This is a genomic window from Nocardia kruczakiae NBRC 101016 (assembly GCF_001612965.1).
GTDB classification, from domain to species: domain Bacteria; phylum Actinomycetota; class Actinomycetes; order Mycobacteriales; family Mycobacteriaceae; genus Nocardia; species Nocardia kruczakiae.
In genome coordinates, this window is record NZ_BDBL01000031.1 from 1 (window position 1) to 57,671 (window position 57,671).

General features: G+C 69.3%; 43 protein-coding genes (1 of these 43 running past the window's edge). 19 read left to right on the forward strand and 24 right to left on the reverse strand.

The genetic code is table 11. From position 1 onward, the window contains the following. Nucleotides 1-1,116: Dyp-type peroxidase (locus tag NK1_RS22085; protein ID WP_063011509.1), on the forward strand; the 1,116-nt coding region annotated here is incomplete at its 5' end. Nucleotides 1,117-1,197: 81 nt separating this feature from the next. Here the strand turns inward: NK1_RS22085 and NK1_RS22090 are convergent. Beyond that, nucleotides 1,198-1,548, reverse strand: coding sequence for a hypothetical protein (locus tag NK1_RS22090; protein ID WP_063011510.1), 351 nt, complete (start codon nt 1,546-1,548; stop codon nt 1,198-1,200). Between the two features lie 342 nt (nt 1,549-1,890). Here NK1_RS22090 and NK1_RS22095 point away from each other — a divergent pair, with 342 nt between their 5' ends. Together NK1_RS22095 and NK1_RS22100 are read left to right on the forward strand one after the other, a co-directional pair. Then, entirely contained in the window at nt 1,891-2,871 is a 981-nt protein-coding gene (locus NK1_RS22095) for a glycosyltransferase family 9 protein (RefSeq protein WP_063011512.1), read from the forward strand. An 80-nt stretch (nt 2,872-2,951) separates the two neighbouring features. Continuing rightward, the gene (locus NK1_RS22100; protein WP_063011514.1) at nt 2,952-3,650 is read left to right on the forward strand and encodes a phosphoribosylanthranilate isomerase; all 699 of its coding nucleotides are present in this window, start codon (nt 2,952-2,954) and stop codon (nt 3,648-3,650) included. On the opposite strand, the gene NK1_RS22105 is transcribed toward NK1_RS22100, so the two are convergent. The 3 genes from NK1_RS22105 to NK1_RS35815 form a co-directional block, all read right to left on the reverse strand. Next, on the reverse strand, nt 3,589-4,446 hold the full coding sequence (locus NK1_RS22105) for a DMT family transporter (RefSeq protein WP_063011516.1): 858 nt from the start codon (nt 4,444-4,446) through the stop codon (nt 3,589-3,591). The genes NK1_RS22100 and NK1_RS22105 overlap by 62 nt on opposite strands. Before the next feature lie 4 nt (nt 4,447-4,450). After that, nucleotides 4,451-5,737 (reverse strand): prenyltransferase/squalene oxidase repeat-containing protein, encoded by a 1,287-nt coding sequence (locus tag NK1_RS22110; RefSeq protein WP_157104387.1) that lies wholly within the window; start codon nt 5,735-5,737, stop codon nt 4,451-4,453. A gap of 1,474 nt (nt 5,738-7,211) precedes the next feature. Then, on the reverse strand, nt 7,212-7,538 hold the full coding sequence (locus NK1_RS35815; RefSeq protein ID WP_245660736.1) for a hypothetical protein: 327 nt from the start codon (nt 7,536-7,538) through the stop codon (nt 7,212-7,214). Nucleotides 7,539-7,743: 205 nt separating this feature from the next. On the opposite strand from NK1_RS35815, the gene NK1_RS22120 reads away from it, so the two are divergent. Next, complete coding sequence (locus NK1_RS22120; RefSeq protein WP_030517018.1) at nt 7,744-8,079, forward strand: RNA polymerase-binding protein RbpA; 336 nt, start codon at nt 7,744-7,746, stop codon at nt 8,077-8,079. An 84-nt stretch (nt 8,080-8,163) separates the two neighbouring features. Here NK1_RS22120 and NK1_RS22125 read toward each other — a convergent pair whose 3' ends face one another. The 8 genes from NK1_RS22125 to NK1_RS22160 all read right to left on the reverse strand — a co-directional run bounded on the left by NK1_RS22125 (nt 8,164) and on the right by NK1_RS22160 (nt 30,006). Continuing rightward, nucleotides 8,164-8,964 carry an ABC transporter permease gene (locus NK1_RS22125; protein ID WP_063011647.1) on the reverse strand — a complete coding sequence of 267 codons (801 nt, stop codon included), beginning with the start codon at nt 8,962-8,964 and terminating at the stop codon, nt 8,164-8,166. A 101-nt stretch (nt 8,965-9,065) separates the two neighbouring features. After that, nucleotides 9,066-10,055, reverse strand: a complete 990-nt coding sequence (locus NK1_RS22130) for an ATP-binding cassette domain-containing protein (RefSeq protein ID WP_063011520.1) — start codon at nt 10,053-10,055, stop codon at nt 9,066-9,068. Next, nucleotides 10,052-23,701 (reverse strand): non-ribosomal peptide synthetase, encoded by a 13,650-nt coding sequence (locus NK1_RS22135; protein ID WP_084461354.1) that lies wholly within the window; start codon nt 23,699-23,701, stop codon nt 10,052-10,054. Before NK1_RS22135 ends, NK1_RS22130 begins: the two co-directional genes overlap by 4 nt. Nucleotides 23,702-24,070: 369 nt before the next feature. After that, nucleotides 24,071-25,660 (reverse strand): apolipoprotein N-acyltransferase, encoded by a 1,590-nt coding sequence (lnt, locus tag NK1_RS22140; RefSeq protein ID WP_084461380.1) that lies wholly within the window; start codon nt 25,658-25,660, stop codon nt 24,071-24,073. A gap of 220 nt (nt 25,661-25,880) precedes the next feature. Next, nucleotides 25,881-27,476 carry an amidohydrolase gene (locus NK1_RS22145; protein WP_063011524.1) on the reverse strand — a complete coding sequence of 532 codons (1,596 nt, stop codon included), beginning with the start codon at nt 27,474-27,476 and terminating at the stop codon, nt 25,881-25,883. A 50-nt stretch (nt 27,477-27,526) separates the two neighbouring features. Next, nucleotides 27,527-28,009 (reverse strand): FxsA family protein, encoded by a 483-nt coding sequence (locus NK1_RS22150; RefSeq protein WP_063011526.1) that lies wholly within the window; start codon nt 28,007-28,009, stop codon nt 27,527-27,529. An 85-nt stretch (nt 28,010-28,094) separates the two neighbouring features. Further along, nucleotides 28,095-28,754, reverse strand: a complete 660-nt coding sequence (locus NK1_RS22155) for a response regulator (protein ID WP_063011528.1) — start codon at nt 28,752-28,754, stop codon at nt 28,095-28,097. Between the two features lie 31 nt (nt 28,755-28,785). Next, the gene (locus tag NK1_RS22160) at nt 28,786-30,006 is read right to left on the reverse strand and encodes a sensor histidine kinase (RefSeq protein WP_063011529.1); all 1,221 of its coding nucleotides are present in this window, start codon (nt 30,004-30,006) and stop codon (nt 28,786-28,788) included. An 81-nt stretch (nt 30,007-30,087) separates the two neighbouring features. On the opposite strand from NK1_RS22160, the gene NK1_RS22165 reads away from it, so the two are divergent. After that, nucleotides 30,088-30,855, forward strand: coding sequence for a TSUP family transporter (locus tag NK1_RS22165; protein ID WP_063011531.1), 768 nt, complete (start codon nt 30,088-30,090; stop codon nt 30,853-30,855). 7 nt (nt 30,856-30,862) lie between these two features. On the opposite strand, the gene NK1_RS22170 is transcribed toward NK1_RS22165, so the two are convergent. Further along, entirely contained in the window at nt 30,863-31,516 is a 654-nt protein-coding gene (locus NK1_RS22170) for a TetR/AcrR family transcriptional regulator (protein ID WP_083903884.1), read from the reverse strand. 206 nt (nt 31,517-31,722) lie between these two features. Here NK1_RS22170 and NK1_RS22175 point away from each other — a divergent pair, with 206 nt between their 5' ends. Together NK1_RS22175 and NK1_RS22180 are read left to right on the forward strand one after the other, a co-directional pair. Continuing rightward, entirely contained in the window at nt 31,723-33,246 is a 1,524-nt protein-coding gene (locus tag NK1_RS22175; RefSeq protein WP_063011533.1) for a TldD/PmbA family protein, read from the forward strand. A gap of 121 nt (nt 33,247-33,367) precedes the next feature. After that, nucleotides 33,368-34,753 (forward strand): metallopeptidase TldD-related protein, encoded by a 1,386-nt coding sequence (locus tag NK1_RS22180; RefSeq protein ID WP_063011651.1) that lies wholly within the window; start codon nt 33,368-33,370, stop codon nt 34,751-34,753. A gap of 4 nt (nt 34,754-34,757) precedes the next feature. Here the strand turns inward: NK1_RS22180 and NK1_RS34660 are convergent, their stop codons facing one another. Beyond that, complete coding sequence (locus NK1_RS34660; protein WP_167354285.1) at nt 34,758-35,264, reverse strand: nitroreductase/quinone reductase family protein; 507 nt, start codon at nt 35,262-35,264, stop codon at nt 34,758-34,760. Nucleotides 35,265-35,361: 97 nt separating this feature from the next. On the opposite strand from NK1_RS34660, the gene NK1_RS22190 reads away from it, so the two are divergent. Beyond that, nucleotides 35,362-36,012, forward strand: coding sequence for a TetR/AcrR family transcriptional regulator (locus tag NK1_RS22190; protein ID WP_063011537.1), 651 nt, complete (start codon nt 35,362-35,364; stop codon nt 36,010-36,012). A 128-nt stretch (nt 36,013-36,140) separates the two neighbouring features. Here NK1_RS22190 and NK1_RS22195 read toward each other — a convergent pair whose 3' ends face one another. Next, nucleotides 36,141-37,016: a LysR family transcriptional regulator gene (locus tag NK1_RS22195; protein ID WP_063011539.1), complete on the reverse strand. Its 876-nt coding sequence runs from the start codon at nt 37,014-37,016 to the stop codon at nt 36,141-36,143. Between the two features lie 79 nt (nt 37,017-37,095). Between NK1_RS22195 and NK1_RS22200 the strand changes: the two genes are divergently transcribed. From NK1_RS22200 to NK1_RS22210, 3 genes are read left to right on the forward strand one after another with little or no spacing between them, the layout of a single operon-like run. Further along, the gene (locus tag NK1_RS22200) at nt 37,096-38,034 is read left to right on the forward strand and encodes an EamA family transporter (RefSeq protein ID WP_084461361.1); all 939 of its coding nucleotides are present in this window, start codon (nt 37,096-37,098) and stop codon (nt 38,032-38,034) included. Further along, the gene (locus NK1_RS22205; RefSeq protein ID WP_063011541.1) at nt 38,031-38,888 is read left to right on the forward strand and encodes an NmrA/HSCARG family protein; all 858 of its coding nucleotides are present in this window, start codon (nt 38,031-38,033) and stop codon (nt 38,886-38,888) included. The genes NK1_RS22200 and NK1_RS22205 overlap by 4 nt, the downstream gene beginning before the upstream one ends. After that, on the forward strand, nt 38,885-39,817 hold the full coding sequence (locus tag NK1_RS22210) for an SMP-30/gluconolactonase/LRE family protein (protein WP_063011543.1): 933 nt from the start codon (nt 38,885-38,887) through the stop codon (nt 39,815-39,817). The genes NK1_RS22205 and NK1_RS22210 overlap by 4 nt, the downstream gene beginning before the upstream one ends. Nucleotides 39,818-39,863: 46 nt before the next feature. Here NK1_RS22210 and NK1_RS22215 read toward each other — a convergent pair whose 3' ends face one another. Beyond that, entirely contained in the window at nt 39,864-40,127 is a 264-nt protein-coding gene (locus NK1_RS22215) for a helix-turn-helix domain-containing protein (RefSeq protein WP_039778318.1), read from the reverse strand. A 77-nt stretch (nt 40,128-40,204) separates the two neighbouring features. Between NK1_RS22215 and map the strand changes: the two genes are divergently transcribed. Both map and NK1_RS22225 read left to right on the forward strand, forming a co-directional pair. Next, the gene (gene map / locus NK1_RS22220; protein WP_063011545.1) at nt 40,205-40,972 is read left to right on the forward strand and encodes a type I methionyl aminopeptidase; all 768 of its coding nucleotides are present in this window, start codon (nt 40,205-40,207) and stop codon (nt 40,970-40,972) included. Between the two features lie 113 nt (nt 40,973-41,085). Next, entirely contained in the window at nt 41,086-41,472 is a 387-nt protein-coding gene (locus NK1_RS22225) for a PPOX class F420-dependent oxidoreductase (RefSeq protein ID WP_063011547.1), read from the forward strand. Nucleotides 41,473-41,499: 27 nt separating this feature from the next. Here the strand turns inward: NK1_RS22225 and NK1_RS22230 are convergent, their stop codons facing one another. Together NK1_RS22230 and cobN are read right to left on the reverse strand one after the other, a co-directional pair. Next, nucleotides 41,500-41,889, reverse strand: coding sequence for a PPOX class F420-dependent oxidoreductase (locus tag NK1_RS22230; protein ID WP_063011549.1), 390 nt, complete (start codon nt 41,887-41,889; stop codon nt 41,500-41,502). A gap of 86 nt (nt 41,890-41,975) precedes the next feature. Then, nucleotides 41,976-45,599: a cobaltochelatase subunit CobN gene (cobN, locus tag NK1_RS22235; RefSeq protein ID WP_063011551.1), complete on the reverse strand. Its 3,624-nt coding sequence runs from the start codon at nt 45,597-45,599 to the stop codon at nt 41,976-41,978. Between the two features lie 244 nt (nt 45,600-45,843). On the opposite strand from cobN, the gene NK1_RS22240 reads away from it, so the two are divergent. The 5 genes from NK1_RS22240 (at nt 45,844) to cobJ (ending at nt 50,438) form a co-directional block, all read left to right on the forward strand. Continuing rightward, nucleotides 45,844-46,098: a hypothetical protein gene (locus tag NK1_RS22240; RefSeq protein WP_157104389.1), complete on the forward strand. Its 255-nt coding sequence runs from the start codon at nt 45,844-45,846 to the stop codon at nt 46,096-46,098. A gap of 128 nt (nt 46,099-46,226) precedes the next feature. Then, nucleotides 46,227-47,420, forward strand: a complete 1,194-nt coding sequence (cobG, locus tag NK1_RS22245) for a precorrin-3B synthase (protein WP_063011555.1) — start codon at nt 46,227-46,229, stop codon at nt 47,418-47,420. Nucleotides 47,421-47,487: 67 nt separating this feature from the next. After that, the gene (locus NK1_RS22250; protein ID WP_063011557.1) at nt 47,488-48,057 is read left to right on the forward strand and encodes a hypothetical protein; all 570 of its coding nucleotides are present in this window, start codon (nt 47,488-47,490) and stop codon (nt 48,055-48,057) included. 93 nt (nt 48,058-48,150) lie between these two features. Continuing rightward, entirely contained in the window at nt 48,151-48,786 is a 636-nt protein-coding gene (locus tag NK1_RS22255; protein WP_063011559.1) for a precorrin-8X methylmutase, read from the forward strand. Nucleotides 48,787-48,857: 71 nt separating this feature from the next. Further along, entirely contained in the window at nt 48,858-50,438 is a 1,581-nt protein-coding gene (gene cobJ / locus NK1_RS22260; RefSeq protein ID WP_063011561.1) for a precorrin-3B C(17)-methyltransferase, read from the forward strand. A 147-nt stretch (nt 50,439-50,585) separates the two neighbouring features. Here the strand turns inward: cobJ and NK1_RS22265 are convergent, their stop codons facing one another. From NK1_RS22265 to NK1_RS22285, 5 genes are all read right to left on the reverse strand, one after another. Continuing rightward, entirely contained in the window at nt 50,586-51,692 is a 1,107-nt protein-coding gene (locus NK1_RS22265; RefSeq protein ID WP_063011563.1) for an NAD-dependent epimerase/dehydratase family protein, read from the reverse strand. Between the two features lie 112 nt (nt 51,693-51,804). Further along, entirely contained in the window at nt 51,805-52,407 is a 603-nt protein-coding gene (locus NK1_RS22270) for a hypothetical protein (RefSeq protein WP_157104390.1), read from the reverse strand. Between the two features lie 37 nt (nt 52,408-52,444). Next, entirely contained in the window at nt 52,445-54,124 is a 1,680-nt protein-coding gene (locus tag NK1_RS22275; RefSeq protein WP_063011567.1) for a nitric oxide reductase activation protein NorD, read from the reverse strand. Continuing rightward, the gene (locus NK1_RS22280) at nt 54,121-54,939 is read right to left on the reverse strand and encodes a CbbQ/NirQ/NorQ/GpvN family protein (RefSeq protein WP_063011569.1); all 819 of its coding nucleotides are present in this window, start codon (nt 54,937-54,939) and stop codon (nt 54,121-54,123) included. The genes NK1_RS22275 and NK1_RS22280 overlap by 4 nt, the downstream gene beginning before the upstream one ends. 1 nt (nt 54,940) lies before the next feature. Then, complete coding sequence (locus tag NK1_RS22285; protein ID WP_063011571.1) at nt 54,941-56,113, reverse strand: spirocyclase AveC family protein; 1,173 nt, start codon at nt 56,111-56,113, stop codon at nt 54,941-54,943. 140 nt (nt 56,114-56,253) lie between these two features. Here NK1_RS22285 and NK1_RS22290 point away from each other — a divergent pair, with 140 nt between their 5' ends. Then, a complete protein-coding gene (locus NK1_RS22290; RefSeq protein WP_063011655.1) occupies nt 56,254-56,880 on the forward strand; it encodes a TetR/AcrR family transcriptional regulator in 627 nt (208 codons plus the stop codon). A gap of 22 nt (nt 56,881-56,902) precedes the next feature. Here NK1_RS22290 and NK1_RS22295 read toward each other — a convergent pair whose 3' ends face one another. Beyond that, nucleotides 56,903-57,671, reverse strand: the 3' portion of a protein-coding gene (locus tag NK1_RS22295; protein WP_063011573.1) for a spirocyclase AveC family protein. Its footprint extends 416 nt past the window's final position; 769 of the gene's 1,185 nt are visible here — the last part of the coding sequence; its start codon lies off the right edge, out of view; the stop codon is at nt 56,903-56,905.

Consider the following 57,671-nt stretch of genomic DNA (forward strand, 5'->3'; position numbering starts at 1 on the left):
ACCCTCGGCGCCGAACGCTGGACGCGCCGGGCCGAGACCGCCGACCCGGGCACCGCGCGCGAACCGTTCTACGGACCCCATCAGGGTGGGATCGCGACCGCGCCGCAGCAGCACGCGGCGTTCGTCGCCTTCGATCTGCGGCCCGGCACGGGGCGGGCCGACCTCGTGGGATTGCTGCGCATCTGGTCCGGGGACGCGGCGCGGCTCGCGGCCGGTGAACCGGCGCTGGCCGATACCGAACCGGAGCTGGCTCGCCGGCCCGCCCGGTTGACCGTGACCGTCGGATTCGGCCCGCGGCTGTTCACCGTGGCAGGGCTCGACTCCGCACGGCCCCAGTGGCTCGCGCAACTGCCCGGCTTCACCATCGATCGGCTCGACTCCGCATTCTGTGAGGGGGATCTGCTGCTGCAGGTCTGCGCGGACGAGGCGACGACGGTGGCGCATGCGGTACGGGCGCTGTCGCGCAGCGTGACCTCCCTGGTGACGGTGCGCTGGACCCAGCGCGGATTCCGCAACGCCGCTGCCGGGCAGACGATGCGCAATCTGATGGGCCAGGTCGACGGCACGGTCAACATCGCCCCCGGGGCCGATTTCGATCGGCTGGTGTGGGACGACGGCGCGACCGTGGCGTGGCTGCGCGGCGGAACCTCGATGGTGTTGCGCCGGATCGCGATGAATCTGGACACCTGGGACGAACTCGACCCCGAGGGTCGGGAACTGACCGTGGGCCGGCGCATCGCGACCGGTGCGCCGCTGACCGGTGCCCGCGAATCCGATGATCCGGATTTCGCGGCCGTGGACGCCCACGGCATCCCGGTCATACCGCCCTCGGCGCATATCGCCCGGGCGCATCACAGCAGCGACGGCGAGCGTTTCCTGCGGCGGGGCTACAACTACGACGATGCCCCCGCACCCGGGACCACCTCGAATTCGGGGTTGTTGTTCGCCGCCTACCAGCGCGATATCGCGGCGCAGTATCTGCCGGTGCAGCGCCGCCTGGCCGAATTCGACGCCCTGAACACCTGGACCACACCCGTCGGGTCCGCGGTGTTCGTGATTCCGCCGGGAATCACCGACGCACAGGGTTACCTCGGCCAGACCCTGCTGGAGGGCTGAACGGGCATCCGATGCGGTTCGGCAGTCGATGCCGAACCGCATCGGATGCCGCGGGTCAGCGCGACCGTCGAACTCCGCGACTCAGTGCCACAACACGGCGACGAACACATTGGCGATGGCCAGCAGTCCGGCGGCGTCGGCCATCCAGGCAATCGTCTTGCCACGCTTGGCATCCGCGTGCGCGACCTCGGCCAGACCGGCCACGGCGACCGCGATGACCAGTTTCACCACGATCTTGGCCATGTCGAGATTCTTGTCGAGGGAATCGATGCCGTCGGCCATGCCGACCAGGATCAGACCCGTGACGATCTGCGCTCGCGCACCCCAGAGCATCACCTGCGACACCGCCGGCCGGCCGGCGGCGTATCCGCCGATCACCGCGGCGAGACCGAGCAGGTGGGCGATGACCACCAGGTTGTAGACCACTGTCATGGCTCACAGCGTAGAGGATCGGCGCAGATTCAACGACACTGCGTAGTAGAAAGGCTCTCGCTCGCCTCCTCCGCATATCCGCACCGCCCCATGCGTTCTCGCGAGATCGCCCTGTCACAGCGCCGGTTTCCTGCGGGTTGTCCGGGCGCTCGGCAGGCCGCCGCGACCCCGGCGGGGTGCCGACCGGTTTGGATGCGGACGTGTGGGGAAATACGCGCGTTTCACGCCGGATCGGCTCGGGTAGTCATCTTCAGGTGGCTCTCTTCGTTCGTGCCGCGGCAACGGTGCGGAATCGAGTGGGTCGGGACTACTGGGTCGCTTGGTGATGGCTAGGAGAAGAGGGTGGCGGTTGTACTCGTGCTGCGCGCACGTGGACTGGGTGATCTGCTCACCGCGGTCCCCGCTCTTCGTGCGCTGCGCCGGGCGAGGCCACGCGATCACATCGTGCTGGCCGCACCGCACCGGCTCAAACCCATCGTCGACCTCATCACCTCGGTGGACGAAATGGTCGCCGCCGCCGACCCGCACACCATGCGCTGGGACGGCGCGCCGCCCGCGCTGGCGGTGAACCTGCAGGGTTCCGGCGCCGAGGGCATCGTCGAATTGGCCCGAACCGAACCCGCCCGGTTGCTCAGCTACCGCAATGCCGCCTTCCCCGATCTCGACGGCCCCGAATGGCAAGCGGATATGCACGACATCGACCGCTGGTGCCATCTCCTGGAATCGGCCGGAATCAGCGCCGATCGCCGCAATCTCGGCCTGGTGCCGCCGGTGGCCACCACCAGCCACCGCGACTGCGTGGTCGTGCACGTGGGCGCCGGGGCACCCGCCCGCCGCTGGCCCGGTGAACGATTCGCCGCGGTGATCCGGCACCTGTTGGTCCAGGGGCGCGAGGTCGTGGTGACCGGCGACGAATTCGAACGCGATCTCGCCCTCGGCATCGCCGCGCGCGCCGGCCTGTCGCACGACCATGTGCTGGCCGGGCAGCAGAATCTCATCGAACTGTCGGCCACCGTCGCCGAAGCCGCGCTGGTGGTGTGCGGCGATACCGGCGTCGCACATCTGGCGACGGCATTCGGCACCCGCACCGTGGCCCTGTTCGGTCCCACCGCGCCCGGCCGCAGCGGACCGCCGCCGCATCTGTCCGGCCGCCACATCGCGCTGTGGGCGGGCAGCACCGGTGACCGCGACGGCGACACCCCCGATCCGGGTCTGTTGCAGATCACCGTTCCGGATGTGGTGGAAGCCGTCGACACCCAGCTGGACCGGCGCCGGTGGGCCGAGGCCGACCGGCGCGGCACCGCATATCGCCGCGTCGGCTGAGTTCCGCCCCGCGGGCGCGGTCAGCGTGGTAATCGCCACGAACCACCGGACTGGACACATTCGGGCAGTATCGTGTGCCGATGATTACCGTCCGAACCAAAATCTGCGGTATCCGTAGCGAGTCCGATCTCCGGGCCGTCGTCGCAGCCGATGCGGACGCGGCCGGATTCATTTCGGGCACGACGCATTTCAGCGAAGACGAACTCGACCCGGAATCCGCCCACCGATTGTCCCGGCTGGTGCCCTCCTCGATGGAACGCGTACTGGTCACCCACCTCACCGACGCCGGCGAGGTCCTGCGCCTCGCCGATCGGATCGGCGTCGACTGCATCCAGTTGCACGGCCTGATCTCACACGACACCGCCCGCGCCGTCCGGCGCCGCGCGGGCGGACGGCGGGTGATCCGCGCGATCCACGTCACCGGACCGGAGGCGATCGACGCCGCCGAGCGGGCGGCGTCCGATTGCGATGGGCTCGTACTGGATTCGCGATCCACCGATCGGCTCGGCGGCACCGGGCGCACCCACGACTGGTCGATCAGCGCACGCATCGTCGAACTGTTCGACGGCCCGGCCTTTCCGGTCATGCTCGCCGGCGGACTCAACCCGCACAATGTCCCTGCGGCCATCCACGCGGTCCGGCCGTCCTGGGTCGATGTCAATTCCGGCGTCGATGACGGCCGGGGCGACAAGGATCCCGCGCACTGCACCGAATTCGTCAGGGCGGCACGCGATGTCGCGGCGCCGATCGCTGCTCTAGCCCGGCCGCGATCAGAATGAGCAGCCCCGCGGCGGCGGTCGCCGCCGTGGGCAGACTGTGGGTGGCCACCGCTCCCACCAGGGTGGCCACCACGGCCTCGTTCAGCCCGATGACGCTGGCCGTGGCCGCGCTCAACTGCTGCAGGGCCTGCCAGTAGAGCGCGAATCCGGGTCCGAGGAGGGTGGCGCCCACCGCGGCCAGCTCGATCGCCTCCCGCCCGGACGGTGGATTCAGCAGCAGCAGCGGACTGCTCGCGATACCGCCGAACAGCAACTGCAACGCCGCCGAGGTGATCGTGTGGTCCGGACCCGAGTGCCGGGCGATCACGCTGACCAGCAGCGCGACACAGGCCGCACTGCCCAGTGCCAGAACGCATCCGGCCACCGCGGCGATCTGCGGGTCGCCGCCCGGATGCCGCCAGGCGACCAGCCCGATCGCCGCCGCGACCAGGAGCAGTTCGAGCAGTACCGGAAGCGTCGGCGCGCGTCGGCCGCGGACCAGTGCGGCGGCGATGATCAGCATCGGCGCGGTCAGGTGCAGGGCGACCACCACCGGCAGCGGGCCGATCCGCAGCGCCGCCACGTACAGGGCCAGATTCGCCGCCTCCAGCCCGCCCAGCCGGAAGTACAGCGCCGGATGGGCGGTCAGCGTCGTCCACGGGTGCTGTCCGCGCAGCCGCGCCGACATCAGCAGCGGCACCGCTCCACCGAGAGCCACCAGGCCCGCGGTGGTGGGAGCGGCCAGCGTCGCCAGCAGGGCGCTGGAGGTACCCCACAGGCAGGTCACCGCGACCATGCGCAGGAGCGGGCCGCCCATCGGCTCAGGCGAGCAGATAGGTGACCACCGGCATGACCAGCGCGGTGAACGCGGCGAATACCGCGCTCGCCACCCGCCGCTTGGGTAGTCGCGGAAAGCGCGTCGCCAGACCGCAATACGTGCCCACCGCGATGAGTACCGTGCCCCACACCACCAGCGCGCGGCTGCCGACCGTGCCGAATACGGTGTCGAAACCGACCGCCAACGCGAACACCGTCGCACCGGCGGCCGCCGCCAGCACCAGCAACGCCTGTCCCGCAGTCGAATTCATCAGCAGGCGATGCCCGCCCAGTGTGGCGATCGCCTGCGGGTCGGTGCGATGGGCGCCGTCGACCCGGCAGATCTCGTCGTACACCTTCGCCGGATTCACCCGCTCGTTGATCGCCGGCCGCACCTGCAGCAGTGCCTCGAGCGCCTGCGTGGTGGCATACGAGGTGACCGGCCCCTCGTCCGAGATGCGGAAACCGCCCCGGTAGATGGCCAGTGCGTCCATCTCCTGCATATCCAGCAGCGCGACGATCGCCGCCCGCACGGCCGGGTCGAAGATGGTGCGGCTGTCGGCGGCGATCACGGCCCCGACCGCCAGGTGCAGGGTCAGATGGCGCCAGGTGTCGACGAGATCGTCGCGGCGGAAGATCTCGGTCTCGATATCCCACTCGCCCCGGCGCAGTCCGGTCAGCAGTCGCTTGACCGCCAGCTCGCACGCGCGTTCGGCGCGTTTGTCACCGATCCGGACGATCTCCGGCCGGGCGAGCACGGCGGCGATGTGGGCCGCCGCGTACATCGGCAACGTCCGCGGCTCCTGATACGTCGACGACACCAGATAGGCGATGCCCCGCGAGATGGCTTGGTGGCGTTCGCCGTCGAAGGCCCCGCCACCGATCAGCGCCTCCACTGCGGCAGCCGTCGCGGTGATCGACACCGGGCCGAGGAAGCCCGACATGCGCCAGCCACCCGTTTCGGAATCCTGCTGGTCCAGCAGATTTCGCACGGCGCCGGCCAGATCGGGGTCGGTTTCCGCGATTCCGAGACAACGCAGGGCGCGGATCCGCCACGCGACGTCGATCGGGGTGCGGAAGTACCATTCGTCGCCGATCGGCCGTTGCACGACCGTTGCCCGCACCAGCATGGCAACTTTTGCGGCACGCGGGATTTCGCACCCGGCCCGATGCAGGATGCAGACCACCTCGGCGGTGTTCTGCGGATTGGGCGGAACATCGGGGATCCAGCCCCATCCCGCACCCCCGTCGAGATGCGGTAACTGGCTGCCGCGCAGCCATTCCACTGCCATCCGGATACGCTCGTCGATGTTCGACACGGCCCTCCGCCCCCTTGATACGAAGCCCCGGAGATTTTCGATGGGGCTGATAACCGCCAAGTTACTCGGATGGTCCGACAAGCCGCGCCGCCGAACAATGCCCGAATTGCCTGGTAGCGAGCATATTTCGGTTCCGTCTCGAGGCGCGACGTCCCGATCGCCGCGGCCTGTGCCGCGAAACACCAAGGCCACGAAAGAGATTCGCGATGGAACAGGGTGGACGTCGGCAGCCGTGGATGCGCCTGTTATCTCCCGGCAGCCGTCTCGTGGCCGTACCGCGTCCGGGCCGACTCGGAATTGCAATCCACGACGCGCCGGTACATCGGCGACGGACCGCCGGCAGGCAAAACCCGTGACAGAGCTCGCCTTCCGCCGCCACCTACCGGTACCGGAGTATGAGAGCCGAACAGTACGCCCGGGGGACGCGCGACGGGCATCGCCGCTCCTACCTTCGCGTCATGACCACGATCACCTCCCCCGCCCGCCGATGGCACCGGCCGCTGTTGTGCACCTCGGCGGCGATGGCGGCGCTCGCACTGTGCTGCCTGTGCGCCATGCCGTTCGACGATCGCCGCATCCTCGGTGAGTCGGTGTGGCTCAAACCCGGCAAGTTCGGAATCGCCTTCTGCCTGTACACGCTGACCCTGGCGTGGCTGCTGTCGGTGCCGCATCGCGGTGCGCGCGTGACCTGGTGGGCGGGAACCGTTTTCGCCGTCACCGGCGTCGTGGACGTGGGTTTCATCGTGGTGCAGGCCGCTCGCGGCACCTTCAGCCACTTCGACACCGAAACCGATGCGGTCAATTCGATCGGCCAGATGGTGTTCGCCTCCGGCGTCCCGGGCCTGTTCCTGGCGAATCTCGTCGTCGCGGTGATCCTGTGCCGCCAGCGCGTCCTCGACCGCCCCACCACCCGGGCCGTGCACGCCGGGCTCGCCATCGCGGTCGCCGGGATGGCGCTCGGATATCTGATGGGCTTCACCGGCGAGCAGACCGTGCGGGACGCGCAGGGCCGTCCGGTGCGGCTGGCGGCCGGACATACGGTGACCGATACCGCCCTGCCCGTGCGCGACGGCGTCGGCGACATGCCGATCACGCATTGGAGCACGATCGGCGGTGATCTGCGGATTCCGCATTTCGCGGGGCTGCACGGCATCCAGTTCCTGCTCGCGGCGGTGGCGATCACGGCCTGGCTCGCGCGCCGGCGGCCCTGGCTCGACGAACGGGTGCGCGCCCGGTTGATCGGCGTGCTGAGCCTCGGCTACGCCGGGCTGGTGGCGCTGCTGTTGTGGCAGGCGCTGCGCGCGGTGCCGTTGATCCACCCCGATCGTGTCGGCGTGCTCGCCTTCCTCGCGCTCGGCGTGGTGACCGCGGGCGCGGCCGCGGCCGTCGTGCGGCACGGTCAGCACAGCCGCGTGCGGCACAATCAGCACAGCCGCGTGCGGCACGATCAGCGCAGCCGTTCGGCGTCCTTGGCCAGTGCGACCAGATTGGCGGTCAATTCGGCCAGCTCCGCGGGGTCGGCCCCCTCGGCGACGGCGGTGGCGACATCCTCGGCGGCGCACCGGGCGGCGAACCAGCGGTCGGCGAGGTCGGCGGCCTCCTGAGCGCTCAGCACCACCGAATCCTCCGGTATACCGGTCCCCTCCAGTCCCTTTCGATGTTCGTAGGCGCGCTGGCGGCAGGATTGCCGGCAATACCGGCGACGACGGCCGATCTCGGTATCGGCGATTTCCCGGCCGCACCACAGGCACGACGACAGCACACGGCGCGACATGACCCGACACCTTAGCCGCCCACCCGCCACCCTCGCCCGGGCCTCGCCGGAACCGGCGGATCACCGCTACCGGCCGGGCCGACAGCGGCGGGGCCCGGCCGAGACCGTAAAATACTGCGGTTGACCGTCGCGGGAACCGATCGGGCCGCCGGCGCGTTGATAGTCAAGTAGAACGTTGCCGACAGGCCAGAGAGGACCGCACACCATGGCAGATCGCGTACTCCGAGGTAGCCGGCTCGGAGCGGTGAGCTACGAGACGGACCGCGACCACGACCTGGCACCACGTCGAGTGGCGCGGTACCGGACCGACAACGGTGAGGAGTTCGACGTCCCGTTCGCCGACGACGCCGAAATCCCGCCGACCTGGCTGTGCCGTAACGGTCAGGAGGGCATCCTGATCGAGGGCACCACCCAGGAACCCAAGAAGGTCAAGCCCCCGCGTACCCATTGGGACATGCTGCTGGAACGCCGTTCCAAGGAGGAGCTCGAGGAACTGCTGCAGGAGCGCCTCGAATTGCTCAAGACCCGGCGCGGCCGGTAATTCGAGCCGACACGAACGTCCCCTCGCACCCAGTGCGAGGGGACGTTCCGTATTCAGGGGCGGACACCGCGGTCGTCGCGGTGATCAGTGGCTGGCGACCTTGCGGTATTGCAGCAGCGCCAGCGGCACCGCGACCACCAGGATGGCCACCGAACAGGCCACCGCGTATTCCACGCAGTGGTCCACCGGCCACCCGTGCGGTGCCGTGAAAGTAGGCGGAGAACTGTTCGCGAACAGTTTCCGGCCGGACGCCGAGACCGCGGTGATCGGATTCCACTCCGCGATCGAACGCAGCGGGCCCGGCAGGGTCTCGGCGGAGATGAAGGCCGAGGAGATGAACGTGACCGGGAACAGCCAGATCAATCCGGCGCTCTGGGCGACCTCGACATTCGGCGCGATCAGCCCGGTCAACGCACCCACCCACGACATCGCGAACGCGAACAGCAGAATGATCGCGAACCCCAGCGCCGCATCGGCCACCGACCCGTTGATCCGCCATCCGACCAGATAACCGCAGGCGACCATGACGGCCAGCGCCACCACGTTGACCATCGTGTCGGACAGGGTGCGCCCCATCAGCACCGCCATCCGCGACATCGGAAGCGTGCGCATCCGGTCGATGATGCCCTTCTGCAGGTCGTTGGCCAGGCCCACGGTGGTGAACGCGGCGTTGAAGGCGACCGTCTGGGTGAAGATGCCGGCCAGCAGGAATTCGCGGTACTGACCGCCGCCCAGCGACGCCCCGAAGATGTAGGCGAACAGGAACACGAACATCAACGGCTGGACCGTCGCGGTGACCAGCAGCGTCGGCACGCGCAGGATGGTGAGCAGATTGCGGTAGGCGATGATCGCGCTGTCGCGGAAGACCCGGACCGGCGCCGCGATCGTATGGACGTCCTTGTCGATGTCGGGCCGCGTCACCGCCGCGTCTGTCTGTGTGGGCTCTGCCGCCGTCTCCGATTCGGCGACCGCCGCTTCGACGGTACTCACGACATGATCTCCTCTGCTACGTCTTCGTTTTCGGATTCTTCGATCGGCTCCGCGGGCGTACCGGTCAGCGACAGGAACACATCGTCGAGACTCGGCCGGGTCACCTCCGCGTCCACCACGCACACCCCCGCATCATCGAGCCGGCGCAGCGCCTCGACCATGGTGCGGGTGCCGTCGCCGACCACGATCGAGACGTGATCGGCGCCCGGTTCGTGGATCGGCTCGCCGAGACCGACCTCGCTCAGCACGGACTTCGCCGGACCCGGGTCCTGCCCCTCGGCGAGGGTGACGGTGAGGCGGTCGCCGCCGATCGAGGTCTTCAGTTCGTCGGCGGAGCCGCGCGCGATCACCTTGCCCTTGTCGATCACGGTGATCCGGTCGGCCAGCTGATCGGCCTCCTCCAGATACTGGGTGGTCAGCAGCACGGTGGTGCCGTCGTCGACCAGATCGCCGATGACCTTCCACATGTCGAGCCGCCCGCGCGGGTCCAGACCGGTGGTCGGCTCGTCGAGCACCACCACCGTGGGCCGCGCCACCAGCGCACCAGCGAGGTCCAGGCGGCGGGCCATACCGCCGGAGTAGGTGCCTGCGCGCCGCCCGGCCGCATGTTCCAGTCCCAGCGCCGAGAGCAGTTCGGTCGCGCGCTCGGCGGACTTCTTGTGGTCCATCCCGTACAGCCGGGCCACCATCCGCAGGTTCTCGAAGCCGGACAGGTTCTCGTCGACCGCGGCGTATTGCCCCGACAGCCCGATCCGGGTGCGCACCCGCGCCGGATGATGCACCACGTCGACTCCGGCGACCCGGACGTTGCCGGAGGTCGGTTTCAACAGGGTGGTGACGATCCGGACCGTCGTCGTCTTCCCGGCGCCGTTGGGACCCAGCAGACCCATCACGGTCCCCGAGGGGATCTCCAGATCGATGCCGTCGAGTACCCGGGCCTTGCCGTAGGTCTTGACCAGATCGGTGACTTCCACTGCCAAACTCACAGCGTCTCCTCCGTGTCGCCGCCGGCGGCGGCCTCGAGTTGTTGCCGCAGCACCGGGCCGATGACGGCCAGCGCTTCCGGCGTCGTCATGCCGGAATGCCGGCAGCGCAGCTTGCGGTCATCGATCACACCCGTCACGAACGGTTCCCACGCCGCGGCGCAGCGCTGCGGGTCGGCGAGGTTGATCTCGTCGTCGGCGGCGGTGAAGAACAGCAGATCACCGTCGAAGACCCGCGGCCGGAATCCGTTCGCCTGCACCGTGCCGTTGGCGTATCCGGTGTAGAGCCGCTGCAGATGGTCCATGGTCAGCGCCGCGAACGGGCCGCGCCGGTTGCGCAGCAGTTCGGCCGCCTCGTCCAGGGTCAGGCCCGGATCCACGCCGTGGTCACCACCGAGCAGATCGCTGCCGAATTCGCCGATGATGTCGGCCACGCCCGGCATCGCCCGGTCGAGCCAGCGATCGCCGAGCTGGTAGCTGTCCATCATCGCCAGCAGCGCCACCTGCTGGCCCGCCTCCTGCAGCTGGACCGCGATCTCGTGCGCGATCAGACCACCCAGCGACCAGCCGAGCAGATGGTACGGGCCCTCCGGCTGCACCGAACGCATATGCGTGACATAGTCTTTCGCGGCCGCCCGGATGGATTCGTGCTCGGGCTCGCCGGTGATGTGCGGGGCCTGCAACCCGTAGACCGGGCGGTCGCCGGGCAGATGCGCCAGCAGGCCGGCGTAGCACCACGACAGTCCGATCGCCGGATGCACGCAGAACAGCGGCTCCAGTGTGGCCTCGCCTGTGGGCCGGATCGGCAGCAGCGGCTGCATCGCGACCGCCAGCACATCCTCACCGGAGGCCGCCAGCTGCCGCGCGATACCGGCCGGGGTGGATTCGGCGAACATCAGCTGCACCGGCATCTCGATCCCGGCCGAGCGCAGGTGCGCCACCACCTTCGTCGCCAGCAGCGAGTTGCCGCCGAGGTCGAAGAACCCATCGTCGGCGCCGACCTTCTCGACCCCCAGCACCTCGGCGAAGGCGGCGCAGACGGCCGTCTCCAGCGGCCCCGACGGCGCGCGGTAGCCGTGCTCGGCCGCGAAGACCGGTTCGGGCAGTGCCTTGCGATCCAGCTTGCCGACCGGGCTCAGCGGCACCGACTCCAGCAACATGATCGATTGCGGCACCATATAACTCGGCACCAGACCGGCCACGTGGGTGCGCAACTGCGCCGCCGTCGGATTCGTGCCGGGACGCGGCTTCACATACGACACCAGCGCGGTGGCGCCCGCGGCGGTCCGGTGACCGATCGTGGTGGCCCATTCGACCTGATCGTGGCGGTGCAGCGCGGCGTCGATCTCGCCCAGTTCGATCCGGAAACCGCGAATCTTGACCTGATGGTCGGTGCGGCCCACGTACTCGACCTCGGCGCGGCCACCGCGCTGCACCCAGCGCACCAGATCGCCGGTGCGGTACATGCGTTCACCGGGCTTGCCGAACGGGTTGGCCACGAACCGCTGAGCGCTGAGCCCGGTGCGGTCGTGGTAACCACGCGCCAGCGCCGGACCCGACAGATACAGCTCGCCGACCACGCCGGCCGGGGTCGGATGCAGCCGCGCATCCAGCACCACCGCGTGTACGCCGCGGATCGGTTCGCCGATGGTGATCGGCGCACCCGGTGCGATCGGCGGAGCCATCAGGGTGACGATGGTCGTCTCGGTCGGTCCGTACACGTTGTGCAGGTTCCGGCCCGGCGCCCATCGCGCCACCAGCTCCGGCGGCAGCGCTTCGCCGCCGACGAGCACGTGCCGGAACGAGTCGAGACCGGCCGGATCCACCGTGCCGAGCGCGGCGGTGGTGATGAACGCGTGGGTGATGTCCTCCTCGGCCAGCAACCGCGCCAGATCCGGGCCGCCGTACACCCCGGTCGGGGCGATGACCAGCGTCGCCGCCCCGCCCAGGGCGAACAGCAGATCCAGCATGGCCGCGTCGAAGCTCGGGGTGGCGAAGTGCAGCACCCGGCTGTCGGGTCGCACGTCGAACCGTTCGGCGGTTTCGGCGGCGAAGTTCGACAGACCGCCGTGGGTGACCACCACACCCTTCGGTGTGCCGGTCGAACCGGAGGTGTAGATGACGTAGGCCGGGTTCTCGACGCGCAGCCGGCCCCACCGTTCCTGCGGCGCGATCGGCGCATCGGAGGCACGCAACACACGCTCCTGCAGGGCCGGTGCGTCCAGGACGGCCCATTCGGCGCCCGCGGGCATCCGATCGCGGTGGGCGGCGAGCGTAATGCCCAGGGTGGCACCGGAATCGGTGAGCATGTGGGCGATGCGGTGTTCGGGGTAGTTCGGGTCGACCGGCACGAACGCCGCACCCGACTTGGCCACCGCCAGCGTCACCGCCACCGATTCCATCGACCGCGGAATACCCAGGGCCACCAACGTTTCCGGTCCGGCACCGAGCGAGATCAGCACCCGGGCCAGCCGGTTGGTCCAGCGGTCCAGCGCACCGTAGCTGATCTCGGCGTCTTCGGTGCGCAGGGCGATCGCCCGTGGATCGACGGCCACCGCGGCGGCGAAGACCTCGGGCAGCGTGCCCGGCCGGCCGGCGAGCGCACCCCGCACCGGTGCCAGCGTCGACCATTCGGTGGGGTCGAGCAGTTCCAGATCGCCTACCGGCAGTTCGGGATTCGCGGCCGCGGCCCGCAGCAGACGGGCGAAACGCGCGCCGAGGCGGGCGGCACTGGTGTCGTCGAACAGGTCGCGGGCGAAATTCACCGAGACCGTGATACCGGCCGGTTCCCGCTGCTCGGTCCACGATTCGGTGAGGGTGAACTGCAGATCGAATTTCGCGATCCCCGGATCGGCGTCGCACGCCTCGATCGTCAGCTCCGGCAGTTCCAGGCTGCGTATCGGCTGGTTACGCACCGAGAGCATGACCTGGAACATCGGGTGATGCGCCTGCGAGCGCGCCGGATTGAGCACCTCGACCAGCCGCTCGAACGGCACGTCCGCATGTGCGAAGGCCTCGAGGTCGGTGTCGCGGACGGCGCGCAGCAGGTCGGCGAAGGTCTGCCCGCCGCTCACCGGCGTGCGCAGGACCAGGGTGCCGACGAACATGCCGACCATCGGGTCGAGTGCCTGCTGTCCGCGTCCGGCGATCGGCGTGCCGACGGTGATGTCGTGCTCGGTGCTGATCCGGTGCAGCAGCGAAGCCAGCGCGGCGTGCAGGACCATGAACATGGTGACGCCGTGGCGGGCGGCGACGACCTGCAGTTCGCGGTGGGTGTCGGCGTCGAGGACGCAGTCCACCGTGCCGCCGCGGTAGCTCGGCGTCGCCGGACGGCGCCGGTCGGTGGGCAGCGGCAGCAGTTCGGGGATACCGTCCAGCGCCTCACGCCAGTAGTCGAGCTGGCGGCTGATCGGCGATTCCGGATCGTCCTCCGCGCCCAGCGTGTCCTGCAGCCACAGCGTGTAATCGGCGTACTGGACGGGAAGTTCGGTCCATTGCGGCGCCGACCCGGCCGCATACGACCGGTAGGCCTCCGCGATATCGGCGGCCAGCGGTTCCAGCGACCAGCCGTCCATGGCGATGTGGTGGACGACCAGCACCAGGACGTGATCGTCGGCGGCGATGCGCAGCAGCTGCGCGCGCAGCGGTGCGGTCGACGCGAGATCGAATCCGGCAGCCGCGAAAGTGCGTACGGTGCCGGTGATTTCGCCCTCGTCGACGTCGACGACCGGCAGCGCCACCGCAGCCTCGCCGGGTGCGACCACCCGCTGGTACGGCTCGCCCTCGACTTCCGGGAACACCGTGCGCAGTGTTTCGTGCCGCCGCTGCACCGCGTGCAGCGCCGCGCGCAGCGCCGCCACGTCCAGCGCACCACGCATCCGCAGGGCGACCGGCACGTTGTAGACGCCGGACAGATCCTCGGCCGAGGAGGCGTTGAAGCGGTTGAGGAACCACAGTCGCCGCTGCGCCGCCGAGAGCGGTACCCGGGCCGGGCGCTCACGCCGGGTCAGGGCGGGGCCGTCGTCGCCCTCGCCCGTGCCGCCGTCGAGGAGGGCGGCGAGTTCGGCCACGGTCGGGGCGCCGAAGACCGAACGCACCTGCACTCGCACCCCGGTGGCGTCGCTCAGCCGGGCCACCAATTGCGTTGCCAGCAGCGAGTTTCCGCCGATTTCGAAGAAATTGTCGTCCGCGCCGACGGATTCGGCGCCGATCAGATCGGCCATCACCCGCGCGACCAGGCGTTCGGTGTCGGTGCCCGGTTCCCGCGCCGCGGTGGTGATCTGCTGCGGTTCCGGCAGCGCGTCACGGTCGAGTTTGCCGGTCGGGGTCAGCGGAATCCGGTGCAGCACGGTCACACTGCCTGGCACCATATGCGCCGGTAGGTGCGCGGCCACATGGGTTCGCAGCGCCTCCACGTCGATGTCGGCGCCGGGCTCGGCGGGCTGGACGTAGGACACGATCCGCGGGGTGCCGGCGATCTCGCGCACCTCGGTGTGGGCGAAACGCAGCGCCGGATGCGCGGCCAGCACCTCGGTGATCTCGCCGAGTTCGATGCGGAAACCGCGCAGTTTCACCTGATGGTCGCTGCGGCCGAGGTAGACGATCTCGCCGTCGGCGCGCCAGCGCACCACATCGCCGGTGCGATACATCCGCGCGCCGTCGGGCCCGTACGGGTCGGCGACGAATCGCGCCGCGCTGAGACCCGGCCGGTCGAAGTAGCCGCGCGCGACGGACTGGCCGCCGAGATACAACTCGCCGGGCACGCCGACCGGGACGGGCCGCAGCCGCTCGTCGAGCACCACCGCATGCACTCCGCGGACCAGCGAGCCGATGGTCACCTGGTCACCGACCGCGATCGGTCCGGCGATCGTGACCACGATGGTCGTCTCGGTCGGGCCGTAGCCGTTGAACAGCATCCGGCCCGGCGCCCACCGCCCGATCAGATCGGCACCGAGCGCCTCGCCGCCGACCATGATCGCGCGCAGGTGCGGCAGCGGCCAGCGCCGATGGTCGATGGTGGCCAGCGCGGCCGGGGTCATGAAGGTGTGGCTGATGCATTCGCGATCCATCAGCGCGGCCAGCTCGTCGCCGCCGTAGATATCGGGCGGGCAGATCACCATGGTGGCGCCCGCGCCGATCGCCAGCAGCAGATCCAGCACGGCCGCATCGAAACTCGGGCTCGCGAAGTGCAGGGTGCGGGCGTCGCGGTCGACGCGCATCCGGTCGCGGATCTCGTCGGCGAAATTGGACAGCCCCGCGTGCGTGACGGCCACGCCCTTGGGCTTTCCGGTCGAACCGGAGGTGTAGATCAGGTAGGCCAGGTCGGTCGTCCGCACCGTGCGCCGCCGTTCGGCGTCGGTGATCGTGCGCTCGTCCTGCGCGTCCAGCTCGGCGCGCAGTGCCGCGTCGTCGAGCAGCAGCCACTCGGTGCCCGGCGCCGAGCCGTTGCCCTCGGTGGCGCCGCGCAGCCGGTCCCTGTGGGCGGTAACGGAAATGCCCAGTGCACAACCGGAGTCGGTGAGCATATGCCGGACGCGGTCGGCCGGATAGTTCGGATCGACGGGCACGAACGCCGCACCGGCTTTGGTGACGGCCAGGGCGGCGGCCACCGATTCGATCGAGCGGGTCAGCCCGACGGCCACCCGGTCGCCACTGCCGACGCCGCGGGCGATCAGGGCGCGGGCGATCCGATTCGAGCAGCGTTCCAGCTCGGCGTAGCTGAGTTCGTCGTCGCCGCTGCGGATCGCGGTCCGGTGTGGATGCAGGTGCGCGGTGGCGGTGAAGTAGTTCGCCAGGCTGCACTGCGGGGTGGCGGCCGGGCCGCGGCGCGGGGTGAAGTGCGTGCGTTCGATTTCGGTGCGCGCATCGATATCCCGAACCCTGACGTGGGCGTCGGCGCTCACCGCCTCCAGCACCAGCAGCAGCCGCTCGGCCAGCGTGCACACCGTGTCCTCGTCGAAAAGCTCTGCTGCGTAGATCATTTCGAGGTCACCGGTACCGGCGGGCGCCCGCAGTTCGAGATCGAACTTGGCCACCGCGATGTCGAGTTCCTCGGCCCGCAACCGCAGCCCCGGCAGTTCGAGGGCCGGCGGTGTGGTGTCCTGCACGGTGAGCGCGACCTGCAGCAACGGCCGCAGTCCGCCGTTGCCGCGGCCGAGTTCCTCGACGATGCGCTCGAACGGCAGTTCCGCATGCGACATGGCGGAGAGTTCACCGTCGCGGTCGGCGCGCAGCTGATCGGCGAAGGCCTGGTCGGGATCGACGTCCGAGCGCAGCATCAGGGTGTTGACGAACATGCCGACCAGATTGTCGAGGCGGGTGTCGGCGCGCCCTGCCACCGGCGTGCCGATGACGATGTCGCGGCCGCCGGTGACGCTGCGCAGCACCACCGCCAGCGCCGAGCGCAGCACCATGAACATGCTCACCCCCTGCGCGCGGGCCAGCTCGTCGAGCCGCTCGCGCAGGTTTTCCGGCATCCGGATCCGGACGGTGCCCGCACGGTTGGTCGGCTCCTCCGGACGCGGCCGGTCGTAGGGCAGCGGCAGCTCCTCCGGCAGACCGGCGAGGGTTTCGCGCCAGAATCCCAGCTGCACGGCCGCGGCGCTGGCCGGATCGGATTCGTCGCCGAGGCATTCGCGTTGCCACAGACTGAAATCGGCGTACTGCACCGGCAACGGCGCCCACGCCGGCGCCGTACCGTCGCGACGCGCGGTGTAGGCGACCATCAGATCGGTGGTCAGCGGTCCCAGCGACCAGCCGTCCGCGGCGATGTGGTGCACCACGATGCCCAGCTGGTAGGTACGGATTCCGGTGCGCAGCACCGTCATTCGCAACGGGATCTCCCGGGTGAGGTCGAATCCGCGCCGGGCCAGGTCGCGCAGCGCCAGCTGAGCACCGCGCTCGTCGGTCACCACGGGTTCCAGCACCGGCAGGCAACGGTCGGAGTCGAGAACCAGCTGATACGGACCGGCCTGATCCTCGGGGAAGATCGTGCGCAGCACCTCGTGCCGGTCGATCAGATCGGCCAATGCGGCGCGCAGCGCGGGCAGATCCGGGTCGCCGTCGATACGCAATGCGAAAGCGATGTTGTAGGCGCTGGATTCGGGTGCGTAGCGGTTCAGGAACCACATGCGCTGCTGCGGCAGCGACAGCGGAATCCGGGCGGGACGCGGATCGTACTGCGTCAGCGCCACCCGGTTCGTTCGCGGCGCGTGTTCCAGATGGGCCGCGACCCCGGCCACCGTGGGCGTTTCGAAGACCGCCCGGACCGGCAGTTCGACACCGAATTCCGCGTGCAGCGCGGCGGTGAGCCGCGTCGCGAGCAGCGAGTTGCCGCCGGCGTCGAAGAAGCTGTCCTCGGCGCCCGGTACGGCGTGTCCGAGCACCGTCGCGAAGACCTGCGCGACCCGCTTCTCGAGCTCCGATTCCGGCGCCCGGGTCGGCCCGGCGGAGGTGAAGACCGGCGCGGGCAGCGCCTTGCGGTCGACCTTGCCGGCCGGCGTCACCGGTACCCGGTCCAGCACTGTGATCGCGGCGGGCACCATATAGGCCGGCAGGTGGCGGCGCGCGGTCTCGCGCACCTCGGCCGGGTCGATATCGGCGCCGGTGTCGGCGGCCAGGTAGGAGGCCAGCCGGGCGGCACCGTGCTCACCGGTGTGCACGACGGTCATCGCGAATCGCACACCCGGATGCGCGCGCAGCACATGGTCGATCTCGCGCAGCTCGATGCGGAAACCGCGAATCTTCACCTGGTCGTCGGCGCGCCCGAGGAAACGCAGCACACCGTTCCCGTCGGTCATCACGAGATCGCCGGTGCGGTACATGCGCTCGCCGCGGCGACCGTGCGGATTCGCCGGGAACCGGGTCGAGGTCAGGCCGTGGCGGCCCAGGTAGCCGCGGGCCAGGCCGGGGCCGGAGATGTACAACTCCCCCGCGACGCCCGGCGGCACCGGATGCAGCCGGTGATCCAGGATGAACAGCCGCATCCCGCGCACCGGCTTGCCGATCGGGACGGGGCGGCCCGCGACCATCGGATCGCTGGCGGTCGCGGCGACGGTCGCCTCGGACGGCCCGTACATGTTGTGCATGCGACGTCCGGCGGTCCAGGTGCGGACCAGATCCTCGGGGCACGCGTCACCGCCGACGATGACGGCCTCGAGATCATCGAGGCCGTCCGGCGATACGGTCGCCAGCGCGGCCGGGGTGATGAACGCGTGGGTGATCCGCTCGTCGCGCAGCAGCCGCGCGAGTTCGGCGCCGCCGTAGAGTCCCGCCGGTGCGACCACGATGGTGGCGCCCGCGGCGAAGCCCAGCAGCAGTTCGAGCACCGAGGCGTCGAACGAAGGCGAGGAGAAGTGCAGCGTGCGCGCCATATCGTTGACTTTGAACAGATGCATCTGCTCGTGCGCCAGCGAGGCGATACCGCCGTGGGTGACCACCACCGCCTTGGGTTTGCCCGTCGAACCGGAGGTGTAGATCAGGTACGCCGGATGCGAAATGCGCAGCGGCAGAAGACGATCCCGGTCGGTGACCGGCGCGGACGAGACCCGCGCCAGGGCATGGGTGAGGACGGGGGAATCCAGCAGCAGCCAGTCGGCGCCCTGTTTGCGGTGCCGGCCGCGGTGCATCGGCCGTTCCGGCATGGCGGCGTGACTGCGGGCGTCGGTCAGGCCGAGCATCGCACCGGAATCGCTGAGCATGTGCTCGATGCGTTCGGCGGGATAGCCGGGGTCGACCGGCACATAGGCCGCGCCGGTCTTGGCGACCGCCCAGATCGCGGTGATCGAGGCCAGACTGCGCGGCAGCGCGATCGCGACCACCACCTCGGGTCCGGCGCCGTGTTCGATCAGCACCCGGGCCAGCCGGTTGGAGGCTTCGTCGATCTCCTTATAGGTGGTGTCGCGGCCCAGGTATCGGACCGCGACCAGATCCGGGACGCGCTCGGCGGTCTCGTGCAGCAGCCGCGCCAGGCTCAGCGGCGGGACGCCCGGAGCGCCGGCGATCGGCACCAGATTGCCGATTTCGCGGGCGTCGAGAATCGGCAGATCACCGACCGCGGTCTCCGGCGCGACGACCGCGGCGTCGAGCAGCCGGACGAAACGCCGGGCCACGGCCTGCACCGTGGCGTGGTCGAAAACGTCGGCGGCGTAACCGAATTCGGCGCTCAGCGGGCCGTCCTCGGCGTCGGCGGCGTCGCTGTCGTGGACGATCAGTTGCAGATCGAATTTCGCGACGCCGACGTCCATCGGCAGCACCCGGGCACTGAGACCGGGCAGGTCGACCCGCAGTTCGGGCGAGTTCTCGTAGGACAGCATCACCTGGAACAGCGGGTGCCGACCGGCGTCACGGGACGGGTTGACGACCTCGACCAGCCGCTCGAACGGCACATCGGCATTGGCGAAGGCATCGAGGTCGGTTTCGCGGACGCGATCGAGCATGCGGTCGAATCCGGTGGCGGGGTCGACCTCGGTGCGCAGCACCAGGGTGTTGACGAACATGCCGACCAGATCGTCGAGCGCCGGATCGGAGCGCCCGGCGATCGGGGTACCGATGGCGATATCGGTGGTGTTGCACAGACGCGAGAGCAGGCTCGCCAGGGCCGCGTGCATGATCATGAACGTGCTGACGCCGCGTTCGGCGGCCACCTCGGCCACCGCGCGCCGGGTTTCGGCCGGAATCGTGAATTCGACTCGGCCACCGGCGGTGTCGCGCTGGCGCGGGCGCGGGCGATCCAGCGGCAGGTCCAGCTGATCGGGCAGTTCGGCCAGGGCGGTGCGCCAGTAGGCCAGCTGCCGCGCCAGCGCACTGGTGGGGTCGGTTTCGTCGCCCAGCAGTTCGCGCTGCCACAACGCGAAGTCGGCGTACTGCACCGGCAGCGGCGCCCAGTGCGGGGCCTGTCCGGTGGTGCGAGCGGCGACCGCACCCATCAGATCGCGAGCCAGCGGTGCCACCGACCAGCCGTCACCGCAGATGTGATGCAGGACGACGAGGAAGACGTGTTCGTCGGGCCCGGTGGCGTACAGCGCCACCCGGATCGGCGCCTGGCTGCGCAGATCGAAGCCGTATCCGGCGTATTCGGTGGCCAGCGCCAGCGCGTCGGCACCGGTGGCGTCGATCGGCTCGAGGTTCAGCGGGATCTCTTCGGCCGGGTGGATCACCTGCACCGGGCCGGTCGGCGAATCGGGGAAGGTGGTACGCAGGCTCTCGTGGCGTTCGAGCACGTCGAACAGTGCGGCGCGCAGTACCTCGACCTCGAGCGATCCGGTCAGCTCGACCGCGAGCGGCATGTTGTAGGCGCCGGCGTGTTCGGCGAAACGATTGAGAATCCACAGCCGCTGCTGGGCGAGCGAGAGCGGAATGCGTTGCGGCCGTGGGCCTGCCACCAGTTTCGGGGAGGACCGGTCGACGCCGTGCGCGCCGATCTGCTCGGCGAGCTTGGCCACCGTCGGTGATTCGAACAGATCCCGGATGGTCAGCCCGGAGCCGAAGGCGGCGTTGATCCGCGCCACGGCGCGTGCGGCCGACAGGGAGTTGCCGCCGAGGTCGAAGAAGTTGTCCTCGACGCCGAGGCTCTCGCAGCCGAGTACCTCGGTGACGAGGGCGGCCAGCTGACGTTCGGTGGCCGTGCGCGGCTCGACGATGCTGTCGCCGCCGCGACGCGCGGGCGCCTCCGGTGCGGGCAGCGCCTTACGATCGATTTTTCCGTTGGCGCTCAACGGCAATTCGTCGAGCACGACGACCACGGTGGGCACCATGTATCCGGGCAGCACGCCGCGCAGGTCGGCGATCAGCGCGGCGGTGTCGACGGTGCGACCCGTCGCGGCGACCACATAGCCCACCAGTTCGTCACCGGCCGCGGTGGTGTGGGCGACGCAGACCGCGCGGGCGATCCGCTCGTCGGCCAGCAGCGCCGCCTCGACCTCACCGAGTTCGATGCGCTGGCCGCGGATCTTGACCTGAAAGTCGCTGCGTCCCAAGTATTCCAGGACCGCGGGCAGCCGGTCGGCGCCCGTCGCCGGCGGAATCGGATCCATCCGCCAGCGCACCAGGTCGCCGGTGCGGTACATGCGCTCGCCGGGTGTGAACGGATTGGCGACGAAGCGGTCCGCGGTCAGACCCGGGCGGCCCAGATAGCCGCGGGCCAGCTGCACGCCGGCCAGATACAGTTCGCCGATCACGCCGGGTGCGACCGGCCGTAACGTCTCGTCGAGGACGTAAACCTGGGTGTTCCAGACCGGCGCGCCGATCGGGATGACGTCGTTTTCCGGCGCGCACGCCCAGTAGGTGACGTCGACGGCCGCCTCGGTGGGGCCGTACAGGTTGTGCAGCTGCGCCCCACCGTCCGATGACGGGGATCCGGCCCGCCGCGCGCCGGGAACGACGGCGTGGAAATCGCGCACGGTCGCCGCGGGCAGCGCCTCACCGCTGCAGAACACCCGGCGCAGTCCGTCGCAGCCGCGCACATCGGTGTCGGTGACGAACACCGACAGCATCGACGGCACGAAATGAGCTGTGGTCACGCCCTTTTCGGCGATGATGCGCGCGAGATAGGCCGGATCGCGGTGGCCGTCCGGTGCGGCGATCACCAGCCGCGCGCCGATCTGCAACGGCCAGAAGAACTCCCACACCGACACGTCGAAGGTCGCGGGAGTCTTCTGCAGGACGGTGTCGCTGTCGTCGAGCGGATAGCGGTGCTGCATCCACGCCAGGCGGTTCACGATGGCGGCGTGGGTGATGCCGACGCCCTTGGGTTTACCGGTCGAGCCGGAGGTGAAGATCACGTACGCCAGGTGGTCGCGGCGCAGCGGTGCGCGCCGGTCGGCGTCGGTGATCGGTGGCTCGGCGCCGGAATCGGCCGGGTCGAGCTGTTGGACGTCGATCACCGCGACATCGCCGGGGAGGTCGACCTCGTCCCGGGCCACGGTCAGCACGCACAGCGGCGCGGCCTGTTCGAGGATGTGCGCGGTGCGCTCGCCCGGATGATCGGGATCGATCGGCAGATAGGCCGCCCCCGCGCGCACGATCGCGTACATGCCGACCACCAGGTCGAGACTGCGCCGCATGGCCAGACCCACGACCGTGTCGGGTCCGGCGCCGCGCGCGATCAGCATGCGCGCCAGCCGATCCGCGCGCTGTCGTAGCTGTTCGTAAGTCAGTGTGTCGCCGTCGAATTCGAGTGCGATCGCATCCGGTGTGGCTCGCGCCTGCGCTCCGAACCGATCGGCGAGGGTGCCCGGCTGCTCCGGCACGGCGGTCGCGTTCCACTGCCGCAGCACCTCGTCGCGTTCGGCGTCGGTGATCACCGGCACCGCCGCGATCGGCTCGGCCGGATCGGCGGTGAGGAAACGGTTCAGGTAGGCGAGGAACCGCTCGTGGTGACGTGCCAGCTCCGCCTCGCCGTAGAGCTGCGGATTGGCCTCGAAATCGACGTGGATGCGCCCGCCCTCGCCGTTGTAGAGGTTGATCGACAGATCCTCGACCGGGCCGGTGGACAGCACGTTGAGCGAGCCGACGAAGCTGCCGAAGTTCAGTTCGCTGTGGAACAGCATGATGTTGACCATCGGCCCGAAGAAGCCGCGGGCATCGCGCGAGTAACCGCAGTCGCGTCTGATGTCGTCGTGGCGGTAGCGCTGGTGCCGCAGGGCGCCGGTGATCTGCAGTTCGGTCGCCTTGACGACCTCGGCGACCGTGGTGTCGGCGTCGAATCGCACCCGGATCGGCACCACGTTGGACACCACGCCCGCGGAACGGCGCAGCGCGACCGTGGTCCGCGCCGACATCGGCAGGCTCAGCACCACATCGGAGGTGCCGGTCGCCGCGCGCACGTACCCCGCCAGCGCCGCGACCACCAGCGCCGAATTCTGCGAATCGAATGTGGCGGCGGCAGTGGTGAGTTCGGTCTCGGTATCGGCGTCGAGCACGGCCGCCGCGATGCGCCGGCCCGGATCCGGCATGGACGAGGCGATCCCCGACGACGACAGCGTCTGCGGCTCACCGACCCCCACGAGCTGCTCACGCCAATACTCCTGATCGGCGCGATAGCGGCTCGACTCCCGATACCGCGACTCCCCCGCGTAGATCTCCGCCAGCGGGGTGGCCCGCGAGACCGAGGGCTCGGTGTGGTTCTCCAGCGCGGTATAGATCTCGGCGGTGCGGGTGAGCGCGTTCATGGCGCCGTAGCCGTCGATGACGATGTGGTGGGCGCGGCAGTACCAGATGTAGTCCTGGTCACCGACGCGCAGAACGACATTGATGGTCAGTGGCTCGTGTTCGATATCGATCGGGCTGCTGGCGTGCTCGTTCATCCACCGCAGCGCCGCCGCGCGCGGGTCTGGCTCCTTGCGCAGATCGATCCGAGCCCAGCCGGGCCGATGCGCCGCATCCACCACCTGCTGCGGCACACCGTCGATCTCCACGACGCGCAACTGACCCACCTGGGATTCCGCGCCGAACCGCTCGATCGAGTAGAGCAGCCGGCCCACGTCGAGATCACCGTGAATTTCCACGTACTGCGCGATGGTCAGTGGCACATCGGGTCGAATCCGCTGCGCGTACCACAGGGCGGTTTGCGCCGGTGACAGAGCGAAGGGTTGTGCTGAAAATTCGCCGGAAGCACATTGGTCGACACGATCGGTGGCCAATGAACTCATCAATCACTCCGTTCTGCCGCTGTATACGCAACTCCCCGATCCCCATCCGTGGGCGGAAAAGCGCGCGCCAGCGGGAGGACGTGATCCACGCCCTATGATTCGGAGCGCCGTTGCGGCCGGACTGGTAACGATGTCGTGATCTTCGGCCTCGGACGCCACAGGCAGATACAGCAATTGATTGGCTATTTCACCGCAAATGACTGCCGTTCAGCGGCGATCGCCCGTCAGGGACAAGATCGGCAGCACGCGGTGTCCGGATGTGCAACCAACCGGCGAATGCAGATGAGCGGCCCGGAATCGACGGAGTGTGAGAAAGATCGATTCGCGGGTACCCGCGATGTGTGATTGTCCGGAAGACTGCGGTGGTCGTCAGTCGAATACCGGGTCGCCGGTGACGTCCTCATCGGTCCGACGCGCCGAGCGCATCGTTCGCCGCCGGATAGCCGCGACCAGGGCGACGGCCGCAGCAAGAATACACAACATGCGTTCCGGAAGGGGACCCATCGCGGTCGCGGGTGTCGTGTCGCTGCGCAACGGCAGCGTCGCCTCGAGTGCGGCGGGCACGAATTTGGTGGTCTGCTGCCGCACCACACCGTCGGCGGTGACCACGGCACTGACACCGGTGGTCGCGGCGACCACCAGTGCCCGGCCGTGTTCGACGGCCCGCACTCGCGACATGGCCAGCTGCTGATAGGTCATATCGCTGTCGCCGAAGGTGGCGTTGTTGGTGGGGACGGTCAGCAGCTGCGCACCGGCGCGCAGCGAATCCTCGAAGGCCCGGTCGAAGGCGACCTCGTAGCAGGTCGCCACGCCGATCGCGACCATCGGGCCGCCGGTCGCCGGGCGGGCGTGCACGACCCCGTCTCCGTGGCCGGGTACGAAGTAGCCGGCGCGGTCGGCGTAGCTCGAGAAGTGACGGAAGAAGCCGCGGTAGGGCAGATATTCGCCGAAGGGCTGGATGATCTTCTTGTCGTGGCGCTCCCCCGGCCCGTCGGCGTCCCACACGATCACCGAATTGGTGGTGGTGCGGTCGTCGTTGACGAGGACGGCGCCCACCAGGATCGGGGCGTGGATGTCACGGGAGGCCGCGGTGATCTCGTCGTAGGCGTCGGAATTGCGCAGCGGGTCGATATCGGAGGAATTCTCCGGCCAGATCACCACATCCGGCGCGGCGGCGGTGCCGGCGGCGACCGCGCGGGCCAGGTCCTCGGTACGGCGAATGTGATTGTCCAGCACGGCCCGGCGCTGGGCGTTGAAGTCCAAGCCCAGCCGCGGCACGCTGCCCTGGATAGCGGCGACCGTGATCGACCGGTCTCCGTCGTCCGGGGCGGGCAGCGCGGTCCGGAGGATCACTCCGGTAATCGGGATAATAGCCACAACCGTTGCGAGAGTGATAATTACGACCGCACGACGTGCGGTTACCGGGGGACGCAACCGGAGCAGCAGGACCGCCAGGACGGTTCCGGTCAGGGCGACCGCGAAGCTCACGACCGGCGCACCGCCGAGCCAGGCCAGCGGCAGATACCAGCCGTCGGCCTGCCCGAAAGCGAGCCGGCCCCATGGGAATCCGCCGAACGGAAAACTGGATCGTCCCCATTCGGTGAGCGTCCACATCAAGGCCACCCACACCGGCCAGCCCGGCAGGGCGCACACCAGCCGCGACAGCAGGCCGAACAGGCCGACATAGATCGCGCACGCGGCCGAGAGCGCCAGCCACGGCACCGGGCCGACGTAGATGCCGGTCCACGGCAGCAGCGGCAGGAAGAACGCGAGCCCCGCCAGCAGTCCGTAGCCGAATCCGCCGCGCAACCTCGTCGTATCGCGCACGACCAGGGTCAGGATCGCGATGCCGATCGGCGCGAGGTACCAGCAGGTACGGGGCGGAAAGCTCGCGAACAACAGAAGCCCGGCGACGACAGCGGCCGCGATCCTCCCCCACACCCGCCACGTCACGCCCAGCACCGCGCCAGCCTACTGGGACGGCGCGCAGTTCCCGCCGGCCGGGGCTCCGCGGCCGCGACACCTCCGCCGCATGGTGACGACGAAGGCCGCTGGTGTGACGGACGCCACCGGGGAGCCCGCCAGCCGGTGTCGGAGAACGCAGCGGCCGCGCGGCCCGGTCGGCCGCCCTGCCGTCCGACGGCGAAACCGTGGCGGGCCGGCCCGCTCCCGAGTTCGGTCAGCCCTCGTAGATGGTCACGCCGTCGCGGACGGTGCGCAGGCAGCGCGGGAGTTCGGCGCCCGCGTCCAAGGACGGCAGGCCGGGGACGCGTGAGCGCGGATCGGTGGACCAGCGTTGCACCGTGTCCGAGGCGGCGGCGACCACCAATTCCGTTGTGTCCCAGATCGCATAGTTGGCGGGGGCGCCGGGCACCAGCGTGCCGGCGATGCCGTCGCGTACGCCGCCTGCTCGCCAGGCCCCGCGGGTGGCTGCGGCGAAGGCCGCGCGCGGGGAGATGTGGTGTCCCGGGGTCCGGTGGTTCGCGGCCGCGCGCACGGCCTCCCACGGGTTCAGCGCCGTCACCGGGGCGTCGGAGCTGATCGCCAGGGAGACGCCGGCGGCGGCCATCGCCGCGAACGGGTTGGTGGCCGCGGCGCGTTCGGCGCCCAGCCGGGTGGCATACATTCCCTCGGCGCCACCCCAGGCCGCGTCGAATCCCGGTTGCACGCTGGCGATCACACCGAATTCGGCCAGTTTCGCGATCTGGGCGGCATCGAGCAGTTCGGCATGTTCGAGGCGGTGGCCGCGGGTGGCCACCGCCGGTGCGCCGAGTTCGCCGGCGACGCGGGCGAAGCCCTCGACCACCGCATCGACGGCGGCGTCGCCGATGGCGTGGAATCCGGCCTGGATCCCGGCCTCGGTGCAAGCCCGGACGTGGGCGGCGATCGCCGCGGCGTCGAGGTAGGAGACGCCGGTGGTGTCGCGGTCGGCATACGGTTCGCGCAGCCACGCGGTGTGGGAGCCGAAGGAGCCGTCGACGAACAAGTCACCGGCCAGCCCATGGACCCCGAGTTCGCCGATCAGCGCCCGCGCCTCGTCGGCCGAGGTGACGGCCTCACCCCAGTACGCCCGCACCTGCACACCGTGCTCGAATTCCAGCAATTCGCGCACATCGGCGCGTCCGGAGATCTGCGGGCCCGCACATTCGTGAACGGCGACCACACCGTGCGCGGCCGCGTAATCCAGTGCGATGGCCCGTGCCCGGTCGCGCTGAGCGCGGTCGAGACCGTCGAGCGCGGCCTCACGGGCGAGATGATGCGCGTCGGCGCGCAGCGGTGCGCCGGCGGTGTATCCGGCGGCCCCGCGAACGCCGTGCACAGCGTCGAGCAGCGCGGTCGAGACGACGGCGGAATGGGCGTCCACGCGGGACAGATAGACGGTGCGGCCGGGCCCGGCCGCGGCGTCGATCTCCTCGACCGTGGGCGGGCGTCCCTCGGGCCAGCGGGTCTCGTCCCAGCCGTCGCCGATGATCGTGCCGGAATGCGCAGCGGCGTACTCGCGCACCAGATCCAGGCACTGGGCCAGCGAATTCGCCTGGGACAGATCCAGACCCGTCAGTTGCAGACCCAGCGCGGTGACGTGCACGTGCGGATCGACGAAGGCCGGGGCGACGAAAGCGCCGTCCAGATCGATGATTTCGGCGTCGGGATGCAGGGCGCGGCCGGGGCGTTCGGCGCCCAGCCAGACCACGGTGCCGTCGGTGACCGCCATCGCGGTCGCATCGGGAGAACTGGAGCTGTAGATTCGGCCGCCGACCAGCAACTGGGTACTCACGGGTGACCAGTGTGCCGCACGGCCGGCGGCATGGGATCAGTGCGGGTCGGTCAGCGGGGATCGATCATGCGCCGCGTGGGGCCCTGACCGTCGTCGTAGTACTGCTCGACGACCACGCCGTCGACGACCTCACCGGAGGGTTCCACCACCACGCCGCGATATCCGCCGGCCATGGTCAGCCGATCGATGCGCCGCAGCGCCGCGGCCGAGACCAGCGGTCGCAGCAGTGCGCGGGTCGGCAGGAGCAGCAGCAGTCCGAACACCGAGGTGACCAGACCGGGAACGAACATCAGCAGCGCGCCCACCCCGACCAGCGCGCCGTCGGCGACGGCGGTACCCGGGGCGATCTCGCCGCGCCGGGCCCGGCGGAACTGCTGGAAGACCCGGCGGCCCTGGGAACGCACCAGGATCAGCCCGAGCGCGGATCCGGCGATGAGCAGCAGAATGGTAGGCACGGCACCGATGAGGTGGCCGACCACGACCAGCGCCGCGATCTCGACGACGAGATAGAGGGCGAACAACAGGGCGGGCATCGGCGATCCTTTCCACGATCTACCCTGCCCAACGCGCGGCGCCCCCGATTTTCTCCCGATCCGGGCATATCACCGCACACTCGGGTCAGGTACCCGGTGTGACCAGCCCGGTTTCGTAGGCCAGCACGACCGCCTGCACCCGGTCGCGCAGTCCCAGTTTGGTCAGCACCCGGCCGACGTGCGTCTTCACCGTGGCCTCCGACAGATACAGCTCGGCGGCGATCTCGGCGTTGGAGCGCCCGGCGGCGATCTGTTCGAGCACCTCGCGTTCGCGCGCGGTGAGCACGTCGAGCACCGACGGGTCGCGCACACGGGCGGGGTCGGCGGCGATCAGCCGGTTCAGCAGACGTTTGGTCACCTTCGGCGAGACCACGGCGTCACCGGCCGCGACGCTGCGGATCGCGGAGACCAGATCCTCGGGCGGGGTGTCCTTGAGCAGGAAGCCACTGGCTCCGGCGCGCAGCGCGCCGAGGGCGTGTTCGTCGAGGTCGAAGGTGGTCATCACCAGAACCCGGCTGCCGCATCCGGATTCGAGGATCTGGGCGGTCGCGGCGACGCCGTCGACCACGGGCATCCGCACATCCATCAGCACCACGTCGGGGGCCAGCTCACCGGCCAGGCGCACGGCGGTCGCGCCGTTGTCGGCCTCGGCGACGACATCGACGTCCGGGTGCGCGCCCAGCACCATCTTGAGTCCGGCACGCATGAGTTCCTGGTCGTCGACGACGAGTACGGTGATCGGCACCGCACCAATCTAACCGGGACTTCTCCCCCGGTCAGTCGGGTAGTTCGCGCTGCAGGGGAATGGTGGCGCAGACGCGCCAGCCGCCCTCGGGGCGTCGTCCCACCTCGAGGGTGCCGCCGAGGACCGCGATCCGCTCCCGCATCCCGACCAGCCCGAGACCGCTGCCGGCGATGCCGTTGCGCAGCGCGGTGTCGTCCACGACGGGCGCCTTCGCCGCCATGGTGGACCCGGTCGCGGACGGTCCGGCATCGCCGCGGTCGAGGACCTCGACCAGCACGTCCGTGTCGCGCCGGCGCACCCGCACCCAGGCCTGCGGGTCGGGGCCGGCGTGGCGGAAGGTGTTGGTCAGCGATTCCTGCACGATGCGGTGCATGCCGAGGCTCACCTCGGGCGCGACGTCGTCGAGTTCGCCGGTGAGTTCCAATTCCACGGCGAGCCCGGCGCTGCGCATCATCTCCACCACCTTCGCCAGCCCGGCGGTGCCGTGCTGCGGCAGCTGTTCCGGAGCGTGTTCGGTGCGCAGCAGTTCCACGGTCCGGCGCAGTTCGCGCAGCGCCTCCCGGCCGGTGGCGGCGATGGTGGCCAATGCCTGTTCGGCGATCTCGGGGTCGCGGCGCAGCGCGTATTTCGCCCCGTCGGCCTGCACGATGATGACACTGACCGCGTGCGCGACCACATCGTGGAGTTCGCGGGCGATGCGGGTGCGTTCGGTCGAGACCGCGTCGTGGGCACTGCGTTCACGGTCGTAGTCGGCGACCGCGAGCCGGGCCGCGACCTCGGCGTCGTAGGCGTGGCGGGCGCCGAGGAATTCCGCGAGGGTCCAGCACAGCGCGTAGAACATGACCAGGAAGCCGATGACGATCGGCACCGACTGGTCGACCACGGCCAGCGAGAACGCCCCGTCCACGGTGAGGCCGATCAGATACAGCAGACCTTCGCGCCGGCCCACATACGCGACGAGGGTGTAGAGCGCGACGCCGACCGCCAGCAGCGCGGGCGGCTGCAGATCCTCGTGCAGCACGACGCTCACCGCGCTGGTCGTGATCGACAACACCAGCAGCGCGACCGCACTGGCCCGCGGATAGCTGCGCCGCCAGATCACCGGCACCGGAACGAGCAGCCCGAGGATCAGATAGACGATCGCGTGATCCTTGCCGCCGAGCGTGAGCAGATCGAACAGCACCAGTGCGGCCGCGAGGATGGAATCGGCGACCATGGGTTTGCCACGAAGCCACAGACTGAATCGGCGCACCCGCTCAGCCTAGGTGGCCGCCACCGCGGTATCGGGCGCCACGATTTGCCGCACGTCGCGAACTCTGATTGTGTCGCCGACGTGGATGTGGCTGATTGGGCGGTGCTGCTGCCCGCGGCCACGGTCGCGGGCTGGGTGGATGCAGTGGTGGGCGGCGGCGGGCTGATCATTCTGCCGACCCTGCTGCTGGTGGCGCCGACGCTCGCCCCGCAGACCGCCCTGGGCACGAACAAGATCGCCGCATTCGCCGGAACCAGCGCCGCCGCACTGACTTTCGCGCGCCGGGTGCCGATGAACCGGCCGCTGATGGTGTCCGGTGCGGTGATTGCGGCGTGCGCGGCGGCCGCCGGTTCGGCCGCGGTGGCGCTGATCGACCGGCGCTATTTCATCCCGATCGTGATGGCGGTGCTGATCGGTGTCGCGATCGTGGTGGCGACGCGTCCCTCGATCGGGGTGACGATGGCCACCCACCCGCCGACCCGGCGCCGCACGATCCTGGTGGTGTGCCTGTCGGCCGGACTGATCGGCGGTTACGACGGGCTGGTCGGGCCCGGCACCGGCACCTTCCTGATCATCTCCTTCGCCACCCTGCTGGGCACCGAGTTCGTGCGCGCCGCGGCCATGGCGAAGGTGATCAACTGCGGGTCCAATCTCGGCGCGCTGATTCTGCTCGCCGCCACCGGGCACATCATCTGGTCGGTGGGCCTGGGCATGGCGGTGGCGAATATCGCGGGGTCCGTCGTGGGTTCGCGGATGGCGCTCGCCCGCGGTGCCGGGTTCGTGCGCGCGGTACTGCTGATCGTGGTGACCGCGATGGTCATCCGCCTGGGCTGGCAGCAGTTCGGCTGAGCCGCGCTCAGCAGTGCGCCTCCGCGGTCAGATGCCGCCCGGCCGAGAGCCAGGGCGCCAGGACCCGCGACGTGGTCTCGCGAATGGTGCGATGCAGTCGCTCCCCGTCCTCGATCGCGTGGCGGCCGGAGAACAGCACGGTGAGCGCGCCCGACACCGCGCCGACGACGGCGCCGACCAGCGCGGCCGCGCCGACCTCGTCCAATTCGTCGGGGAAGGCGTCGCGCAGCCGCCGCGCGATCTCCTGCTGCGCGGCCAGCTGGGCGTGTGCGGCCCGGCCGCTCACGGCGGGAACGGTGCGTGAGACCTGGGCCCGCAACACCGCGATCCGGGCCGCGAGATCGTCGCCGAGGTGGTCACCGGGATTGTCACCGGCGGCGCGCAGCGCGCGCAGTAGCACCTCGACGGGCCGTTCGTCACTGCGGCGGCTCGCGATCGCGGCCACCGCCGCGGTCACCCGTTCGTCGGGTTCGGGGAAGAGCAGTTCCTCTTTGCTCTCGAAGTAGTTGAAGAATGTTCTGGTACCCACCTCGGCGGTCGCGGCGATATCGGCGACGGTGGTCGCCTCGTAGCCGCGCGATTCGAACAGGTCGGCGGCAGCCTCGAGGAGGGAGCGGCGGGTGCGTTCCCGCTTGCGGTCACGGAGTGCGGATGGCGGCACGCGGGCAGACAGTACGCCATCGGTGCCGCAACCTGCGGCAGGCTGCGCGTTTCGCGCGCGTTTCAGTGCGTGCCACACCGCATTTCGTGCATGTTTGCATCGTCTGCAAACATGCACGGCGTGTCGCGTTGGGGCCCGGAGTGTTTCGCCGCACCCATCGGCGAATCTGTTGGCCCGCTCGGCGGTCAGCAATTAGCGTAGGCCGGGTGAGCATCGCATCCGCGACCGTGGACGAACAGTTCCGCGCGCTACCGCTGGCCGCCCTGACCGATGCGGCGCTGACGGCGGCACGCGCGGCCGGCGCCGAACACGCCGATCTGCGGGTGCACCGGCTGGTGACCCAATCGATCCGGTTGCGCGACGGCCGGGTCGAGTCCGTCGACAACGCCGTCGACCTGGGCTTCGCGGTCCGGGTGATCGTCGACGGCACCTGGGGTTTCGCCTCACACTGCGAGCTGACGTCCGCGACCGCCGTCGCGGTGGCCCAGCGCGCGGTCACGGTCGCGGCCACCGTTCGGGCGCTCAACCGCGAGCGGGTCGAACTCGCCGACGAACCGGTCTACCGCGACGCAACCTGGGTCTCGCCCTACGACGTCGACCCGTTCATCGTGCCGACGCCGGAGAAAGTCGCACTGCTGCAGGACTATTCGCAGCGCCTGTCCTCGGCCGCGGGCATCGATCACGTGACGGCCTCGGTACTGCAGGTCAAGGAGCAGACCTACTACGCCGACACCGCGGGTTCCACGATCACTCAGCAGCGGGTGCGGCTGCATCCGCAGCTCGAGGCGATCACCGTCGACGCGGCGACGGGCGGTTTCGAGACCATGCGCACGCTCGCCGCCCCGGCCGGGCGCGGCTGGGAGTACGTCACCGGCGCCGACGGAGTCTGGGACTGGGGCGACGAATTGGCGCGGATACCGCAGTGGCTGGCCGAGAAGGTCGCCGCGCCCTCGGTGACGCCGGGTCCCACCGACCTGGTGATCGATCCGACCAATCTGTGGCTGACGATTCACGAATCGATCGGTCACGCCACCGAATACGATCGCGCGATCGGCTACGAATCGGCCTACGCCGGAACCTCCTTCGCCACCCCCGACAAGCTCGGGACGCTGCGCTACGGCACCCCGATCATGCACGTCACCGGTGACCGGACCCAGGAGCACGGCCTGGCGACGGTCGGCTACGACGACGAGGGTGTGGCCGGGCAGCGCTGGGATCTGGTGCGCGAGGGCACCCTGGTCGGTTATCAGCTCGACCGGGTCTTCGCGCCACGTCTCGGGGTGCCCCGCTCCAACGGCTGCTCCTACGCCGATTCCGCCCACCACGTGCCCATTCAGCGCATGGCCAACGTGTCGCTGCAGCCCGATCCGCAGACCGATACCAGCACCGCCGAGCTGATCTCGCGCGTCGAGGACGGCATCTACATCGTGGGCGACCGGTCCTGGTCGATCGACATGCAGCGCTACAACTTCCAGTTCACCGGGCAGCGCTTCTTCCGGATCCGCGACGGGGAGCTGGCCGGACAGCTGCGCGATGTCGCCTACCAGGCCACCACCACCGACTTCTGGGGCGCGATGGAAGCCGTCGGCGGCCCGTCGACCTGGGTCCTGGGTGGGGCGTTCAACTGCGGTAAGGCCCAGCCCGGCCAGGTCGCGGCGGTATCGCACGGGTGCCCGTCGGTGCTGGTGCGCGGGGTGAACATCCTCAACACCCGCCAGGAGGCGGGGTGAGTCACACTCGCGCAGCCACTCACCGCGCCGACCGGGTGCGGGTGTCCCGCAAGACACAGGAGGCGGGATGAGCGGCCACGGTTCGGAATTCGCAGACAACACGGGAGGCCGGTCGGTGACGATGATGCACGGCGCGGAGGTCGTGGAGCGGGCGCTGGCCGTCGCCCGCGCGGACGAGACGATCGTCATCGTCACCGACGCGTCGGAGGCCTCGCTGCGCTGGGCCGGTAATTCCATGACCACCAACGGGTCGTCGGTATCCCGGTCCTGGGCGGTGGTGTCGATCCTGCGCGAGGGCCCGCGCTCGGCGCGGGTGGGCAGTGTCGGTTCCACGAGCGTGGATCCCGCCGAGATCGAGGCGGTGGTGCGCAGTGCCGAAGAGGCGGCGCGCACCGCCGAGCCCGCCGCCGACGCGATGCCACTACTGGACCCGGAAACCGCGGGCGCGCAACCGGATTCGCAGTGGTCGGGTCCGGTGCGCGAAACCGGCATCGAGGTGTTCACCGGCCTCGCCGGTGAGCTCGCCGTCGGATTCGCCGGCGCCGACCGGCTCTACGGTTTCGCCCATCATCAGCTGCACACGACCTGGCTGGGCACGTCGACCGGTATCCGCCGCCGGTGGACCGAGCCCACCGGATCCATCGAGATCAACGGCAAACGCGGCGACAACGATCCGGCCAGCGCCTGGGTGGGCGCGCCGACCGCCGACTTCACCGATATCGGCGTCACCGCATTGCTGGCCGAGCTGAGCCGGCGCCTGGACTGGTGCGCCCGCCGGGTCGAACTGCCGGCCGGCCGCTACCCCACCCTGCTGCCGCCCTCGGCCGTCGCGGATCTGCTCATCCCGATGCTGTGGTCGATGGACGGGCGCGGCGCCCACGAGGGGCACACCGCATTCGCCCGGGCCGGCGGCACCCGTGTCGGTGAGCGCCTCACCGACCTGCCGCTGACGTTGTACTCGGACCCGGCTGCCGCCGGATTGGAGTACCGGCCGTTCGTCGCGACCGCGGCCTCGTCGGAGACCTCCTCGATCTTCGACAACGGCCTGTCGGCCGGTCGCGTCGACTGGCTGCGCGAGGGGGTGATCGAGTCGCTGATCTATCCGCGCGCCGTGGCCGCGCAGTACGACGCTCCCGTCACGGTGGCCGGCGAGAATCTGCTACTGAGCGGCGGAACGGATCGCACGCTCGAGCAGATGATCGCCACCACCGAGCGCGGTCTGCTGCTGACCTGCCTGTGGTACATCCGTGAAGTCGATCCGGCCACCCTGTTGCAGACGGGCCTGACCCGCGACGGTGTGTATCTGGTGGAGGACGGGGCGGTCACTGCCGCGGTCAACAACTTCCGCTTCAACGAGAGCCCGCTGGATCTGTTGCGCCGCGCCACCGAGGTCGGCGCCACCGAGATCACGCTGCCGCGCGAATGGAAGGACTGGTTCACCCGTACGGCCATGCCGCCGATGCGGATTCCCGACTTCCACATGTCCTCGGTCAGCCAGGCCACCTGACCGCTCAGCGCATCGAGCGCGGCCGCAGCCGCACGACCACCGTGCCGCGGCCGATCGCGGCGCGCAGTTGTTCCCGGTCGACCTTGCCGTCGGCATCGAGACCGATGCCGGCGAAGCGGCCGTGCGTCGGATTCTGGGTGAGGATGATGCGGTAGGGCTCGGCGATCTCGTCTTCGCCGGAGATCACCTCCCAGTCCGCGAGCCGCTCCCGGCCGCGCCAGGTGATCCGCACCGGTTCACCCGGCCGCAGATTGCGCCGCCAGCCCGCCGCCGTGCCGATCAGCAGCGCGCCGTCGGATTCGGCGTAGCCGACCGGATTCGCGTAGACGCGGCCGGTTCTGCGACCGACCACGGTGACGATCATCAATTTCGCGCTGAGCAGGCGATGCAGGGGCGACCGCAACAGTGCCCGCATGGCGGCGTCGACCGCCGCCTGCATGCGCAAGCGGCCGCGGCCCGCCGACTCGCCCGCCGGGGTGCCGGTGGATGGAGATGTGCTGGGAGTGGACATGTCGACAGCTCCGATCGGTATTTTCGAGTGCCTACTCAGAAAATACGACGGAATGCGGCATACTGCAAGGGCACGACCGACCGAAAGGGAAGACGCGGTGCCCCGCCAGCACACCGACAACACCGACCCGCCCGCACGCACCCGAGGCCGGCCACGCAGCGGGGTCCGGGAAGCCGTGATCGCGGCCGCACAGGAGGTTCTCACGAGTTCGGGGGTCGCGCGGCTCACCACCAGGGAGGTCGCCACCCGCGCCGGAGTCGCCGAGTCGAGCATCTTCTACCACTTCGGCGACCGCACCGGCCTGCTCCAGGCGGTGATCCAGCATCATCTGCGGCCGCTGAAGGATATGCTCGCCGATCCGTCCCCTTCCGCGGACGCGGCCGAATCCGCCGATCTGCGAAGCGATCTCGTACACCTGGTGACCGTGCTGGAGGACTTCTTCCTCGCCGCACTACCCGTCATGGCGGCGATCGACTCCGACGCCGAATTGCGCGCGGTGTACTCCGAACGCAGCCGCGACCTCGATCTGGGCCCGCATCGCGCCTTGGACGTGGTCATCGGGCACCTGTCGGCCCGCCACCATATCGTCACCCAACCACGCACCGCCGCACTACTGCTCGTGGGCGCGGCCCACCAGCGAGCACTCCAGTCACGAATGAGCCCTCCGGAGGCACGGGCCGCACTCCCCTCCCCGGAGGCGATCGCAGACGCGACCCTTCCCCTGTTCCGCGGAGAGTTTCCCGGGTGATTCTCGATTCGGCGTAGCGGTCACCGTGGCGCGCCGACCCGGCCGGCGGCAGGTGAGGGGCGGCCCGAGCCGTTGCCACCTTCTGAGCAGGAAGGTCGCCGCCAACAGTTTCGGACCGATCACCGCCCTTACCTGGCGGCGGTGGAGACGATGTCGAGGAATGCGGCGGCGGCCGGTGTGCCGGTAGTGCGGCTCCAGACGACGTACTCGACTCGTGCCGGTGCGTCGGAGACGTCGACCGTGGCGACTCCGGTGAGCTGGGGCGCGTAGGCTGCGGGCAGCATGGCGACGGCAAGCCCGGGCCTGACGAGACGGCCGATGTAATCAGCGGTGGTCACCTCGAAGGCGACCTCGCGATCGAGTCCGGCGGCCGCGAACGCCTGGTCGGATTGGATCCGCCCGGCGGTTCCGGCGGGAAGATCGACGAATACCTCGGCGGAGAGCCTACGCAGGTCGACCGCGGGTTCTGCGGCGAGCGGATGGTCCGGCGCGACCACGGCGACCAGCCGGTCGCGAGCCAACTCCCGGACCGCGACCCCCTGCGGTGTCGCGGTGGTCGGCAAACCGAGGAAGGCGATGTCGAGCGCGCCGTCGCGTACCTGTTCGGCCAGGTCGTCACTGGCGCCGACGCGCAAACTGATCCGCACGTGCGGGTAGCGCCCCCGGAACTCACGCAACGCATCCGGAACGTCGACCGCGGCGACGGTCGGAATCAAGCCCACGGCCAGGCGGCCACGAATCTCGCCGACGGCCGCGGCGACCTCAGCGGCCGCACGTTCTGCCGCATCCAGGCATTGCCGTGCCGCGGGCAGGAATGCCACGCCCGCCGGTGTCAGACGCACGCGGCGGCTGGTGCGCTCGAAGAGTTTCGCGCCGAGTTCCCTTTCCAGGCGCGCGATTTGGTGACTGAGTGCGGACTGAACGACCAGACATCGTTCGGCCGCGCGGGTGAAGCTGTTCGTCTCCGCGACCGCGACGACATAGCGCATCTGCTGGAGTTCCATGCATCAATCATGATTTGCGATCGATCCGGTGACAAACATGTGTTGGACTCATAGATCTCACGCGGGTGAGATATCCGATATGAAAAGCGCAGGAGCACTGAGGATTTCCGACGGAGTCGGCGGTGCGGCACGGGCCGATCTGTCCCGGACCGTACTCACAGCGTTCGCCCCGGCGGTCTGGGGCACGACCTACATCACCACCACCGAACTGCTGCCGCCCGGGCACCCTCTGTTCGCGGCGATGCTGCGGGCATTGCCGGCCGGGCTGATCGTGCTGGTTGTCACCCGGAAAATGCCGCATGGGCGATGGTGGTGGAAGGCCGCGGCGCTCGGTGTGCTGAATATCGGTTTGCTCAACGCGCTGCTGTTCATCTCGGCCGAGCGGTTGCCGGGCGGTGTGGCGGCGACGCTGGTCGCGGCACAACCGTTGATCGTCGCTCTCCTGGCGGTGGCCGTTCTGCGTGAGCGAGCGTCGATCTGGCGTCTGATCTGGGGGGTGATCGGCGTGACGGGCGTCGGCCTCGTGGTGATCGGACCGTCCGCGTCGCTGGACGCGGTCGGGGTGGCGGCGGGTCTGGCGAGCGCGGGCTCGATGGCGCTGGGACTCACGCTCACCAAGCGCTGGGGACGTCCCCTCGGCGTCGGTCCGGTCACCTTCGCCGGCTGGCAATTGACCGCGGGCGGCGCATTCCTGCTGCCATTCACCGTTCTCGTCGAGGGACGTCCACCTGCGATCGATGCGGCGGCGGCATTCGGCTATCTGTGGCTCGGCCTGGCCGGCGGTCTGATCGCCTATGTGCTGTGGTTCCGCGGCATCACCACCCTGCCCGTCGCCTCCACCGCGGTACTCGTGCTGCTCTCGCCGCTGGTCGCTGCCGTCCTCGGCGCTGTTCTCCTGGCCCAGACGCTGGGGCCGATTCAACTGATCGGGTTCGCACTCTCGCTCGCCGCCATCGTCGCGGGCCAGCTTCCGGCACCGGCCCGCCCCGTGCACGTCTCGGCAGGAGCACGGCGATGACGAATGAACAGGCGGTCCTGGTCACGGGCGCGACCGGTGGCCAAGGCGGCGCGGTCGCCCGCACTCTCCTCGCCCGCGGTTTCGCGGTGCGCGCCCTGGTGCGTGATCCGAGGAAGCCGCAAGCGGCGGCGCTCGCAGCGCTCGGGGCGGAAATCGTCGTGGGCGATCTCGGCGATCCCGACGTGTTGCGAGCGGCGGCGCGCGGCGTATCCGGCATCTTCAGTGTGCAGCCGGCCGATATGACCGACCCGCGGCCGGAAACCGAAGTGCGACAGGGCAAGAACGTTGCCGCCGCGGCCGAAGCCGAGGGCGTCGACCATCTGGTCTACAGTTCCGTCGCCGCGCATCGCGGTTCCGGGGTGGCGCATTTCGAGGCCAAGGCGGACATCGAGGCGTACATCGATGCCCTCGGTGTGCCCGCGACGGTTTTGCGGCCGGTGTTCTTCATGGAGAACTGGCGGTATCTGATTCCGGCGGCCGTCAGCGGCGAGCGAATCGGCGCACTGCCGCTGGACCCGGATACCACCCTCCAGATGATCGCGCTGATCGATATCGGCCGGATCGCCGCAGACGTGTTCGATCAACGGCCCGAGTATCTCGGTCGGCAGCTCGACATCGCCGGTGACGAGTTGACCGTGCGCCGGATCGCCGAGGTGTTCACCGATGTCGACGGCATCCCCACCCGATTCGAACGACCACCGATCGACGCAGCGCATGCGGAGGCCGGGGAGGTAGCGGCCATGTTCGACTGGCTCGACACGTATGGCTATCGCGTCGACATCCCCGCACTGCGCGGGCGATTCCCTCATCTTTTGCGCCTCGAGGACTGGTTGCGGGAGGAACGCGGAAAATGAAGCGGCTCTTCGGAATCCCGCTGGCAATCCTGTGGTTGGGTGTCGCCGCACCCGCACCTGTGCAGGCCCAGCCGGCGCTGTTTCCCACCATGATCGACCTGCCCGCCGGCTTCCGGCCCGAAGGTATCGAGATCGGGTCGCTCCCGGTCGCGTATATCGGCTCGGCCTCGGACGGCTCCATCTATCGAGCCGACCTGATATCCGGGCGGGGGACGATACTGACTCCCGGCCGAGGCACACCGTCGCTCGGTCTCCGGCTCGACTCGCACGACCGGTTGTTCGTCGCCGGCGGCACCGGCGGCGATATTCGCGTGATCGATGTGCGCACCGGTGCGGTGCTCGCGAGCTACCGGGTCGGCACCGCGCCGGGCACTTTCGTCAACGATGCGGTGTTCACGCCGACGGGCGCCTGGTTCACCGACTCCCGCACGCCTGTGCTGTATCACCTGCCCCTCGGCCCCGACGGCGCGCTGCCCCCATCCGAGGCGGTGGTCCGGCTGCCGCTGATCGGCGATATCACCTATGTGCCCGACGCGATCAACGCGAACGGAATCGTGCCCACACCCGACGGCTCGGGGTTGGTCATCGTGCAGTCGGCGACCGGACAGCTGTTCCGCGTCGACCCGGCGACCGGTGTCACGCGACGGGTCGATCTCGGGGGCGATGCCGTGCCGGCCGGGGACGGTCTCCTTCTGCGCGACACCACCCTGCTCGTGGTCCAGAACCGGCTCGATGCCATCGCCGTGATCACCCTCGATCGCACGGGCACGACCGGCAGGGTCGAGCGGCGGATCACCGACCCACGCTTCGACGTCCCGACAACGGTCGCACGCTTCGGTAGTCGCCTGTATCTGCCCAACGCGCGGTACGACACGCCCCCGAATCCCACCACGCCCTACTCGGCGGTCGCGGTGGATTGGCGGCGGTAAACCGGAAAGCGTGCCGGGCAGCCGAGTGGAGCTGACCGGACGCCCGCTAGGCCGAGGCGCTGAGGCGCGCGGACTGCCAGACCTCGGCCAACTCCTGCAACGGAATGCCCAGCGCCCCGGAGAGTCCGACGACGGTGCCGAAGGCCGGGCTGGGCAGCCGGCCGGATTCGATCTTGCGCAGTGTCTCCGGTGAGATGCCGGCCGCCCGGGCGATCTCCGCGGGGTCCCGATCGCCCCGGACCGCACGCAGATGCGCACCCAGGCGGCGACCGGCCTCCACCTGGGCCGGGGTCAGCGGAAGTCGAACCATGCCCTCAGCATAGAGCTGGTATTCAAATACCGCTACGGTTAGAGTCGGTATATAAATACCGATTCCAGGGAGGTTTCATGGTCGAACTGAAGACAGCCGCCGAGATCGAGCGGATGGGGGTGGCCGGGCGCTTCGTCGCCCAGGTGCTCGCGGAGCTGCGGGAGAAAGCCGAGGTCGGGGTGAACCTGCTCGATCTGGAAAAGCATGTGCGCCAGCGCATCCGGGAACGAGGAGCGGTGTCGTGCTACTGGGACTACGCGCCCTCGTTCGGGCGCGGGCCGTTCCGCAACACCGTCTGTCTGTCGGTCAACGATGCGGTCCTGCACGGCCTGCCCTACGACTACCGGTTGCGCGACGGGGACGTGCTGACCATGGATCTGGCGGTCTCGGTCGACGGCTGGGTCGCCGACGCCGCGGTCAGCACCATCGTCGGCACCGCCGATCCCGAGGACGCCCGGCTGGTCGCCGCGACCGAGGAGGCCCTGGCCGCCGCCGTCGAGGTCGCGCGGCCGGGTGGGCGGCTCGGCGACATCTCCGCGGCCATCGCGGCGGTCGCGCGGCGGCACGGCTACCCCGTCAACACCGAATTCGGCGGTCACGGGCTCGGCCGCACCATGCACGAGGATCCGCACATCCCCAACGCCGGGCGCGCCGGGCGCGGCATGCGACTCGTCCCCGGCCTGACCATCGCGATCGAACCCTGGTTCGCCCGCACCACCGACCGCATCATCACCGATCCGGACGGGTGGACGATCCGCTCCGCCGACGGCTCGCGCACCGCACATTCCGAACATACGGTCGCCATCACCGACGAGGGCCCTCGAATCCTCACGCACACCGCATGATTCACGTCGCCCTTCCGACCGATCAGGCTGTGTCGTTCGGAGCCTGATCGGGGAGCCCTCCGTGGTGACGCTCCGCTGCCGCCTCCGGGCTCGACCGATTAGGCTCGACAGTCGTGGACAATCCTTTCGGGCCCGCGGGTACCGCGAACTACGTTCTGCTCACCACCTACAAGAAGGACGGCACACCGGTCGCGACCCCGGTGTGGGCGGCGCTCGACGATGCCAAGTTGTACGTCTGGACCGAGACCGCCGCCTGGAAGGTCAAGCGGGTGCGGCGCAATCCGGAGGTCACCGTGCAGCCGTGCAACGTATCCGGTAAGCCGCACGGCGAGATCGTGCGCGGCACCGCTCGCGTGCTCGACGAGCAGGACAGCGACCGGACCCGGCAGCTGATCAAGCGCAAGTACTCGATCATGGGCTGGCTGATCGTCACCGGCAGCCTGCTGCGACGCGGACGCAAGGGCACGATCGGCATCGAAATCACCGCTGCCCCGGCCTGATTCGTGCACCGCCTGATCCGGCGGCGGTTACTCCCCCGCCGGTTCGGCGGTGATCGCCAGCCCGACCGAGCGGTCCTTACCGAAGATCAGCTTGTGGCCGCGGATCAACACCGTGCCGATCACGCCGTATTTGCGGGCCACGAGATCGCGGACCCGTTCGGTCCCCTCCGCGTCGAGGATGCGCGCCGTGCCGGCGCTCACCGGCGATCCCGACGTGCGGCCGCGGGCGTCGCAGGCCTGAACCGTCACCGCGGCATTGCGGCGCAGCCGTTTCACCTTCCAGGTCTTCGGATTGGTCCAGACCACCAGCCGGTCGCCGTCGGGAGCCACCCACACGGGTGCCCCGACCGGCGTGCCGTCCTTCTTGTAGGTGGTGAGCAGGACGTACTTCTCCTGTGCGAGTTCGTTCCACGTCATATCCCCACGGTAGGGCCGGACTCGCAACTCGCACATCCGCCGCGCGGCGCGGGTTCCGGTGCGCCCGCCGACGTAGCGGCCACGTGCTATTCCAGTTCGCCCTCGGTTTCGAGGTAGATCTGCCGCAACCGGTCGAGCGTTTCCGGCTGCGGGGCCTCCCACAGTTTGCGTTCGGCAGCCTCGAGCAGGCGTTCGGCGATACCGTGCAGTGCCCACGGATTCGACTCGGTCATGAACTTGCGGTTCACATCGTCGAATACGTAGCTCTCCGAGAGCTTTTCATACATCCAGTCGGCGACGACATTGGTGGTGGCGTCGTAGCCGAACAGGTAGTCGACCGTCGCGGCCATCTCGAACGCACCCTTGTAACCGTGGCGGCGCATCGCCTCCAGCCAGCGCGGATTGACCACGCGGGAACGGAACACCCGCGTGGTCTCCTCGGAGAGGGTGCGGGTGCGCACCGCGTCGGGGCGCGTCGAGTCGCCGATGTAGGCCTCGGGATTCTTCCCGGTCAGCGCCCGGACGGCGGCGACCATACCGCCGTGGTACTGGAAGTAGTCGTCGGAATCGGCGATGTCGTGTTCGCGGGTGTCGGTGTTCTTGGCCGCGACCGCGATGCGCCGGTAGGCGGCGCGCATATCGTCGGCAGCCGGCGCGCCGTCCAGACCGCGGCCGTAGGCGTAGCCGCCCCAGGTGGTGTACACCTGGGCCAGGTCGTCGTCGGTGCGCCAGCTCTTGGAGTCGATCAGCTGCAGCAGGCCGGCGCCGTAGGTGCCGGGTTTGGAGCCGAAGATCCGGGTGGTGGCGCGACGCCGGTCGCCGTGCTCGGCCAGATCCGAATCGGTATGCGCGCGAACGTAATTCGACTCCGCCGGTTCGTCCAGATCGGCCACGAGCCGGACCGCGTCGTCGAGCAGCGCCAGCACGTGCGGGAACGCGTCGCGGAAGAAGCCGGAGATCCGGACGGTGACGTCGATGCGCGGGCGGCCCAGCTCGGCCAGGTCGATCACCTCCAGGCGGCTGACGCGGCGGCTCGCCTCGTCCCACACCGGCCGCACACCCAGCAGCGCGAACACCTCGGCGATATCGTCACCGGCGGTCCGCATGGCCGAGGTGCCCCACACCGAGAGCCCGACCGAGCGCGGGTAGTCGCCGTGATCGGCGCGGTAGCGCTCCAGCAGCGAGTCCGCCATCGCCTGCCCGGTCTCCCACGCCAGCCGCGAAGGCACCGCCTTCGGATCCACGGAATAGAAGTTCCGCCCGGTCGGCAGCACGTTGATCAGACCGCGCAGCGGCGAGCCGCTCGGGCCGGCCGGGATGAAACCACCGTTCAGGGCGTGCAGAATCCGCTCGATCTCGACTCCGGTCTGCCGCAGCCGGGGCACGACCTCGGTTGCGGCGAACCGCAGGACGGCGGCGAGAGTGTCCGGAGCATCGGGTTCGTAGCGGGCCACCAGCTCCCCGACCGCCTCCGGCGACCACTCCGCCGCCTGCAGTGCGGCCAGCAGCTGCCGGGCGCGCTGCTCGACGACGTCGACGCGCTCGCGCGATTCCTCCCCGGATTCGTCGAGCCCCAATGCCTCGCGCAGCCCCGGCACCGCGACTTCGCCACCCCACAGCTGGCGGGCGCGCAACATGGCCAGCACCAGATCCAGTTCGCCCTCCCCGGCGGGGGCCTGGCCCAGGATGTGCAGACCGTCGCGGATCTGCACATCCTTGATCTCGCACAGCCAGCCGTCGACGTGCAGCAGCATGTCGTCGAAGGTGTCCTCGTCCGGCCGCTCGTCCAGCCCCAGGTCGTGGTCCATCTTCGCGGCCCGCATCAGGGTCCAGATCTGCTGGCGGATCGCGGGCAGTTTGGCCGGATCCAGCGCCGAGATGTTGGCGTGCTCGTCGAGCAGTTGTTCCAGGCGCGCGATATCGCCGTAGGTCTCGGCGCGCGCCATCGGCGGAATGAGATGGTCGACCAGTGTGGCGTGGGCGCGACGCTTGGCCTGGGTGCCCTCACCGGGATCGTTGACCAGGAACGGATAGATCAGCGGCAGATCGCCGAGGGCGGCATCGGTACCGCAGGCCGCCGACATGCCCAGCGTTTTGCCCGGCAGCCATTCCAGATTGCCGTGTTTGCCCAGGTGCACCATCGCGTCGGCACCGAATCCACCTTCGTCGGTCGCTGCGGACAACCACCGGTACACCGCCAGATAGTGGTGGCTGGGCGGCAGATCCGGATCGTGGTAGATCGCGACCGGATTCTCGCCGAAGCCGCGCGGCGGCTGCACCAGCAGCACGATGTTGCCGAAACGCAGTGCGGCGATGACGATTTCGCCGTCCGGGTCGGCGGAGCGGTCGACGAACAACTCGCCCGGCGGCGGCCCCCACGCCTCCACGACCGCGGTGCGCAGTTCCTCGGGCAGGGTGTCGAACCAGGCCGAGTACTGCCGGGCGCCGATGCGAATCGGATTGCCCTCCAACTGTTCCGCGCTGAGCCAATCCTGATCCTGGCCACCGGCGGCGATCAACGCGTGGATGAGCGCGTCGCCGTCGCGCTCCTCGAGCCCCGGCACCTCACCCGCCGCGCCGAGATCGTAACCGGCCGTGCGCATTTCGGTCAGCAGCCGGATCGCACTGGCGGGGGTGTCCAGCCCGACGGCATTGCCGATGCGGGCATGCTTGGTGGGATACGCCGACAGCATCAGGGCGATCCGCCGCTGCGCCACGGGCAGATGCCGCAGCCGCGCGTGGCGCACCGCGATGCCCGCGACCCGGGCCGCCCGCTCCGGGTCGGGCACATAGGTGGACAGACCGTCGGCGTCGAACTCCTTGAACGAGAACGGCACCGTGATGATCCGCCCGTCGAATTCCGGCACCGCGACCTGGGTGGCGACGTCCAGCGGCGAGAGCCCGTCGTCGTTGTCCGCCCACTGGTCCCGGCCGCTGGTCAGGCACAGGCCCTGCAGGATCGGCACATCCAGGTCGGCGAGCGCGCCGATATCCCAGGCCTCGTCGTCACCTCCGGCGGCGGCGGTGGCGGGTTTGGTGCCGCCCGCGGCCAGCACGGTCACCACCAGCGCGTCGGCGCGGCGCAGCGTGTCGAGCAGGTCCGGTTCGGCATTGCGCAGCGATGCGCAGTACAGCGGCAGCGGGCGGGCGCCGGCCTGTTCCAGCGCGCGGCACAGCGACTCGACGTAGGCCGTATTCCCGGCCAGGTGCTGGGCGCGGTAGTACAGCACGGCCACCGTCGGCGCGGCGGCGAGGCGGGAATCGTTGCCGGACAACGCCTCCGGGGTCCGGTCGAGTTCACCCCAGGAGGGCAGCTGGACCGGCGGCTCGAAACCGTGACCGGTCAGCAGCACCGTGTCGGACAGGAAGTTGTGCAGCTGCCGCAGATTGCCGGGCCCGCCCGCGGCGAGATAGTTGTGCGCGTCCGCGGCGACTCCACCCGGGACCGTCGAGCACTCCATCAGCTCGGCATCGGGCGCCATCTCGCCCCCCAGGGCGACCAGCGGAATCCCGCTGGCACGCAGCGCGTCCAAGCCGTCTTCCCAGGCACGGCGGCCGCCCAGGATGCGGACCACGATCAGATCGGCGCCCTCGAGCAGTCCGGGCAGATCCTCCACCAGCAACCGGGCCGGGTTGGCGAGCCGGTACTCGGCGCCGCTCGCGCGCGCGGACAGCAGATCGGTGTCGGACGTGGACAGCAGCAGGATCACGGTTCTCCTCGGGTGACGCGCCCATGGCGGATACGGCCGCCCGCCCGGAGGGTCTGACTGTCACAGTGGCGCGACCGCACCGGAATTGCACCGGCTTTCCTCGTATCGGCGAGCCCCCGGATGCTATCGCACTGCTGTGACCGGTATTTCCCGATCCGACTCCGCGGCGTACGCTGTGAATATGCCGAACACACCGGGATGGAGCAGGCGGAACCGCTTTGCCGCCTGGTCGGGAATAACATGCATGATGATTGCTGTCGCATTGCTGGCAATGGCTTTGGCCGCTGCAGCGGGCGGCCACGGCGGGCTGTTGCTCGTCGCCGCCGGCGCCTGCGCGGCGGTCGCGATCTTCGGGCTGCTGGTCTTCGAGTCCACGGTCCGCCGCGACCACCTCGAGCGGCACGACAACCCACACCTGTTGTCGGACAGTTACGTCGACGATCAGCTGTGGAAGGCCGTGATCAGCGCGCGGGACAAGAGTGCCCCGAAGGACCGGTGATCCGCCGCCGCGAGTGGCCATCTCGGCTGGGCCCGGTTCCGGACGCGAGGTGCGGCGCGGTCAAAAGCCCGTGGTTGGGACGCACCGGCCACAATCCGGGCACGCCCAGCTCGTAGGCTGGGGACATCATGACGCGTTCCGCTCCCGACTCCTGCCCCGGTGTCCTGCGCCTGCATCAGGCCGCCGACGGTCCGCTGGCCCGGATCCGGCTGCCCGGCGGCGCGATCACCCCCGATCAACTGCGCGCGCTGGCCGGGGCGGCCGGCGATCTCGGTAACGGCAGCATCGAACTGACCTCGCGCGGCAATGTGCAGTTGCGGCAGATCCACGACGCCGCGGCACTGGCCGAGCGGCTCGAGCGCGCCGATCTGCTGCCGGCGCCCACCCATGAGCGGGTGCGCAATATCGTGGCCTCGCCGCTGTCGGGCCGGTCGGGCGGCTGGAGCGATGTGCATCCGCTGGCCGCGCAACTCGACGCGGGGCTGCGGGCGGCCCCGGAATTGGCCGCGCTGCCCGGGCGAGTGCTGTTCACCCTCGACGACGGCCGCGGCGACATCAGTGGGCTCGGCGGCGATATCGGCGTCCACGCCACCGATGAGGCCGAGTTCGCGCTGGTTTTGGCCGGCCGCGATTCGGGCGCGCGCATCGGCGCGGACCGGGCGGTGGACACGATGCTGGCGGCGGCACACAGCTTCCAGCGGGTGCGCGGCGAACAGTGGCGGCTGCGCGAGATCGCCGACGGCCCGGCTCGGATCCTGGCGGAACTGGCTCTGGAACCGACCGCCGAACCAATGGATCTCGTTGCCCGCCATGATATTCCGATCGGCTGGCTCACCCAGGCCGACGACCGCGTCGCGCTCGGGGCGGCGGTGCCCCTCGGCGCGCTCCCGGCGCGGACCGCGGAATTCGTCGCGGCGGTCGAACATCCGATTCTGATCACCCCCTGGCGCAGTCTCGTCGTGGCCGATATGGACGAGTGGACGGCCGAGCAGGTGGTACGGGTGCTGGCACCGATGGGCCTGATCTTCGACGCGAACTCGCCGTGGCTGGCGGTGACCGCGTGCGCCGGGCGGCCGGGCTGCGCGAAATCGCTCACCGACGTGCGGGCCGATGCGGCCGGCGCCGTCACCTCCGGGCGGGTGCTGCCGGTCGGCGCCCCGGCGCCCGACCTGTCCGGCGTCGCGGCCGATCAGGTGGTCGTCGCCGGGCGACAGCACTGGTCCGGGTGCGATCGGCAATGCGGGCGTCCGGCCGGGCCGGTGACCGAAGTGGTCGCCGAAGCCGGCGGTTATCGCATCACCGGCCCCCACGCGGATCGCTGAGACTCGCACCGCCGCGGCTGCGGCGACTCACTATGCCTCGTCCCTGCGATTCGCGCACACTGAATCGATGGACCCGTCCGCCCCGCAGCCGTCCACCGCCGCCCTGCTCTCCGACGCGCAGATCGAGGAGCTTTCGCTCGCCCAGCGGCTCGAACTGGTCGCGCGCCTGCGGCCGGACCGGGTACGGCCGAATCCCCGCCGGGTGCGCGTGGCGCGCGGGCTGCGGTTGTCGCTGATGGTCGGCGGCTCGGTCGCGATGATTCCGTGGCTGGTCTATCTCGGACTCACGCTGCCGCAGGAGTACAACGCGAACAACTGGTCCCTCGTGTGGATCGGATTCGACATTCTGCTGGTGGTGATGATGGCGACCACCGCCTATCTCGGCTGGCGGCGCCGGGCACTGCTCATCCTGCCCGCCTTCGGCACCGGCGTCCTGCTGCTGGCGGACGCCTGGTTCGACACGACGACCGCCGGCCCCGACGACATCCGGGTGTCGATCGCGACGGCCGTACTGGCCGAAGTCCCGCTCGCGGTGCTGCTGCTCACCGGGGCGCTGGCCCTGTTCCGCTACCTCGTCCTCGCCAATCCCCTGCACGATCCGGCCGAATCACCCTGGCGGGCCCGGCTGCCGTTCTGAGGTCGCGGGCCGGGCGCCCGAGGTTGCGGACCGGGCGGTGACTCGCCCACGCTGCCGCTCGGGGCCCGGATTCCCACCGCTAGGGTGATGCCCATGTCCGATGTGCGTACCAGCTACCTCACCGACGGGGCCGAGATCTATCGGCGCTCGTTCGCGACGATCCGGGCCGAAGCCGATCTGGCGCGGTTCCCGGCCGATGTCGCGCAGGTGGTGGTGCGCATGATCCACGCGTGCGGACAGGTCGATCTGACCACCGATATCTCCCACACCCCGCGGGTCGTGGCGGCGGCCCGCACCGCCCTGCGCGCCGGCGCGCCGATCCTGTGCGACGCCACCATGGCCGCCTCCGGCGTCACACGCAAACGTCTGCCCGCCGACAACGACGTGCTGTGCCTGCTCGCCGATCCGCGCGTACCGCAGCTCGCACAGGAAATCGGCAATACGAGATCGGCTGCGGCACTGGAACTGTGGCGCGATCGGCTCGACGGCGCCGTGGTCGCGATCGGCAATGCCCCGACCGCGCTGTTCCATCTGCTGGACATGCTCGACGCGGGCGCACCCCGTCCCGCAGCGGTGCTGGGAATCCCGGTGGGCTTCGTCGGCGCCGCCGAATCCAAACAGGCCCTGGCCGAATACGGTGGCGTCGAGTACCTCACCGTGCACGGCCGGCGCGGCGGCAGCGCCATCACCGCCGCCGCCCTCAACGCGATCGCGAGTGAGCAGGAATGAGCGCTCAGGGTGCGGAGGAGGCAGCGCGCGTAACCACGGAGCGCCCGAGCTCATTCCTCGACGGGCACAGAATGAGCGCGCCCGGAAAACTGTGGGGTGTGGGTCTCGGCCCCGGCGACCCGGAACTGGTGACGGTGAAGGCGGCCCGCATCATCGAATCGGCCGATGTCATCGCCTTCCACAGCGCCCGCCACGGTCGCAGCATCTCGCGCTCGATCGCGGCGCCGTATATGCGACCCGGCCAGCTGGAGGAACATCTCGTCTATCCGGTGACCACCGAGACCACCGACCATCCGGGCGGCTATCAGGGCGCGATCGACGAATTCTACGAACGCGCCGCCGACCTGCTGGCCGCCCATCTGGCCGCGGGCCGCACCGTCGCGCTGCTCGCGGCCGGCGATCCGCTGTTCTACAGCTCGTATATGCATATGCACCGGCGCCTGGCCGACCGGTTCCCCGCGGAGATCATCCCGGGCATCACCTCGGTCAGCGCCGCCTCGGCCGCGCTCGGCACACCGCTGGTGGAGGGTGAGCAGGTGCTGACGGTGCTGCCCGGGACCATGCCGCCGGATCAGCTCGCCGAACGCCTCGCCGATGCCGACGCCGCGGCGATCATGAAACTCGGCCGCACCTATCCCGGTGTGCGGCAAGCGTTGTCGAAGGCCGGCCGGCTCGACGACGCCTACTATGTGGAGCGCGCCAGCACCGGGCGGCAGCGGATCCTGCGCGCCGCCGACGTCTCCGACGCCGACGTGCCGTATTTCGCCATCACCGTGGTGCCCGGACCTGCCCCGACCACCGAGATACCGTTCACCACCGCCGAACCCGCTGCGGCCCAGGATGTTTCGCCCGCCTCCCCCGTTCCCGAGGTCGGTGAGGTCGTGGTCGTGGGACTGGGACCCGGCTCCGCGCAGTGGACCACGCCCGAGGTCACCCGCGCCCTTGCGGCGGCGACCGACATCGTCGGCTACACCACCTACGTGAATCGGGTGCCGGTCCGCCCCGGGCAGCGCCGCCATCTCAGCGACAACCGGGTCGAATCCGAACGCGCCGCCATGGCCTTGGATCTGGCGAAATCCGGCGCCCGCGTGGTGGTCGTGTCCTCCGGCGACCCCGGGGTGTTCGCGATGGCCGCCGCGGTCGTCGAGGAATCCGCGGATCCGCAATGGCGTGACGTGCCCGTGCGGGTACTGCCCGGCGTCACCGCGGCCAGTGCCGTCGCCGCCCGCATCGGCGCGCCCCTCGGTCACGACTTCGCGATGATCTCGCTCTCGGACCGCCTCAAGCCGTGGGAGACCGTGGCGCAACGCATTTCGGCGATCGCCGCCGCCGATATGGCGATCGCGATCTACAACCCGGCCTCCACCCAGCGGCGGTGGCAGGTGGGCGCCCTGCGCGAGCTCGTTCTCGAGCACCGCGGCCCGGACACACCGGTGGTCCTCGGCCGCGACGTCGGTGGGCCGACCGAATCGGTGCGCGTGACGACCCTGGCCGAGCTGAACCCGGACGAGGTCGACATGCGCACACTCCTCATCATCGGCGCCTCCACCACCGCCACCGTGGAGACCCCCTACGGGACAAGGGTTTTCACGTCGCGGCGGTACGGCCAGGCCGTACGGGACAACTCGGCGTCGGTCGCGGCCGACCGGTAGGACGGCCGCCGCGAGCGCCGAGCATGTCTGCCGGACGATGGTGCAGTGCGGGCTCGGCGTCTGATCGAAGGCGCCGACACCAAGACCAAGCTGACCCCGTCTTCACCGACAGCGGTCACTCAGCCGGGCCCGTGTAGCAGTCGTCAGTCATTTCGGTTCGGGGTATGGATTGCCGAACCTGAGCCGAATTGCGTTCCAGGGCTGAGCGAACGGTGCGCGCATGTCACGGTAGGGCGACATGCGCGGCAACCAGGAGCGCGCGAGGGGCGCTGCGGGGCGGAGCAGGTGGCGGTACCACCCCACTTTCGCGCGAATTTCGTCGAGCATGCCGGGCCAGGAATGGCGCTGGAATGCGAGGACTTGCTGGGACCGGTCGGTGTCGACCCAGTCGGTGGTGAACCAGTCCTCGTCGTTGTCCGGGTTGCCTGTTGCACCAGCGGGGAACACATCACCCAAACCCAGTGCACCGGTGACGGATCCGACCACGTCGTGTTGACGTTGCCGATGTGAGGGGTCGCCGGCGATGAGGAAGATCTCCCGCGTCGCAGTCACCGTCGAAGCGGACACGAACGCAGCGGCGACGTCTCGGACATCCACGGTGTGGATCCGGCCGTCCGCCGGCAGCGCGGCCGCGAAATGAAGCATGTCGGTGTTGATGGCCAGTCCCCCGCCGACGGACAGCACTCCCCCGAGCCTGAGAACGACCCATTCCAGTGATGACGTGCGCACCAACTCCTCCGCTGCCGCCTTATGCGTTCCGTAGACGTCGATCGGCCGGATCGGCGTATCGGGTGCGAGTACGGCGTCGGTGCGATGCGGGTTTCGGGGACCATAGACGGCGATACTGGAGGCTTGCACGAATCGCGGTGCGGTGGACAACTTCTCGGCCGCGCGCAGCAGCGCGGCGGTCGCGTCGACATTCACCGCGCGGGCCAGATCGGGATGGCGATAGCACAGCGGTGGGATGATCGCGGCGAGGTGCACGATTCCACGAGGAACGACGGTGGCAACCAAATTGTCCACCTGTTCCGGGTCAGTCAGGTCGGCCCAGTGGACTCCCAGCCGAGGTGCGGTGAGCGTGCGCGCCACACGCCGGTTCCCGGGCAGGTCCAGGTCGGTGGCCACCACCTCCTCGCCCGCCTCGAGCAATCGCCGGACGGTCGCCCTGCCAACCAGGCCGCATGCGCCGGTCACCAGCACGGGTCCGGTTCGGGGTTCGTTCGGATCGGTCCCTGCCCCGGAGTATGAAGTCATGAATGTGTCCTAATCGGTCCGCGGTGTGTGGCGGTCGAAGTGGTAGCGGGGGCGATCGGTGTATGCACGTTCGGCCGTCATGATGTCTTTCCTGGGCGGTGTCTGGGCTGTATCACTCGCCAGTGATCAGGGATCGGCCGTGCACAGCTGTCGTGGGCCGTGTTTCGGCCACCGCACGGAACGACTCGATACGCGGGTCCGGATTGCCGGTGGCCGTACCCGCTCTGCGCGTGGCGAGGGCATGGGCGCGGGCTTTGAATGCCAGCGCGGCGAGGCTCGGCTGATGGTGCAGCGGCTTGGTGCATCGCAGCAGGGCGGGATCGTGGACATCGCCCCACAGCGTCGTTCCGGGGTGGCTGGTGTCGAGGCACCTCATGATCCAGCGGCGTACCGGTTCGTCGAACGTTCTCTCGTCACCGACGATCGCCAACTGCTGTGGAACGATGTCGTGCGAGAACGGTGTCACATTCGCGAGGTCGATGAGGCTGGCGCCGAGCACACGCAGCGGCGCTGGATCGACCGGTCGAGCGATCAGGACCGAAACATCGCAGCCGGCGATGGCGTGGTCGAACAGCCATCCTCCGGCCAGATCGACCACCTGTTCCACCTGGTGGGCCACGACGACCACCGATGCGCGCAGGTTGCGCCGGAACGCATGGGTGAGAGCGTCGACCGTGAGTGCGTCGCGAGCGCGCTGGAGTGGCACTACATCCATCGAAACGTCCATTTCTTCCCGTTTTCCGAGCGGCACGTCATGTCCGCGCCGGTGTCGGTGCGCCGTGTTCGCGCAGCGAGGCCAGGAACAGGTCGTCCATTCGCGGGCTCAGCTCGGCGAGAGTAGCGGCGCTCGCATGGCCCGCGGAGCCGAATACGCGTTCGAGCGCTTCGGTGTCGGTGGCCGTGCCGAGCGACAAGCACAAGCATCCGACGCCGTCGGCGCGGAGTTCTTCGAGTGCCTTGTGGGCGTCGGCTTCGGCGTAGCGGCCTTCGTAGCCGTCGTCGTAGGGGAAACCGTCCGACAACACGAGCAACAGCCGATTGCGTGTCCCCGCTTGGGTTTTGAGGATTTCTCCCGCGCCCCGGATACCAGCGCCCAGACGCGTGTAGCTGGACGGCTGGAGCTGGTTGAGCCTGGCTCGCCCGACCGCGCTGAACCGCTGCCCGAACGTTTTGATCGCCGGGAGATGCACCGCGTGGCGGCCCTGGGATCGGAACGCGTACACCGCGACGCGGTCGCCGAGCTCTTCGAGGGTGACCGCAAGCGTGGCGGCCGCGCGGCGCTGATGGTCGTGGACGGCAAGGCCGTCGGGGTCGGTATCGGTGGCCGAGCCCGAGGCGTCCAGCAGGATCAGGACACCGAGATCGCGTTCGAGTTTGCGGTGCTCGCGGTAGACGTGCTCGGGCGGCGAGTGGCCCGAGCGCAGATCGACGAACAGGTCGATCAGCGCCTCCAGGTCGAGTTCGTCTCCGTCTGGGCGGCCCCGAAGAGCCTTGGGGCCCAAGCCGACTCGGGCCAGGCGACGCCGCAGCACGTCGTCGGCCGGGATACCGGCGGCCGCGATGTCGGCGTCGCCGGTGAAGGGGAAGTCGATGACCCGGCACCACTCGGGACGGTAGCGCCGATGGTGGACATCCCATTCCGGATACAGGGCCCCGCCCACGCCGACCGCGGCGCCGGGCTTGCCGTCGTCGGTGAAATGGATCCGCGCGGGCAGCGGCCGCGCCTGCACCCCGACCATGCGAGCGCGACGCACCGCCCGCACGGGCGCCTCGGCACCGGCCGGCCCGTCCCCGGCCGATCTCGAGCTGCCGGATTGTTTGCGGAAGAAGTCCATCAGGGTGCGTGAGCTGAACAGCGGATTCTCGAACAGTTTCGCGATCTTGCTGTCCCCGGACTGCTCGGTGTCACCGTCGTCGTCGGCCTCGGGCACGTCGAGGGGATCGAATTCCAGTCGGAGCTCGCGGTCGGTGGGCCGCCCGCCCACGCCGGCGACAGGAGCCAGCAGGCGAGACGGTTTGATGACGCCGAACCATTCCGGCGGGTCGGCGACCGCACTGCGGCCCTTGGCCACCACCAGCGACTCCTCCGCCGTGGATGTGCGTGGCGGGCCACCGAGATCCGACTCCGCGACGAGCGGAACACGGGCGGCGAGCTCGGCGAGAACCCGGTTGCCTTCCAGGGCCAGATAACGGCGAGCGACCGCCGGCCGCGCCCGCAACGATTTCACCACCCGCAGATCCAGGCTTCCCGCACCGAGCAACGCGGCCTGCACCACGACCTCTCGGCGCTGATCGACCGGCGTGACGAAGATGGTCCGGCCGTTCGTGTGGGCCGCCGCCCCGGCGGGTGCCCGCGCGACCTCGACCGCCCGGCCGGCGAGGTGGGTCGCCAGCAAACGGAAGCGGTCGAGATCGCCGGTGTCGGCTGTCATGAGCGGGGCAGTACGGCGTCGACGAGTTCGCCCAGGGCGCGGACGATCTCGTGGTCGTCGGAGAGCGCTTGCACGACGGCCGCTTGGACGGCGCTGCGCAGGCTGAGCCCCTCGGCCACCAAACCGCCTGCCAGCACCAGCATTCGAGTGGACGACACCTCCCGCAGCGGCGAACCGTCCAGGTTGCGGATGGCGTTGCCCAAGGTGACCAGCGCACCCGCCGTCCTCGCGTCGATCCCGGCCTCGTGGGCGACCACCTCGGTCTCGATTTCGGCGGGCGGGAACCCGAGTTCGATCGCGACGAACCGCTGGCGCGTCGATTCCTTGAGGTTTTTCAACACGCTCTGATAGCCGGGGTTGTAGGAGATCACCAGCTGGAAGCCCGGCGCCGCCGGCAAGGTGGTGCCGAGCCGGTCGATGGGCAGTTCACGACGATGATCGGCGAGCGGGTGGATCACCACCGTGGTGTCCTGGCGTGCCTCCACCACCTCGTCCAGATAGAAGATGGCCCCGGCGCGCACGGCCCGCGTCAACGGTCCGTCCACCCACACCGTCTCGCCGCCCTTCAGCAGGAACCGGCCGACCAGATCCGCCGACGTCATATCCTCGTGCCCGGCAACGGTGATCAGCTCGCGGTTCAGGCCGGTGGCCATCGCCTCCACGAAGCGCGTTTTCCCGCATCCGGTGGGGCCCTTCAGCAATACGGGCAGGCCGCGTCGCGCCGCGGCGCCGAAGACCTCCACCTCGTCACCGACAGCCATGTAGAAGGGCGGGGTCTCGGTGAGTGTGGCCGCGCGATGATTGTTGGTCGACATCTCAATTTCCCCGATCGAACGGAACGGTTTTCGGAAGCTCGGTACCGGGCGGCAGTATCAACCGGCCCTCCGGGTCGATGTAGCCGCTGTCTTTTCCGGGAATCGGCAGAACCGGATCGGGACACAGCCGTCCCGTCCCCTCGCCACAGATCCCCATGTCGAAATACGAGCGCTTCTGGATATCCTCGGGCCACGACTCCGCGTGCATGCCGAACCACTGGGCGGGAATGTTGTAGAACACGAAGAAGAAGACGCTGCATGCCGCGAAGATCGCGAGGAAACGCGTGAACTGCTGCTTCACGAATCCGCCCTGGATACGTTCCAGCCCACGTTCCACGAATGTGCGGCCGCGGTCGTCGGTGAAATAGCGCAGCGCGCACAGTCCCGCCTGCACACCACCCCACATCAACCCTTCATACAGCGGCCACTGGTAGTAGGTGCCGGCATTGATCGACAGCGACTTGATCGCGCCCGGGTAGGTGAAAAGCCCCATCGGCATCAGGAACAAACCCTCGATGACGAAATCGAAGATGAACGTCCAAACGATCAGTACGCCGATCAACCCGTAGTTGTTGATCCGCGGCCACTGTTTCTTGGCACGGCGCATGATCCAGCAGCCCAATATCGTGCACAGCAGCACCCCGTAGGAATAGCCCGGCGCGTTCATCAAGATGGGCTCGGCCATCATGCGACCGGGTTCCCCGTAGGAGTGCCAGCCCGGGACATACTGGACCCACGAGCCCATATTCCACATCCAGGTGTTATAGGTGCTCCAGGTGTTGAAGTAGTTCAGGAGCGGATCCTGAAACCACAACAACCCGCAGGCCACCAACAACATCCCGTCGAGCGTGATACGACGTTCACGCCGCCAGGGCCGGATGATGAAGTAATAGATGCCGACCGGAAGGCCGATGATGATCACAGCGGTCCACGTGATGAGGATCGCCTTCATGAAGGTCGGCGGGTCGCTGGGCCCCTTGGGCACGCGCTCGAAATACGGACCTGTCACCCACCGGATCCACACGTACAACTGAAAGGCCAGGATCAAGCCGCCGAGCACGGCCCAGATCCGGACGGGCTTGCTGGGAGACCGGACCTGTGAAGCCAATGCGGCCACATCACCGGCGGATTCGGTGACCACTGGCGAGGTCTTGCTGTCGGACGGTCCACTCATGACACCGTCTCCTTCTCGATCGGAGTGCCGGGGGGCCGCGTCGGCGTGAAATCGCCTCTGGCGGCGGTCGACTCAGTCAATATACCAACGAGTATCTCAGAATCCAATGGGTAGCCAGGAGACTCGGTAGAGTGATCAGCATGGTGGAACGGTGGACAGTCGAGCGACGCCTGGAGCACACCCGATCTCTGCTGCTGGATGCCGCTGAGGAGGTTTTCGCGGAGAAAGGCTTCATGTCGGCGACACTCGACGACATCGCCGGCACGGCCGGCTATACGAAGGGCGCCATCTACAAGCACTTCACCGCCAAGGAGGACCTCTTCCTGGCAGTGAACGAGCGCTATTGGCGCCGCTACTTCGACACGTTCGCCGACATGATCTCCGCCGTAACCGAAGTCGGCGCCCAAGAACTCGACGATATCGCCGAGCGGTGGCGTCAGCTGAGCAACGAGCGCGGCGCCGCGCAAGCAGCGCTCGGTTACGAATTCACCCTGTACCTGCTCCGCAACCCGGAGGTGCGAGAACGGGTCGCCGACAGAAGGCACCAGGTGGCCGAGGCACTGGCGAGTTTCGTCACTCGAGGACTCGAACGAATCGGCGCCACTTTGTCGATCTCGCCCTTGACATTCGCGAACATACTCATCGCCACTACCGATGCGGTCGAACTCGGCAGTCAACTCGACGACCTCGACCTCTACCGGCCGATCCTCGAAATGTACGTCTCGGCAATCAAACTGCCGGCCGAGCAATCTGCGACGGCGGACTGATTCCGCCCTCCATCGCCCGCGCTCATTTCGCGTGTTCGAAAGGCACGGTCTCCGGAACCCGGGCCCGGTCGGGCAGTATCAATTTCCCGTCGGTGTCGATGAATCCGGATCGCTTGGTGGGCACCGGCAATACCGGGTCGGGGCACGGCACGTCGGTGCCGTCACCACAGATGCCGCCGTTGAAGTACGAGCGCTTCAGGTGATCGGCCGGCCAGGGATCGGCGTGCATGCCGATCCACTGCGCGGGCACGTTGTAGAGGAAGAAAAAGCAGGCGCTGACCGCGGCGAACACCGCCAGGAACCGAGCGAGTTGCTGCCGTGCGAATCCCCCACGGATGTGATCCAATCCGCGCTCGACCACGGTGCGACCACGATCGTCGGTGAAATAGCGCAGACAACACAGACCGGCCTGGACCGCACCCCACATGAGCCCCTCGTATATCGGCCATTGGTGATAGGTGCCCGCGGCGAACGACACCGACCGTATGGCTCCGGGATAGGTGTAGAGCCCGAACGGCAGCAGGAAGCCCGCCTCCATGACGAAGTCGAACACGAACGTAAAAGCATAGGTGGCCAGAATGAGCCGGAGATTGGTGATATTCGGCCAGCGCGATTTGATCCTGCGCATCACCCAGCAACCGAATATCGTGATCATCAAGACCCCGGCCGCGTAGCCGGGAGCATTGACCAACAGCGGCTCGGAAACCTGGTGGCCCGGCTGCTCGGGCGATACCCAACCCGGAATATCGGATGACCACGACCCGCGATTGAACAGCCATGTGTTGTAGGTG

Coding starts and splice junctions, on each gene's coding strand:
- NK1_RS22275 (WP_063011567.1), bottom strand. CDS start 54,124: ATGACAGCCGACACCGGCGATCTCGACCGCTTCCGTTTGCTGGCGACC.
- NK1_RS22120 (WP_030517018.1), top strand. CDS start 7,744: ATGGCAGATCGCGTACTCCGAGGTAGCCGGCTCGGAGCGGTGAGCTAC.
- NK1_RS34660 (WP_167354285.1), bottom strand. CDS start 35,264: ATGTCCACTCCCAGCACATCTCCATCCACCGGCACCCCGGCGGGCGAG.
- NK1_RS22090 (WP_063011510.1), bottom strand. CDS start 1,548: ATGACAGTGGTCTACAACCTGGTGGTCATCGCCCACCTGCTCGGTCTC.
- NK1_RS22180 (WP_063011651.1), top strand. CDS start 33,368: ATGATGCACGGCGCGGAGGTCGTGGAGCGGGCGCTGGCCGTCGCCCGC.
- NK1_RS35815 (WP_245660736.1), bottom strand. CDS start 7,538: ATGTCGCGCCGTGTGCTGTCGTCGTGCCTGTGGTGCGGCCGGGAAATC.
- NK1_RS22100 (WP_063011514.1), top strand. CDS start 2,952: ATGATTACCGTCCGAACCAAAATCTGCGGTATCCGTAGCGAGTCCGAT.
- NK1_RS22255 (WP_063011559.1), top strand. CDS start 48,151: ATGTCCGATGTGCGTACCAGCTACCTCACCGACGGGGCCGAGATCTAT.
- NK1_RS22240 (WP_157104389.1), top strand. CDS start 45,844: ATGATGATTGCTGTCGCATTGCTGGCAATGGCTTTGGCCGCTGCAGCG.
- NK1_RS22270 (WP_157104390.1), bottom strand. CDS start 52,407: ATGGATGTAGTGCCACTCCAGCGCGCTCGCGACGCACTCACGGTCGAC.
- NK1_RS22205 (WP_063011541.1), top strand. CDS start 38,031: ATGACGAATGAACAGGCGGTCCTGGTCACGGGCGCGACCGGTGGCCAA.
- map (WP_063011545.1), top strand. CDS start 40,205: ATGGTCGAACTGAAGACAGCCGCCGAGATCGAGCGGATGGGGGTGGCC.
- NK1_RS22215 (WP_039778318.1), bottom strand. CDS start 40,127: ATGGTTCGACTTCCGCTGACCCCGGCCCAGGTGGAGGCCGGTCGCCGC.
- NK1_RS22265 (WP_063011563.1), bottom strand. CDS start 51,692: ATGACTTCATACTCCGGGGCAGGGACCGATCCGAACGAACCCCGAACC.
- NK1_RS22105 (WP_063011516.1), bottom strand. CDS start 4,446: ATGGGCGGCCCGCTCCTGCGCATGGTCGCGGTGACCTGCCTGTGGGGT.
- NK1_RS22290 (WP_063011655.1), top strand. CDS start 56,254: ATGGTGGAACGGTGGACAGTCGAGCGACGCCTGGAGCACACCCGATCT.
- NK1_RS22195 (WP_063011539.1), bottom strand. CDS start 37,016: ATGGAACTCCAGCAGATGCGCTATGTCGTCGCGGTCGCGGAGACGAAC.
- NK1_RS22280 (WP_063011569.1), bottom strand. CDS start 54,939: ATGTCGACCAACAATCATCGCGCGGCCACACTCACCGAGACCCCGCCC.
- NK1_RS22210 (WP_063011543.1), top strand. CDS start 38,885: ATGAAGCGGCTCTTCGGAATCCCGCTGGCAATCCTGTGGTTGGGTGTC.
- NK1_RS22200 (WP_084461361.1), top strand. CDS start 37,096: ATGAAAAGCGCAGGAGCACTGAGGATTTCCGACGGAGTCGGCGGTGCG.
- NK1_RS22150 (WP_063011526.1), bottom strand. CDS start 28,009: ATGCCCGCCCTGTTGTTCGCCCTCTATCTCGTCGTCGAGATCGCGGCG.
- cobG (WP_063011555.1), top strand. CDS start 46,227: ATGACGCGTTCCGCTCCCGACTCCTGCCCCGGTGTCCTGCGCCTGCAT.
- NK1_RS22285 (WP_063011571.1), bottom strand. CDS start 56,113: ATGAGTGGACCGTCCGACAGCAAGACCTCGCCAGTGGTCACCGAATCC.
- NK1_RS22110 (WP_157104387.1), bottom strand. CDS start 5,737: ATGGCAGTGGAATGGCTGCGCGGCAGCCAGTTACCGCATCTCGACGGG.
- NK1_RS22230 (WP_063011549.1), bottom strand. CDS start 41,889: ATGACGTGGAACGAACTCGCACAGGAGAAGTACGTCCTGCTCACCACC.
- cobJ (WP_063011561.1), top strand. CDS start 48,858: ATGAGCGCGCCCGGAAAACTGTGGGGTGTGGGTCTCGGCCCCGGCGAC.
- NK1_RS22135 (WP_084461354.1), bottom strand. CDS start 23,701: ATGAGTTCATTGGCCACCGATCGTGTCGACCAATGTGCTTCCGGCGAA.
- NK1_RS22250 (WP_063011557.1), top strand. CDS start 47,488: ATGGACCCGTCCGCCCCGCAGCCGTCCACCGCCGCCCTGCTCTCCGAC.